Here is a 56,493-nt window from a genome sequence, read left to right as displayed (position 1 = left end):
AAGTCATCGAAGGCGAGAGCTGCGAAGACGTACTGCGGTATGTCCAGTACGAACCGAAGCAGATGGTGCGAGCGATGCGCAAGACCACCGAGACGGCCCTGCGGGCGGGCAAACTCTCGGTCGAGGAAAGCCGTGCGTTCCTGAAGTTCTTCACCGACGGACTCGAGGGGTACACCTACCTCGAGTGACCGATCAAGCCCGAACGCTGTTGAGCGCCAACCGTTCGCGGAGTTCGTCGCAGAACGCTTCGAGCTTCTCGGCATTAGGTCTGAGGAACAGGCACGCTCCGTCCATCCGCGACTCGATCAGCCCGGCCCGTTGCAACTCTTTCAGGTGGTGCGAGATCGTCGCCTGCGACACGGGAAACTCGGCGACGAGCGTCTTGCAGCCCACCTCGCCGCCATCGGCGTCGGCCTGTGCGATGCGGCTGAGCAGCCCAAACCGCATGGGCTCCGCCAGCGCTTTGCAGATGCAAGCAAATGCGTTCTCGGCTTCGGGCATTTCGGTATCACAACGCAACGAGACCGATTTGGTCAATGTTGAAAACACCCGTCGGCTCAGACCCGGACCGAGAGTGCGGTGCCGACGAGCGTGCCCGGACGGGTCGCGGCGAATGTCTCGGCAAGTCGGTTAGCCTGGGAGCGGGCCTGATCGATCAACGCCGCCCGCGCGTTCTCGGACTCGGTCAGCGCTGCGGAAATGTCGTTCATCCGTGTCGCCGCACGCTCCGAGCGGAGCAACGCCTTTTCCGAAACGCCCATCGTCGCACGCGCACCACGGGCAAACGCATCAACGGCGACCTGCTGCAGGCGGACCTGTTCCCGGCTGGCGTCGATCACGCCGAGCGCTTCCTCGTAACGACCGTTGTCGAGCAGCGTGTCGAGGTCGGTCAGACGCTGATCGCCGACGCCCAAATCCCCGGCTTCAAGACCGCCGGCGTAGAACGTGTGCCGCCCGCCCGCGATTGACGGGCCGGCGTTGAAATCGTCACGGGCGTGTTCGAGGTGATTGGACGCGACGCCGACCGATCCGGGCTCGATTTCCTTTTCGACTTCGTAAAGCTGGCCCGTGTTGATCGCCCGGAATCGGCTGTTTTGTCCCCACTGCAATTGCATGATCGCCGAGCCGCGATTTTCGAAGTACTCCACGCGAATGCTCTTGCGCTCGTTCTCCTCGAACGCGATGCTCTCCGACACGTCGTAGGTCGCGCCGTGGTTGGTCCAGTTGTCGATCACGAGTTCGTCATCAACCCAGACACGAATCCCGTCGTCGGACCGCGTGCGGAACTGATAGTCGCCGGCTTCGAGCGCTTCGACTTCGCCCTCCCACCGGACACTCACGTTGTCTTTCAGGCCGCTGTCGCCGACCTCCGCGCTGCGCCACGCGTGATGCACGGTCGCGTCGACGCCGGTGGAGATGAGCTTCTCGAAGTTCAACCCTTCGTAGTAGGACACGGTGAGACCCGTGCCGGTGTTGGGCTGCGTCGGTTCCGGCATGGATGCTTCCACATCCTCGCCAACCACACTGGCGATGGGCTTGCCGGTGAAAAGGCGTTTGCCGGCGAACTCCGCCGCACTGCTCTTGGTAAGCTCATTCATGGCGGCGTTGATCTGGGCACGGGCGTTGTCGGCATCGTTCTGGGACAGACCACCGGCGAGGCGTTCAACGGCGGTTCGCATGGTGATCAGCGCGTCATCGGCGGATCGGACCGCCGCATCGGCCGCCGCCGCCACATCAAGGTTGCGGGACGCCTTCGCGATACCGGCCGCATGTTGGCTGGTGTGGCGGGCGAGCAGGTCACGCTCGAGGCTGTATGTCGCCCGCCGGGTGCCGCGACCGGTCAACACTGCGGTGAGGTTCGCTTCGGCTTTGTGAAACGCATCGGCCTTTTGCCGGAGAGCGTCGATGCCGGCGGTCGGTGTGGCGGGAGCAGCGTAGGTGGTCGGAAATGTCGCGGCGGCGGTGTTGATCTGCATCGTGCTTGCTCGTGTCTTGGTGACGAGCAAGAAGTCAGATTCAGCGACCGCACCGACCAGATGGGACTTGCCCCACTGTGTCTCGTGCGTAAGCGCATTCCCCTACGCGGATACACCCAATGCCATCAGCGGACAGTCGAAACAGCCGGGCGATCGAATCGCCCGGCTGCCGTGAGAAATCGAATGGGTGCCTCAGACGGCTTGGCGGGTACCGGTCGCGATGGCCAACACCACCAGATCGGCCAGGCTATCGGCGTTGAGCTTTTGCATGACCCGGCCGCGATGCACCTCGACGGTCCGCTGGCTGATACCGAGCTTGAACGCGACCTGTTTGTTCGCATCACCCGCCGCGACGAGCTCGAACACCTCGCGTTCCCGGGGAGTCAGTTGGCCGATGGCTTGTTTCTGCTCGGGTGTGGCTTCGACCCGGGTGTCGTGGCGCGTAATCGCGTCGGAGATTCGGTCCAGCAGTTCCCGTTCGGTGAACGGCTTGATCAGCAGATCCTTGGCACCGCGGCGCATCAACGTCACGGCCGTTGGCACATCGACCTCGCCGGTGATCACGAAAACCTTCGGCGGCTCGGCACGGTCGGCGAGCCAATCTTGGATCTCCTGCCCGCCTTCACCGGGCAGATCGAGGTCGAGCAGCACGCAATCGTCGGGCTTGCCGTCGGCGTCGAACGCGACTTTGAAAGCGGCGGCGTCGGCGAACGTCCGCACGTTATGGCCGGCCCGCTCGAGAAACGCGGCCGTCAGTCGGCGGATCGCCGCGTCGTCATCGACAACATAGAAGTGGGTCATGGGATTCGAATGGGAGTAACAACGTCAGCCCCTGAGCCTCGGTTAACAGTTTCATCGGTCGTCAGGTCACGTCGCTGAAGCCGCGCCCGCGATTGGCCACCGGTCGATTAGAGGACGTTGGCGGTCTGCTACGCTCCCGGCCATGACCGATAACATTCCGCTGCCGGAGATGAGCGTGACCGAGGCGATCGCGGTGCTGGACGGGGAGCCGGTGGAGACGCGCTTGGAACGTCGCTCCGCCGGCTTGTCGCAGACCGGGCGCCTTGCCGAGCCACTTCGGACCGATCGACCCTACCCGCCGTATGACAAGGCGCTGATGGATGGGTTCGCGATCAAAGCGTCGGAGGTCGACGGCGACCGACGCGAGTTCGAAGTCGTCGGCGATGCGTCAGCGGGCACACTCGTCACCGGCTGGCAACCCGGCGACGCGATTCGCATCGCGACGGGCGCACCCTTGCCGCCGGGCACCGACGCGATCGTGCCGATCGAACGTTGCAAGGTCCACCACCGTCCAGGCATCGCCCCGGGCGAGTGGATCGGCCTGGACCGCGTGACGGTCCAAGGTGATGTCAACGCCGGTGACGCAATCGCGCCTGAAGGTTCGGACCGCCCTGCCGGGGCGACAATCCTACCGACCGGCTCACGGCTGACCGGGGGAACCGCGACCGCCGCAACTGCCGTGGCCCACGAAGCTGCCGTCTTTCGGAAGCCCCGCGTGCTCGTCCTTTGCACGGGCACCGAAGTCGTGCACGACGGTCAGACACCCGGGCGTTACCAGACCCGCAACTCCATCGGTGAGCCGGTCCGACGCCTGCTCGCCGCCATGGGCTGCGTCACAGTTCGCTACCGGCACACTCTGCCCGATGTCCGCGAGATTCTCTATCGCGAGATCGAACGAGCCTTGCAACGCAAAGCGATCGGCGGCGACGCGTTGGTGCTCACCGGCGGCATGAGCATGAGCCGGCATGATCACATCCCGAGCCTGCTGAAGAGCTTCGGCTTTGAGTTTCGCATCAACAAGCTGCGTATCCGGCCGGGTAAGCCATTCGTGTTTGCGGTGCTTCCGGCGGAGAAGTCGAACACCGGTCGGCCCAGGTACGCGTTCGGCTTGCCCGGGAATCCGGTGTCGGCGTTTGTTTGCACGCTGCGACTTGCATCGCGATTACTGATTCGGCTTGGCGGCGGCGATCCGAGCAAGGAGATGCCGCTGTTGCCGATGCCGCTGGCGGCGCCGTTGGAGAAGGCGAACGGGCCGCGCGAGTTCTACCAGCCGTGCAGGCTCGACGAGGCGGGGGTACACCCGCTGGCGTGGCGCGGCAGTGCGGACGTGTTCACCCTCGCCCAGGCCGACGCGCTGCTGGTTCGGCCCGAACAGGACCCGCCCCACGCGGCCGGCGAACTCGTGAAAGTCTTGCCAATCCCACGGTGATCGGCGACGATGGAGACTTCTCCATACGAAAGGCAACACCCATGCTCACGACACTCCTGCTCACCGCCCTGCTCACGCTCGAACCGGCCACCAAGCCCGCCGACGCGATGGAAGAAATGCCCCAAATGTCGCCGGAGGAGATGGCGATGATGGAGGCGTACATCGAAGCCGGCATGCCCGGCGAGAAACACGAGATGCTCAGCCCGTTCGTCGGCGAGTGGGAGACGACCTCGATCATGCAGATGCCCGGGCAGGAGCCGATGGAAAGCAAGGGCACTGCCAGCAGCGCATGGGTGATGGACGGCCGATTCGTGCAGCAGACCTACGCCGGCAACATGATGGGCATGGCGTTCACCGGCATGAGCATGACCGGCTACGACAACGTCACCGGCAAGTACCAGTCCGTCTGGGTCGACTCCATGTCCAGCGGAATGGCCATCGCCTACGGCACCGTCAGCGAGGACGGCAAGACCTTCACCTTCGAGGGCAAGTACGCCGACCCGATGACCGGCAAGATGAAACCGTACAAGCAGGAGCTCATCGTCGAGAGCGACGACCGCCACGTCTTCAAGATGTACGAGGCGATGGTGCCCGGCGGCGAGATGGTCCACACCTTCACGATCATCTACGACCGGGTCTGATCGGCACCGGCGTGCTCGACCGGCTCGCCGCGCGGGTCCGTGTCGGTCCGCGCGGTCATGAAGCTGAAAATGAGCACCCACAGGCAGTTCACGATGTTCGACATCGGTAGCTGCAACGCCGACGGCAGCGCGTAGATCGCGGCCAGCGCGGGAACCCAGATCATCCAGTTGGCGATGGTCTTGGGCAGCACCTCATCGAGGTACCACTGACGCCACTGCCCAGGGCGCGGCCATGCCTGCCGGTCGCGAATGCGGTACGCCAGCACCATCGTCGGCACGGCCCAAAACACGGAGTAGCCGAACTGATCGACGGCAATCTTCGTCGCCACGACCGGAGCCGCGTTGGTGTCGCCGAAGACCCACGCCTGCAACTGATAGAAGCCGTCTACCTCCATCCCGCGGTACGCCCAGAAGGTGACGAGCACGAACCAACCCCACGCGTCGGGCAGCCGCAGAATGCCGAACGCCCGTCCGAGAAGCAGCGGCACCACTGCCGCGAGCACGGCGGTGCTGATGCCGCTGAAGACGAAACCGTACTGCCGCTTGAGATCGGCAACACGCTCAAGCCCGTCATGCACCGGAGACACGAAGTAGTAGCCCAGCGCGATCGCCAACGCGAAGCACCAGAGCAGCAACCCCGGCCGCAGGTTCGCACGCCCCGCGTGCAAGCCGTCGGCGATCGCGCCGCGAAGTGAGAAGTTGACACCGACCGATCGCTCCATGCGCGAAGAGCGTAGCGCGGTCGGTCTCATGCTTTGAATCACCAAGCAGCCGGGCGATTACATCGCCCTGGCCTCGGGGATGTACGGGACGGGCTGAAGTTGCCTGATTGCGCCAGGTAAATAGTCGCGGCCAGGGCGACGTAGTCGCCCGGCTACTTGGAGAGAACGACCCTCGCGTGCGTCATCAATCCAGCTCGCGGATCTTCACGTTGCGGTACCAGACCAGATCGCCGTGGTCTTGCAGGCCGATGACGCCGCGGTCGGCTTTGGCGAAGCCGGGCATGCTGGCGAACTTGCTCTCGGCGACGCGCTGCGTGAAGTCCTCGCCCCAGAGCTCGGTTTCGAGGATCACCGCGCCGTTGAGGATGTGGGTGAGCTGATTGTCTTTCAGGCGCACGATGGCGTGGTTCCACTGCCCCGCGGGATTGGCCGGCGACGGATCGGGCACGGCGTAGAGCGCGTAGAGCGCCCCGGCCCACCGGTCGCGGCCGTTCTTCGCGTCGCCGTGGCGCTGGTCGTCGAGGACCTGCATCTCCAGGGCGGTGGTGAAGATCGGCTCGCCGGGTGTCTCGACGCCGCGGTAGAAAATGCCGCTGTTGCCGCCCTCGCTGATCTTCCATTCGAGCGAGAGTTCGAAGTCACCGTACGTCTCATCGGTGACGATGTCCCCGCCGCCGGCCCATTGCAGATGCAGCTCGCCCGCCTCGGTCGCGGCCCATGCGCCGGAGATGTCTTCCGAGTTCACGTTGTGCCAGCCGGCCGTGTCGCGGCCGTTGAACAGCAGCTTCCATCCGTCGGCAATCTCGGCTTCGGTGAGTTTGGGCATCATGACTTGCTTGGGTGCCCGGGTCTGGCCGGGGACCTGGTTGAGCGTGTACCACGCCTCGGTCGTCCACGGCAGGTTGCCCTCGACATCGGCCATGTCGACGAGCACGAGATGCACCACACGGCCCGGCTGCAGGTCGGGAATGTCGAGCGTCACGCGCGTCCGGTCATCGTTCCAATTGACACCGGACACCGACAGATCGCGCACGTCCTTCTTCGGGCCGCCGTACTGGCTGGTCGGGTCGTAGCGGTAGTCGACGACGGCGAAGTGCTCGGCATCGAACGCCTCGGCGGCGGGCTTGGTCAGCGTAATCGTGAAGCCCGTTTCCGTCGCGGCCACTTCGGCCATCTCGAACGGCAGCGTCTGTCCGGGCGTGAGTTTCTGGAGCCCGTGGAACTGCCCGGAGCCATCGCCCCAGTTGCCGGTCGAGCCGATCATGCCGACGAACAGATCGCCGTTGGGGCCGACGAGCAGCCGGTTGACACCGGCCTCCATGCCTTGGGTAAAGCGGAAGACCGCGCCCTGGTATTGGCCGTTGACTTCCTCGACAAAGACGCGCTTGACGCCGCCGTGGGTGACGTCGCCGTGGACCATGTCGCCGGCGTAAGGACCCCAGTTGTCCGGCAGCAGCGTCGGCTGCGTGGGTGAGTTGCCGATCTCGCCCTGGGGCAGCCAGACCACCGGGTCCGGCGGCACCAGGTCCGCCCACGGATGATCCGGCGTCATGTGCGAACCGAGAAACCGTGGCTCGCCGTCGAGCGGAACGTGACTCATCTTCGACTCGGGCAACCAGTCGCCCTGGTTGTCGAGCACGAACAGTTCGCCATCGACGCCGAAGCCGACGCCGTTGGGCGTGCGGACGCCTTGGGCGAGGACTTCGTACGTACCGGCATCGGGGTCCATCTCGATGACGACGCCCCGACCCGGCACCTGCGGCACGGTCGTGCGACCGCCGGGGTCGATCGCGACAGCGAGCGCGCCGTAGAGCCGGGGGCCGTCGTCGGTCATGCGGCCTTCGAGGCCGAACGCGAACTCGTGGAAGTTGGCCGACGTCGGCCAGCCGGTGACGGCGGCCTTGTAGAAGTCGGTCACGCCGTCGCCGTCCTCGTCGATCAGCTCGGTCAGCTCCTGCTTCTGCAGCACGAACGTCCGGCCGTCAATGTGGAACATGCCCAGCGGCTCGGCGAGACCTTCGGCGATCTTCGTCACCTCATCGCCGCCGACGAGGTAGACGCCGCCGACACGGTCCCATGTGCAGACGGCGAGTTGGCCGTCGATGAACGTCATGCCGCCGACCTTTGGCTCGAAGCCGTCAGGACGGAGGTTGGTCAGTTCGAGATAGGGGTGAACGCCATTGAGCGGTCGGCCGTTGCCGGCGGTCATCAACTTCGCGTCGACCCCGTCGGGCAGGATGACGTTCTTGGGCCCCGGCGAGGTCGGGCGGACCTGGTCGGCCTCTGTGAAGAGCAAGTCCGTCGGAATCGTCTCAAACGCCTCGTCGTTCATCTTCCGCCAGCCGACGCGCATGATCGCCTGACCCTTGGCCTCCCAAAGCGTGACGCGCAGCTTGTGAAAACCCTCTTCCAATTTCAAGCCGGTCTGCAGAACGTGCGGGTAGCTGGTGTTGCCCTGGGCGACGACGACGTCGTTGATCTCGAGGATGACGCCATCGTCGGCCTCGACGACGAACTCGTAGGTGCCGGCCTCGTCGACCTTGAGCCAGGTGTCGGCGGTCGCGAGGAACAGGTCGTCGAGTTCGTATGCGCCATCGATCAGCGTCAGCCCATCGACCCGCTTGCTTACGTTCGGCGTCTGCCCCTCGACCAGCGTCGGCATCAACGGCAGCTCACGACTCACGTCGTACACCCGAAGCGAAACGCCCTGCTCAAGCTCCACATCCTCCGAAGGCAAAACCTGCGGCACCGACGCGAGTTGAACAGCAAGACACGTTTGGAGGAGGAAGTTCATGGTGTGTGGGTTGGGGGTTTGAAGCCGAAGGATGAGTCCGCGAATCCTCGGATCCGAGTCGCGATCCGCACTCGGGGATTTGCAGACTCATCCCTCGGCTTCGGGCTCACGATTGAAAAGTGTTTCGCCCATCCAACGGCCGAGTTGTAGCCAAGTAGGCCCGTCGTCAGCTTCCAGGACCAACTCGTGCCCGCAGGGTGTGCGCAGGGTGCCCCGCACTTCCGGGGCCGTTACGCCGATGCTCCGTCGGTGGACGGCGCGGATGTCCGCGATGTACTCGACGATCTCGAGCCGCTTGCCATCGACTTCGGCCTCGAAGTGCAACTGAACGCCGAGGCGAACGTCGCGGTGTCCGACGTAACGCAGCGCAAGCTCGGTGGGCTCACCGTCGCGGAAAAGCGTCCAGCGGTCCGTGTCGCCAACCTCGTACACGATCGTTCCGCGGCTGCTCGGTTGTGGGCCATGGCGATGGTCGTAGACGGTACCGGTCAATTCGACGCCGCCATCCTCGGCCGGGACCCACATCTTGTCGAGCACGCAGCGATCCAGGTCGTAGCTCATGAAGCATTGGTCCGAAAGCGCGACCACCAATCGCCTTGGCTCGCCATCGAGGACGCAGCGGAAGACCCACGGGTCCATCGGACGTACCACGTCGGGCCGATCGACCGCCGGCCGCGTGGCGGGTGCCGAACCGAGTAACGACAAAGCAAGCAGAATCGCGGACATGAAAACTCCTCGGCGGGAGCTTAACGGATGCGGCGGTGCCTGTCGCGGGTGACGTCGTGACAGGCACCAAGCCGCGTTGCTCCTGCAACGCTGGACGCACTCCCTTGCGAGACTCCAGCGTCGCGGAGCGACGCGGCTGATGAGAAATGTGCAGCGACCTGCGGCGACGGGCCGATGCTCCTGTCATCTTGCCGGAGATCGTGGAACAACTGCGCGCACGCCACGTCCTCACGCTCTGCGTGATCGGGCTGTTGTGCGTGGGGGTGATCGCCGTGGAATCGGCCGCGAGCAATGTCGCCTCGGCCGACGCGGACGACCCGTTCCGCTGGACGCCCACGGGCATTCGCCACGCCCTCCTCGCGGCGGCAGCGTTGCTGTTTTACTGGGTCGGCACCCGCCTCGAACCGTCGAAGCTCATCGGCAAGCTCGCGGTGGTTGCGTTCCTCGTGGCCGCCGTGGGATGCGTGGCGGTGTTGATCCCAGGTATCGGCATCAGCGTCAACGGCGCGCGGCGCTGGCTCCCGCTGGGGCCGGTCCAGGTGCAGGCGTCGGAGTTGGCGAAATGGGCGACGCCGTTGCTGCTGGCGTGGTGGTGTACGCGGGAGGATGCGTTGAAGTCGATCGGCTCGTTCGCCGGGGCGTGCCTGCCGGTGGCGGTCGTTTGCGGACTCGTGGCGATCCAGGACCTCGGCACGGCGGTGCTCATCGCGGCGGTCGCCGGCTGCATCCTGCTCGTTGCGGGGGCGAAGCTCTGGCACCTCGGCCTCTGCACACTCCCGGCCGCAGCGATGGGCGCGTTCTTCGTCATCGACCAGCCCTACCGCGTCGCCCGACTCACCAGCTTCCTCGATCCCTGGGCCGACGCCGAGGGCAAGGGCTACCACATGGTCCAGGCCCTGGCCTCCTTCGCCCACGGCGGCTTCACCGGCACCGGCCTCGGGCGCGGCGTGCAAAAGCTCGGCTACCTGCCCGAGGACACCACCGACTTCATCTACGCCACCCTCTGCGAGGAGACCGGCTTCTTCGGCGCGGCCGTGGTCGTGCTGCTGTTTCTCGGCATCGTCGGCGTCTGCTGGAAAAGCGTACACAACGACGAGACCCCCGCCGGGCCGCGACTGCTGGCGCTGGGCGTCGGCCTCACCGTCGGACTGCAGGCGACGATGAACCTTGCGGTCGCGACCGTTTCCATGCCGACCAAGGGCATTTCCCTGCCGCTGGTCAGCGCCGGTGGTAGCGGGTTGCTGCTTTGCGGGTTGATGTTGGGGATCATGCGGGCCACGCTCCCCGCCGGCGAAACTCGCATACAATCCCGGCCCGGCTCGGAGCCGACACCACTGCCCGCATGACCCAAGCCGCATGAACCAAGCGATCGCCGCCAACCCGACCATCCTCTTCGCCGGCGGCGGCAGCGGCGGACACCTGTACCCAGGCATCTCGGTCGCCGAGGCATTGGTCAAGGCGATCCCGTCGGTGCGGCCGTTGTTTCTCTGCACCGAGCGCGAGATCGACCAGACGATCCTCGGCCCGACCGGCTTCGAGTACATCCGCCAGCCGATCGTCCCACCGGTCCGCAGTGCCGGCGGGCTGCTCAAGTTCTGGCGGAACTGGCGGGCGACGCAGGAGATCGTGCAGAACGTCATCACCGAGCAGGCCCCGGCAGCGGTGCTGGGCCTGGGCGGTTACGCGGCCGGCGTGGCGGTCAAACTCGCGAGCAAGTCCGGCATCCCCGGCGCGATCCTCAACCCCGACGTCGTCCCCGGCAAGGCCAACCGCTTCCTGATGAAGTTTGTCCGCAGCGTCTGCTGCCAGTTCGACGCGACTGCCGACCACGTCGAGGAATCGCAAAAGCCCAAGCTCACCACGACCGGCTGCCCGGTACGGCGCGACCTGCGCGAGCCGGTCGAACGCAAGGCCGCCCTCCAACGCCTCGGCCTCGAGTCACGCTTGCAAACGCTCGTCATCACCGGTGCAAGCCAAGGTGCCGCGACCGTCAACGACGCCGTGCTTGAAACGCTCCTGCGTCTGCGACAGGAAGGCTCGCTTCTGCAGGGCTGGCAGGTGCTGCACCTCGCGGGCAAGGACCACGCCGAGAAAGTTCGCGCCGAGTATCGCACGATCCTCGGCGACGCCGACGTGCCGGTGCGGGTGGTCGACTTCACGCCGGGCATGGCCGACGTGTGGAGCGTGGCGGACCTGGCGATCAGCCGCAGCGGCGCGAGCAGCCTCGCCGAGCTCACCACGCTCGGGGTGCCGTCGGTGCTGATGCCGTATCCGTTCCACAAGGACAAGCACCAGACGAGCAACGCGAAAGTCCTCGCCGACGCCGGGGCGGCGGTGTTGCTCGACGACCAGAAGGACCGCACGCGAAACGCCGACCAGTTGATCCCGACGCTCAAGGGCTTGCTCTACGACGCGAGCCGACGCAGTCAGATGGCCACCGCCGCCAAGACCCTGGCCAAACCCGACGCCGCCGAGCGCGTGGCACACGTGCTGCGAGCAATGACCGAGCCATCGGCGTGAGATTTTGTGCAAGGTTTGGCATGACGCCAGCGACCCTGTGGGCATGAACCCGACGTGCCCCATGGAGTTGCTCGAAAACCGCCGCCTGCTTGCCGGTGATGTCACCGTCGCCATCGAAACCGCAGCCGGCGGGTCGTTCACCGAGATCGCGTTGGACGGCGACGCCGAGGGCAACACGCTCACGGCGTTCGGTGAGAACACCGCCGCCGGTTCGAGCCGGGTCGTCGGGGGTGCCACCTCCGTCACCCTCGACACCGCCACGCTGAGCACCGCGGCCGGCCTGACCGTCTCGAGCACCAACGGCACCGCGACCCCCGCCGGCGGCTTCGGCGTCGGCTTCAACATCGAAGAACCCACGAGCCTGCGCTACGGGCTCAACTCCGGCTTCGACCTGCGTGGCGGCGAGATCCGTCACACCGGCACCGTCTCGTTCAACGCCGACGCCATCACCGTCGGCGACTTCGCCATCGGCTTCGACGCCGACCGCGTCGGCGGCAGTGCGTCGGGCTTCTTCATCGCCGACACCGTCGGCGGGCTCGGCATCCTCTTCGACATCGCCAACCCGTCCGTCACCGCCGCGACCGGCTCGCTACAGATCGCGAACGTCGACCTACTCGTCTCGCCGGAGTTCGCGCAGACGCTGCTGGACCTGAGCCTCGCGTCGGCGGACCTAACCGGTGCCGACGTCGGCGATGCACAAGTCGACGCGACGGCCAACCCGCTGATCGCCGACCTGTTCGTCGTGCAAGGCATCGACGCCGACGGCGAACGCACGCTGCTCAACGGCAGCGGGTTCGAGCTGATCTTCCGCGCCGCCCGCGTCACCGGCATCGACGCCAACCTCGGCGACGGCGATGACGACATCACGCTGCGCGATTACGTCTTTGAAACAACCAGCGACATCCTCTTGCCGCTAGGTGCCAACGAACTACGCACCAATAACGCCCGCTTCGGCGACCTCGACATCAACGGCAGCGGTGACGGCGACCTGTTCTCGTTGACGAACACCGCTGTCACCGGAACGCTGAGTCTCTTCGCGTCGTCCGGCGATGACGACATCGACTTCATCACCGGTCGCTATGCCAACGGCACCATCGACGCCGGCCAAGGCAATGACGAAGTCACCTTCAGCGACACGCGCTTCACTGGCGCCTTCAGCATCTCCGGCGGCGGCGACACCGACTCGCTCTTCGCCGGCGACGATGCGCGACTGAATCGACCGAGCATCAACAACTTCGAAACCGTCACCGACTTCGGGGTGGACCCGATCGTCTAACCCCCCGCCGGTTTCGCCGGATAGCCGGCCGCTTTGAGAGTTTCGACGAGCTTGTCGCGGACGTCGCCTTGGAGTTCGAAGCCGTCGGGTCTGGTCGTGCCGCCGGTGCCGAGTTGGGTCTTGAAGGTCTTGAGCAGGCCGGGCAGGTCGGTCGCGACGGGGTCGAGACCGGTGACGACGGTGGTCCACTTGCCGCGACGTTTCTCACGCAGGACGCGGGCTTGTTGATCCTTGGGCGTCTTCACCTCGCCGGCAGCGTCGCGGGGGCACGGGCAGTCGGCCATCACCTTGCCGCAGCGTTCGCAGGTGACCGGGCGTTCCAGTGCGGTGCCATCGAAGAGTCCCATGCCCGATCGTAGAGCGACCGTGCTAGGGTCGCGGCACGTGAGCGTTCCGCCCAAGCCCCCGCCAAAGCCCCCGCCAAAGCCATCGCCCTACGCCGCCTTCGCCATCCCAGCATATCGCGATTACCTGGCCGGCACGACGTTGGTGAGCATCGGCACTGCGGGTCAGGGTCTGGCCATCGGCTTCGAACTCTACCAACGCACTGGCAGTGCCATGAGCCTGGCGTGGGTCGGACTGTTGCAGGCGCTGCCGATGCTGCTGCTGACGCTCCCGGCGGGAGTGTTGGCGGATCGGATCGACCGACGGCTGATCATGCTCTTCGGTCTGGGCGGCGCGACGCTCACGTCGATCGGACTTGGGCTGCTCTCGTACTTCGAGGGGCCGATCGGGTGGATGTACTTCATCCTGTTCATGGACGCGGTATTTCTGCGGACGGCGTGGCCGGCGCGCACGGCGCTGCTGCCAATGATCGTGCCGAGGGAAACATTCGAGAACGCGGTGAAGTGGCGCAGCAGCAGCGGGCAGCTATCGGCACTGCTCGGGCCTGCGCTGGGCGGGTTCGTTCTGGCGTGGAGCGTGCCGGCGACGTACTTCATCGCGGCCGGGTCGAGCCTGCTGTTCATCGTGCTGCTGTTGCGTCTGCGCGTGGACACAAAGCCGCCGCCCAGCACGACGCCCAAGGGGATGGCCGGCGTGTTTGGTGATTTGGTGGAGGGATTGTCGTTCGTCTGGCGGCGGAAGATTCTGCTGGGGACGATCTCGCTGGACTTCTTCGCGGTGCTGCTTGGCGGGACGGTGTATCTGCTGCCCATCTTCGCGGAGGACATTCTCGGTGTTGGTGAGATCGGGCTCGGCCTGCTCTGGTCGGCCCCGGCAGCCGGGGCCCTCTGCACCGCGCTCACGCTGGCATATCTGCCGCCCATGCGCCGGGCCGGGGTGACGATGCTCGTCTGCATCGTCGGCTTCGGACTGGCCACGGTCGCCTTCGGCCTTTCGACCAACTTTTGGCTATCGCTGGCGATGCTCTTCCTCACCGGTGTGTTCGACAACGTCAGCGTCGTGGTCCGCCACACGCTCATCCAATTGGCCACGCCCGATGCGATGCGCGGTCGGGTCTCGGCGGTCAGCGCGGTGTTCATCGGCTCGTCCAATGAACTGGGCGGCTTCGAGAGCGGCGCCGTCGCCGCCTTGTTCACCCCCGTCATCAGCGTCGTCAGCGGCGGCGTGGGCACGATCGTCGTCGTCGCGATCTGGGCCGAGTTGTTCCCGGACATCCGCAAGCTCCGCGGGCTCGCGGATGAACATTCCGCGTAGGGCAGGCACTGCCTGCCACCGCGAAGCCGCTCGCAGTGGCAGGCGGTGCCTGCCCTACGGGAAGCGGCGATCGACGTCGGCTGTTTCCCCAACAGCCCGCACCTGCGAGATGCCGATGAATTGCTAACATGCCCGCGTTGCCTGCCACCACGACCCGCCAGCCCGTTGTTTATCGGTCCATCGACGCCCCGGCGCCGCGTAGCAAGTTCACGGGCAAGCGCGTTCACTTCGCCGGCATCGGCGGCTGCGGCATGGCCGGGCTGGCCCAGATCCTGCTCGACTGTGGCGCGATCGTCTCCGGCACCGATCCGTCGCTCAACCCGCGCACCTTCGCCCTCGCCGCTGCCGGGGCGACTGTCAGCCGTGACCAAGACGGCACACTCATCAACGGGCAGACAGACCTGGTCGTCCGCACCGCCGCGGTGAAGGATGACAACGCCGAGATCGCCACGGCGGAGCGTCTCGACAAGCCGCACACGAAGTACGCCGAGTTGCTCGGCGAAGTCATGGCCGAGCGGTTCGGCGTCGGCGTCGCGGGGACCCACGGCAAGACCACCACCACCGGCATGCTCGCCCACGCCCTGCTCGCCGGCGGGGTCGATCCGTCGTTCGTCGTCGGTGCGACGGTGCCGCAACTCGGCGGCGGCTCGCGGTCCGGGCATGGCGCCCACTTCGTCGCCGAGGCGTGTGAGTACGACCGATCGTTCCTGCACCTGCGGCCGGCCGTCGCGGTCATCACCAACGTCGAAGCCGACCACCTCGACTGCTACGGGAACCTCGACAACATCAAGACCGCGTTCCGCGCGTTCGCCGACCTGACACCGGACGACGGCGGACACGTCATCGCCAACGCCGACGATGCCCACAGCCGCGACGCGCTTGGCGGTCGGACGGTGACATGGGTCGGTGAAGCGGACGACGCCGACTGGTCGTGGGTCAACGCGACCGTCGACGCCGGCTGTTGGAAGGCGGACATTCTCCAAGGCGGCGAGATCGCCTGCGGCCTGCGGCTCTCGGTGCCGGGCAAGCACAACCTGTACAACGCGGTGATGGCGATCTCGGCGGCGGTGGCTTGCGGGATGGAGCCACGGGTCGCCGCCGAGCACGTGGGCACCTTCCGCGGGGCCGACCGACGCATGACGCACCTCGGGCGTTTCAATGAAGCCGACGTCGTCGACGACTACGGCCACCACCCCACCGAGATCGCCGTCACGCTCGATGCCCTGCGCCAACGCTACCGTCCACGCCGACTGATCTGCGTCTTCCAGCCGCACCAGCACAGCCGGACCCGCCAACTGCTGGCCGACTTCGCCCGTTGCTTCGGCGACTCCGACGAGGTCGTGCTGCCCGACGTGTACAGCGTCCGCGACGACCCGGAGGACAAGTTCGTCGGCAGCGCCCTGCTCGCCGAGGAGATCCGCAAGACCGGCCAGCCCGCCCGTCACATCGGCGGCTTCGACGACTGCGACGCCTACCTCCGCGAAACGCTCCAGCCCGGCGACCTGTGCGTCACCATGGGCGCGGGGGATGTGCATGTGGTCGGGGAAACTCTGGTCAATGACGAATAAATGGCGAAATCCGAATGACGAGGTTTCGGACTTCGACCTTCGGGTTTCCTTCGTCATTCGGGAACTCGTCATTCGTCATTCCACCTCGCTACCATCCCTTCCCCCATGCGTCTCGCCACTCCGTTTTCCGATCTCGATTACGTCACGCCCGACGCGCCGCTGGCGCCGTTGACGTGGTATCGGATCGGCGGGCCGGCGCAGTACCTCGTGCAGCCGCGGAGCGTTGACGAGCTCCGTGAAGCGGCCCGGCGTTGCAGCGAGGAGAACATTCCGATCTACGTGTTGGGCCTGGGGGCGAACCTGCTGGTCAGCGACGACGGCGTGCCGGGCGCGGTGTTTCGGCTCGACGATCCGGCGTTCAAGACCGTCAAAATCGACGGCTCGACGCTCAAACTCGGGGCCGGCTACGACATGCAGAAGATGGTGCTCCGCTGCTGCCGCGAGGGCTTGGCGGGCGTGGAGTGCATGGCCGGGATCTACGGCACCGTAGGCGGCGGCATCCGCATGAACGCCGGCGGACGCTTCGGCGACATCGGCAACAACATCGCCAAGGTCACCGTCATGTCCGCGGCCGGCGAGGTCTTCGAGCGCACCGCCGACGACCTGCACTTCGGCTACCGCAGCACGAACATCGTCGCACCCTTCATCCTCGGTGCCGAACTGGAACTGGAGAAGGACGACCCGGTCGCGGTGACGGACGTGACCAAGGAAGTCTGGATGTACAAGCGCAGCACGCAGCCGCTGAATGCCAAGAGCAGCGGTTGCATGTTCACCAACCCCGGCCCGCTGCCCGACGGCCGCACGACCTCGGCCGGCAAGCTCATCGACGAGGCCGGGCTCAAGGGCATGCGCGTCGGCAACGCCGAGGTTTCCAGCAAGCACGCCAACTTCATCCTCGCCCACGCCCCCTGCACCGCGAAGGACGTCACCGACCTGGTCGCGGTCGTCCGCGAGAAGGTGGCCGAGAAGTTTGGCGTCGAGTTGCAGACGGAAGTGAAGTTCTGGCCGACGTAAGTCGGCCATGTTGAGCGGCGACCGAAGGGAGCTTCCCGTGGCGCCACGCAAAGCTCCCGCTGGTCGCCGCTCAAAGGAATGATCATGCACGTCCTCGTCCTAGCCGGCGGTCCGTCCAACGAACGCGAGGTGTCGCTCGTGAGCGGTCGGGCGATCGCCGAGGGACTCCGCGCGGCCGGGCATGACGTGACGCTCGGCGACGTCGCGCCGCGGAACTTCGATGTCCTCGACGACCTGTTCGACGTGGTGTTCCCCGCGTTGCACGGGGCGTTCGGCGAGGACGGCGTGCTACAGGCGGAGTTCGAACGGCGTGGCATCGCGTTCGTCGGCAGCGGGTCGGTCGCGTCGGCGCTCGGCTTTGACAAAGCCCGGACGAAGGCCGTCTGGCGCGCTCACGGCCTGCCCGTTCCCGCCGACGGGCAGAACGTGCCGCCGCCGTGCGTGGTGAAGCCCAACGCCGGCGGCAGCAGCCTCGGCATCACGATGTGCCAGAGCGTCGAGCAACGCGATACCGCCCTTGCGGCCGACCCGACGGCCATCTGCGAACAACTGATCGTCGGCCCGGAGTGGACCGTCGGCATCCTCGACGACCAACCGCTGCCGCCCATCCGCATCGACACGGGTGACAGCTGGTTCGACTACGAGAGCAAGTACGCCGAGGACGGCGCGCCGCATTGCTTCGAGCTCAACGCCCCGGCGGAGCTTGTCGAGCGTGTGATGGCGATGTCGCTAGAGGCACATCGGTTGATCGGCGCGCGTCACCTGAGCCGGGTGGACCTGATGCTCGACGAATCGGGCGAGCCGTACCTCTTGGAGATCAACACGATGCCAGGGTTCACGCCGCGGAGCTTGCTACCGGACGCGGCAAGATACGCGGGGATCGAGTTTCCGGAGTTGGTCGATCGACTCGTGCGGATGGCAGTCTCGTAGGACGTGCGCGTGTCCTAGGGTTTGCCGCGATACGCACGCACCAATTCGACCTTCGGATAACAGAACTTGAGAATCTGGTCCCACGTTTCGCCACGCTGGGCAAGGGCTTCGACGGCGTACTGGCTCATGCCCACGCCATGACCGAAGCCTCGGCCCGCGAACACGATCCGCTCGCCGCTGACCGTCGGCTCGACCCAGTTGCCCCACGATTTGCCAACCCGTCCAAGCAGGTTCCGCATGGGCTCGGCCCCCACCGTTGCGGTGTTGCCCGATCGATCGATCAGGACATAGCGAGTCGGCCGACGCAAGTCGTTGCGCGCGTCGACCTGAACATTGACGATCGGACCAAGCCCGGCGGCGGGATGATTACGATCGGCGGCCCACCGCTTGACGGCCGCGTCAAACTCGCGCCGGGTCGTCTCGATCGTCCAGCGGTAGCGCGAACTTTGATTGTCGAGGTCTCCGTATTGGACGGGGGTGTTGATCGGGTCGATCCGGTTGACGGGCGAATCGCCGAACGCATCGACGGCCCCGATCGACGGTCCGCCGGAGGTCGAGGAGTAATACGCCTTGAAAATCCGGCGCGGCTTGCCATCGGGTGCAAACGCCAGCACGACGCCCGCCGTCTCGGCGACAGCACGGCGGTCGTTGTCGGTCCACTTGTCGATCGGCACATACGCCTGATCGCGCGTGTCGCCGAAGACGTCCCAATGACCACGATCGAGCGTCTTCGTCTGGAACAACGCATAGGTCCGCGCGGCCACCGCTTGAGCCTTGAGCGCGTCGAGTTGCCAGCTACTGAACATCTCGCCGGCGACGACGCCGATGAGGTACTGCTCCATATCGACGACGTTGACCAGATCGAACACGCCGGCGGACTTGGTGACGAAGTCGAAGCCGCCGGGCCTTTGCTCGCCGTTGACGGTGATCAGGGCGTCGGTGCCGGGCGTGAGCCGAAGACGCGCGGCACCGGGGAAATACTGGCCACCGATGTACCAGCCGTTATCCGCCTGGCGCACGGTCTGGCTCCCACGGATGAGCAGCGGCGCGGTTTGGCCCGATGTCGCGGCGGTGACGGTGCCGGTCGCGGACACCGTCGCGGCATCGGCATCCCGTTCGAGCAACACGCGGATCGTCGGCGGACCGGGAATGTCGCCGCTGGGCTCGGGGTCGCTGGCACAACCGGTGATGGCAAAGATCACGATGGCGACAAAGCCTGTGAGAACGCGGGTCGTGAACGGTTTCGTCAAAGCGTACTCCGTGGGAAGTGGGTTGCGTCGCCGTTAACGGCCGCGTCATGTTCGGGCGCATTCGAAGAGAAGCTCCGGGCCCGGGGCACTTCCGAACCGCGAACCCAAAGACATCCCTCGACCCCGCTCAAGATAACTGACTCGGTCGTTTAGTCGTCCAGTCGACGCAGACTCAGGCTTAGACTCGCGAGGATGCGCTTGATCTCCGAGAGCGAGGTTTGGCCGAAGTTCTTGCACCCGAGCAGTTCTTCCTCGGTGCGGCTGCACAGTTCGCCGATGGTCTGGATGTTGAGCCGCTGCAGCGCCTTTCGGCTGCGGACCGAGAGTTCCATGTCGGCGATCGGCCGGTCGGACAGTTCCTCGGGGATGTCGTCGGCGGGCGCATGGCGATCGGCAGCGGGTACCGGACTGGGCACGACCGGCCCCTCTTCGAGCGCTTGGCCGAGTCGCAAACCACGCCCGGCGAGCAGCGACTTGATTTCCGAGAGGCTCGTCTCGCCGAAGTTCTTGAACGACATCAGCTCCTGTTCGCTGACCTTGAGAAGGTCGCCGAGCGTATGGACGTTCATCTTCTTGAGCGCGTTGCGGCTGCGGACGCTGAGCTCGAAGTCGTTGATCGGCACATCGAGCACGGCATCGCGGGTCGTGAGCTTGCGCTGCTCCTGCTGGACCGTCGTGCTCAGGGCGCTTTCGACGTCCTTGAGGTAGAGCTTGGCCCGGGCGTGGTGCGGGTTGGACTCGAGCACGGCACGCAGGCAGCGGGCAGCTTCCTCGTAACGATCGTGATCCTCGTAGAGCACCGCGAGGTTCATCAGGGCCGCGACTTTGACCTCGCCGCCGGCGGTCAGCGACTCGTAAAGCTCGATGGCCTCCTCGTCTTCGCCTTCGCGATCGAGCAGTACGGCCAACCGGAAGCTGGTCGCTTCGTGGTCGGGGTCTTCGTTCAGGGCACGGCGGTAAGTTTCGACGGCTTTGTCGAAGTCACCGGCTTCTTCGGCTTCAAGGCCGCGTCGGAAATACTCCTCGGCGGCACGCTCATTAATCGAGGCGACGGTCATGGGCGATCGGGCGGAACGGGGCTTGTGGGGCTGTCCAGTAGAACCCATGTTGTAGGGACGCACTTGGGAACATTCAATCTTTTCCACCGCGTCCGTCCGCCGCATGACGTGGATGCACGTCCACCGATCAAGCGTCCGGCTTCTCACCCGAGCTTGGGCGGAGATCAATCTTCAGGTCCATGGGCACACCGTCGCGCAGGATCGAGAGCATCGCGGTCTCCTTGGTGTCGGCGAGGATTGCGGCAAACTCGGCCAGGTTCGTGACAGGCCGGTCGTTGAACGCCAGCACGTTGTCGCCCTGCTTCACTCCGGCCCGCTCGGCGGGACTGTCGGGCAGGACGCGGAGCACGACCAACTCCGTTCGTGGTTTGAGAGTGTTGCGTTCGGCCAATCCATCGGTGTCTCGGGCCGATTCTCGGGTCACAACACCGACGAGCACGCCGAGCCGCACACGCTCCACCGGCCGGCCGGCCGCGAGTTGAAGACCCACGACTTGCGCCAGGTCCAGCGGCCGGAACTCGTTGTCGCACAAGAAGCCGGCAATACGCGCGGTCGTTACCTCCGCTTCTTCGTCTGCGACAATCACCAGACCTTCCGCCAGCGCCTTCTCACGCGGCGCACCGTCCCACACCACCAATCGACCCGCCCCACCGCCGGGCGAAAGAATCACCGACAACTCGGCCGGTCTGGGCCGCAGGCGGGCCACGCGCACCACCTCGGCCTCCGCGGGTACGGCCGCGAGTTTCAGGATCGTCATCGCGCTCAGCTCATCGGCTTTCACATACGACGCCGACAACTGCTCACCGCCGAACGTGACGTTGTAGGAACGCTTCTCGAGAACGTGCGGCACCAGCAGATGGCCGTGATCGTCGATGAGCACCGCATCGAGCCAGCTTCCGTCCACGGCGACCGTCGCCCGCATCGGTAGCGCGTCGGCAACAAGGGCTTCGACCTCGCGTGACAGTTCGGACAACGGCGAAATCGCCGCAAACGCAGCCGACGTGAATGTGAGCGTCAGCAACGCCAACAGCGCACGCAACCGGCGAACGTGAATCAGGGATGCCATGGGGGTGCGTTAGAGGCCGGCGCTCTTTTGAACCTCGTAGCCATTGGTCAGAATGCGAGCGTTGTGATGCTCGTCGGCAAGGCTGCGGGCCTCGGGATAGTTGTCGGTGACGAACGTCTCGGTGACCTGACCGGCGTCGTTGACGACTTGAACGTTGAACGTGTTGGGTGCGGTGATGGTGGCGGGTGCGTTGCCGCCGGGACCGGTCGCATAGCCGATGAAGACGCCGAAGAGCCCCAGCGCCAGGCACGCCGCAGCAAGCCCGGTCCATTGCCGCCAGCCGAAGCCGGTTTTGTCTTCTTGGGCGAACTTCTCGCGGATCCCCTCAGCACGGATGGCCGCAAGGATGCGGTCGATCGCCTGTTCGTCGTCTTCGCCCTGCTGTTGAAAGATTTCCGACCGGAGCCCGCGACGGGCTTTTGCCGCGCGCAGTGCTTCGGCGGCGTCGTCACGGCTCGCGATCAGCGCCCGAACATGGGCAGCCTGAGCCTCGTCGGACTCGCCGTCGAGGTACTGTTCCAAGAGATCAAACTCGTTCTCCGATAGGGGCATGCAAGCTCCAGAATAATACGACTTCTTCAACCAGTTCAGTCCGACGCGAGTTCACCGCGACCGGCTTTCATATACGGCTCGAGCATCCCTGCCAACCTGCGACGCGCCCGGTGGAGCCACGTCTTGATCTGCGGCACCGACGCGTCCAGCGTCTTGGCGATGTCCGCGTAACTCATCTGCTCGTATTCACAAAGAACGAGTGCGGCACGGAAGTGTTCAGGAAGTTTATCAATCGCGGCCCGAACTTGCTCGACCGTTTCGTTTTCCATCATCGCCGCATCGGGCGCATCCTTGGGCTTGTCCGGGGCCGGGTGGTCATCCTGGACCATCGACATCTTCGGCGGACGCAGCAGCCGCAGTGACTCGTTGATCACCGCCCGCTTCATCAACGGCCCCGGCGATTCCCAATCGTAACGAAGGCGATGCTTGTACAGGTTCAACATTGCCTGCTGGACCACGTCCTCGGGACTGGCGCGGAAGCCGACGATCGACCGGGCGATCGCCAACAGCCGCCGGCCGTGCTCGGCGACGGCCTTTTCAAACAACGCGTCCACCTCTTCCGGTGACGAGGCGACGTACTCCCGCCGCAGCTTGCGCTGCGTACCAGCGATCTTCAGCGGCGTTGCTTCGGTGACAGGCGTGCTTGCGGACAACGTAGCTTGCATCGGCTTGTCCTTCCCCGAGGGCTTAACACCCGGTTGGTCTGGCAGACCCGCGTCCGTCGGCTCCCTTGCCGCATCCGCTTCTCGGTCTGCGTCGTTATCCCCATCCATGCGGTTGTCGCCCGGGAGTTGCACCATGTTCGGAAAAGACGCTAGCGACCACCGCAAGGTTTCGCCGTGGGAATGCCGGGGTTTGTTTAGAACGGCCCGACAAACCGCATTTTTCACCTCCCAGCTAGCCTTTACGGGGTATGCTGCCGCCATGAAGTTCCTTGTATCCACCGCAGCGGCCGCTTTTTTGGCCGCTCCCACCGTATCCGCCGTCGAAATTTTCGAGATCAATCTCACCCCTGATCAGGTGGTTCCTTTCGGCGATGCCACTTCACCCGTCGGCTCCGACGCGCTCGGCTCCGGGACGCTCACCCTCGATCTGGACGGCCCCGACGGACCGACACTCGCCTACGACATCGACTTCACCGGGATCTCCATCGACCCCGCCGACGACAGCTTCGTCCAAGGCATTCACATCCACATCGGTGCCCCCGGCACCAACGGCCCCCACGCCCTGAACATCTTCGGCCTGCCCCGCGTCGACGACGCCGACGCCGTCTTCACCGGGACCTCCCTCACTGGTCTCTGGGACGACGGCGACGAGAACGACAACGGCGACGGCGTCCGCGACCCCGGCGACTCCATCGCCCTCACCGACGCACTCGACGACCTGCGGTCCGGCAACCTCTACCTCGCCATTCACACCGCCGAGTTCCCCCTGCCCAACACCGGCGAACTCCGCGGACAGATCGTGCCCATCCCCGAACCGGCCACGCTCGGCCTGCTCGCAGTCGGAAGCCTCGGCCTGATCCGCCGGCGACGGTAACAGTGTCGCTGATGGTGTCGCCGCCGTCGGCACCGACTCACCCCTGACGCCCCACCCCGCGATGTCATCCTGAGCGCAGTCGAAGGATCTAGCCGACGTACAGGCAACGCCCTCGGTCGGCCGCCCCGCGTCCGCTCGGTCCGGTGATCCGTCCACCAAACGAGCCGATGCCTGCCTCTCAGCTAGATCCCTCGGCTGCGCTCGGGATGACGGAAAAGGGATTAGGCGAGTGATTTGAGTCGCCGCAAGTTCACCGCGTCCCACGATTCTCTGTCGTCCGTCTCCCCCTTCGCCGTCTCGAGAATCTTCGGCACCTTCTTCAACGCCCGCTTCTTGAGCCATGGCGTGAACCCGTCGTCGCCGATCTCGCCGAGGCCGATGTGCTCGTGGCGGTCGACCCGGCTGCCGAGGGCTTTCTTGGAGTCGTTGAGGTGCATGACCTTGATCGCGTCGTGGCCGATGGTCTCGCCGAGGTGCTTCCAGAACGTGGGGAACTTCTTGCCGCGGAAGTCATAGCCGGCGGCGAAGAGGTGGGCCGTGTCGAGGCAGACGCCGAGCCGCTCGGGGAACTTGCTGGTCGTGAGCATCTCCGCGAGGTGTTCGAGCCGATGGCCGAGCGAGCTGCCCTGCCCGGCGGTCGCCTCCAGACACACCGTCACGCCGACACACTTCTTCGTCCGGTTCAGCACGGCATCGAGCGTCTTCACAAAACGCTTGATCCCCGCCGACTCACCCGCGCCCATGTGGGCACCGGGGTGGCTCACGAGATACGGAATCCCGAGCGTGTCGCACCGGCGGATCTCCTCGACGAACAGGTCCGCCGACTTCTTCCGCAGCGCCGCATCGGGGCTGGCCAGATTGATCAGGTACGAGTCGTGCGACACCGTCTTGGTGAACCCCGCCCGCTCAATTGCCGCCCGCCAAGTCGACACCGCCTTAGCCTCGAGCGGCTTGCATTTCCACTGCTGCTGGTTCTTCGTAAACACCTGAACCGTGTCGAGGCCTAGCGCTTCGGCAGCCTCGACGGCATGATGCATTCCGCCAGCGATGGAGAGGTGGGAGCCGAACATTTGCTATACGCAGCGATTCTTCGTAATCTGCGTTATACGATTTTGGAGGGTCACCGGTGAAAACCGATCTTATAACGCGTGGACTGATAGTTGTGGCAGTGGCAGTGATTCTGCTTGTGGGTACTTATAGCTTGTCATCCTACAATTTTTACCTCTCTGCATCAATAGATGATCTTGACCCCACAACTCCTGCCGAAGAGCTCCAATACAGAGCATTGCTTGGCGACTCATTTGGCATAGTTAATGCCACGCTTTCCTTGCTCGCGTTTCTCGGTGTTGTTGCAGCACTGACACTCCAACGTAGAGAGCTTGATGCCGCCAACAGGTCATCGGCCATCCAAGAGTTAACGACACACTTCTACTCATCATTAACCCGAACTGAGTCGCTCCGCGCTGAAATTGATGCGTCCGGCTCTAGCCCAAACAAATCTTGCGAAAGATCTCTAGTTGAAGTCGCACGCGAAGCAAAAGACAAACACGGCAATATTCGTCAAAAAGTAATCGACTTACATGGTAAAGACTTGCCCAAAGAACTACTGGCCGACATCGACTCACAGTGGAAGCTTGCCACCTCAATCGCAGTAAAGACACAACCATTGTTTAGATCTTTGAACACTTTGGTTGCTGTTCGAAGATCCGCGATTGAAGTGAGCACTACCGGCAGAACAACCGAACTTCTTGAGAGGCAAATCGAGAGCCTTCTTGACGATAACTTAATCTGCATCATCGAAGTCACCGCCTTCGCAGAGCGGGCATCGCGATATGAAGCAATGTCTTTTGCGAAGTCCAATTTTGTTAACGTGGAAGAAATCCGCTTACGATATCACGGGCTCAAGGATGGAACATTACACGACTTGCTATCTCTACACGAGAGGCTTGTGCCAGATCCGGAAATAGGCGGCAGAGTCTTCCAGATAAAAAACGATCTCGAAGAATCGCGATTAATTCGAGCAACATCGAATGATTGACCCTCTGATCCCTGCGACCACTTCTTGAGCAGCATGTTTATCTGGACGGCTTAGGCAGACTGCCAAGTGGCCCATCTTCCGCCCTTTCCTTGCTTCGGTCTTGCCATAGAGGTGGAGCTTGACGCGGGGGTCTTGCAATGCGGCGGGCCAGTTCGGTTCGCCATCGGCCCACAGGTCGCCGAGGAGGTTGGCCATGGCGGCTCCGCCGCATAGCAGGCTTGGGTCGCCGAGGGGGAGGCCGCAGACGGCCCTTAGTTGCTGCTCGAACTGGCTGGTGACGCAGGCGTCGAAGGTCAGGTGGCCGCTGTTGTGGGGGCGGGGGGCGAGTTCGTTGACGAGGATGTCGTCGCCGACGACGAACATCTCCACCGCGAGCAGGCCGACGACGTCGAGCTTGTCCGCGATCGCCTCGGCGAGTTCGACCGCGCCCGGCGCATCGGCCGGACAGGTCGCCACGTCGAGGATGTGGTTGACGTGCACGTTCTCGAACGGCGGGAAGCTTTTCATCTCCCCCGCCGCGGTGCGGGCGACGATGACGCTGATCTCGCGATCGAAGGGGACGATCTTCTCAACGACGCACGTCGGCTGGTTCAGCGCGGCCCACGCCGCGGCGTAGTCGTCACCGGGTTTCAGTTTGCTCTGCCCCTTGCCGTCGTAACCGAATAGCGCGGTCTTCAAAATCCCGCCGCCGAAGGCTTCGACCGCCTCGGCGACGTCCTCGGCACTTTGGCATTCCTTCCAGTCCGCGTGCGGGAATCGGCCTTCGCGCAGGAACGTCTTCTCGCGCAGGCGGTGCCGACAGGTGTGCAGGACGTGCGGCGAGGGATGCACCGGCGTGATGGCTTCGATCGCTTCGAGTGTCTCGGCCGGGACGTTCTCGAACTCGAAGGTCACCACATCGACGCGGTTGGCAAAGTTCCGCGCGGCGTCGATGTCGTCGTAGGGACGGTTGATCTCGACGTCGGCGACCTGGCCGGCCGGGCAGTCCTGTGCGGGGTCGAGGCAATGCACGCGGTAGCCCATGCGTCGGGCGGCGATGCCGAACATGCGGCCGAGCTGCCCGCCGCCGAGGATGCCGATGGTGGAACCGGGTTGGATGGTGCGGGGCATTTGGAAGAGTCGGTAGTTGGTAGAACTTAGTTGGTAGAGGGGAAACGGCGTCGTGCGACTCTACCAACTAAGTTTTACCGACTACCAACTCCGCTAAACTTCTCGCGGGTCACCTTGTGTCGGTACGCGAACATCGCGTTGAGCTGGCGGCGGATGAGGAGCTTGTCGGCGACCCAGCCGATGGGGCCGAAGGGCGGGGTGTAGTGGATGGAGTCGGTCAGGACCGTTTCGTTGCCTTCCGACTTGAAGTGGTGCTTGTGGTTCCAGTGCTTGAACGGGCCTTCGTTGCTGCGGTCGATGAACCAGGCTTCGCCGTTCTCATTCGGCGGTTCGTGGCCGACGTACTCGGCGATCCACGGCTTCCAGCCCAGCACGGGCACCTTCGTCTTGATCTCCACGATCGTCCCCACCCGCGGCGGCAACGGCTCTGCCTTCACCAGCTCCACCTGCTGGTCCGGCGGGACCAGCGCGAGGAACGCATCGTAGATGTCCTCGTGCCAGGCCCAGACGTCGGCGAGGGGTGCGGGGACGCGCGTCGTGTATTCAACCGTTGGCACCTTCGACCGTAGGCCACCGCGCGCCGGTGGCTTTCAAACTCCAGTCCCAGAAGCGGCGGGCGAGCGCGGCGTCCTTGGCGAGCTTGCTCTCGTTGGTCGGCTTCTCGTCACGCCAGTAGCGGCCGCTCACGTCAATGTCATCGGCGGCGAGGTGGATGCTCGTTTTCGCGCCTTCCTCGGGCGTCTTGGTGAAGAACTTCAGGATCGGTGTCCGGACGATCCACGGGAGGTTGCGGAAGATGCCCGTCGCGATCACGCCGGGGTGGACGGCGTTGGTTTGCACCTGCGGGTACTTCTCGTCGAGGGTCTTGGTGAACCAGATGTTGAAGAGCTTGGATTGGCAATAGGCGCGGATACCGCGATAGCGAGTCTTGAGGTTCAGGTCGTCGAAGTCGGGCGTGGGGCTGTTCTCGTGGGCCCGGCTGCTGAGGTTGATCACGCGCGGGTCGTTGCTCGACATCTTCGGCAACAGCAGCGACGTGAGCAGGTAGTGGCCGAGGTGGTTCACCTGGAGGGTTTGCTCGAAGCCGTCGACGGTTTCCTTGTACTGGCTGGAGTGCATGCCGGCGTTGTTGATCAGGACGTGCAGCTTGTCGATACGCTCGACGGCGCGGCGGACACTGGCGAAGTCGGCCAGATCGCAGACGACGATCTTCACATGGCCGTTGATCTGCTCGGCGGCGCGCAGGCAACGGTGTTCGTCGCGGCCCATGAGGATGACGTGCGCTCCGCGTTCGGCGAGGACCTTGCAGGTTTCGAAGCCGATGCCGCTGTTGCCGCCGGTAACCGCGATGGTTTGGCCCTTCAACTTTGCCATGCGCTATCGTATTCGCTCATGCAGACGCGGAAGGAACTTGTCGTGGAACCGGTCGGCCTGGAGGTCGAAGCCCTGCCCCGCCCGATCGACTGGGCCGCGCTCTTCGGCAATGCCAACCCGGTCGAGATCGAGATCGGCTGCGGCAAGGGCACGTTCATCACCCAGCAGGCTACCACCCGCAAGGACATCAACTTCTACGGCCTCGAGTGGGCACGCTTCTAATACCGCTACACCGCCGACCGCTTGCGTCGCAACGGCTGCGCTGATAACGCACGCATGTCCCGCGCCGAGGCGAACTGGTTCCTGACCGAACTCGTGTCGGCAGAGTCGGTCGATGCGCTGCACATCTACTTCCCCGACCCCTGGCCCAAGGCGAAGCACAACAAGCGTCGCCTGATCCAGCCAGCATTTATGGAGATCGTCGAGCGTGTGCTGGTGCCCGGCGGACGGTTGCAAGTCGTGACCGATCACCAGGATTACTGGGAGCACATCAAGCCGACCGTCGAGGCATCGAATCTGCAACGCGTCGACTACCGCGGCTACGGCTCGGCCGGCGAGGGCGAGGTGGTCGGCACCAACTTCGAGCGTAAGTACATCGCCGAGGGCCGGACGTTCAACGCGATTGCGGCGGTGAAGCAAAAGACCCACGCCTGAAGGCGTGGGCTTTGTGGTTGAACTTGCACAGCGACTACTCAGATGTTGATGTTCATCGGCTGCGGAGCCATTTTCAGGATGCCGGCCACCGCGACCGCCTCGGCGTCGCCGAAGAAGCGCTGGTTGGCGTCGATCGTCTCCAGCAGGCTGGTGTTGAAGTTCTCGAACGTGTAGTCGCCCGGTTCGAGGAGGTTGAGCAGGATATCGGTGATCGGGCTGGTGTTGGCTTGAAGTGCGCCGTCGATGACGCCGCGGGCTTCAAACTCCTGCCGGATTTCGTCCTCGAAGCTGATCGGGTCATCCGCGAACAGTCCCGAGCCGTTGACGTAAACCTCGTTGCCCTCGTTGTTGAGCGGCGCTCCCAGGATGCCGGTGCGCGGGTAGAGCCGGTCGCCGGAGTTGAGCAACGCGACGAGTCGGCCGTTCTGCTCGGTGACATTGGGCGTGCCGTAGCGGGCGATGGCCGGGCGGGTCTGAATGTGGTCGGCCCAGACACTCGCCTCGACGAGGTGCGCGACGATCTCCTCGTTTTGCACGATGCCGACATCGTTGTGCATGACTTCGTGCGCGATCAGCGCGCCCAGCGAGGCGTAGTGCTCGTCGGCAAGTTCCTGCTTAAAGATCAGACGGAGCCGGCCGTTCTCCAGTTTGGATTCGGCGCGGCGAACTTCGGGCGGGAGCGTCGTGTCGTAGCCGAGGATGGTGTACGGCTGCCCCGTCGGATTGAGCGTACCGAGTATCGCATCGATGGCCGGCTCGCCGTCGGTGCCGTAGAGCGATAACAGGCCGGCGCGGAGCGTGGCGTCGGGCACGCGCGTCTGCACGGTCGAGTCGTCGAACTGGGCAACCGCCTGGTCGATGACGCTCTGCTCGAGCCCGCGATCGGCCAGGAAGCTCGCCAGGTCCGCACGAAGTTCGTTAGGCCCGAGTACCGGACGCGTGATCGGGTCGGGCGAGGCGTCGAAGAAATCCTTGTTGAAGAACGTGAAGTCATACGGCACGAACGGACGCAGTGCCAGCGTAAACCGCGGCTTGTTCAAACCCTTCTCGAGGCGGATGTTCGGAATCGCATCGCTGGGGGTGTTGAGCACGTCGTCGCCGTTGAGATCCCGCAGCGCACCTTCGTAGAGGTACAACCGTCCGCCCTTGCGGGCGCGGAACTCGGTCTTGAACCGGACGATCGTGTCGTCGCCGTTCTCGTCCTGAAGGATCTGGTGCTCGGAGGTCGGGATGACGATCTGCTGTTGACCACCCGAAAGCGGATTGATTGCGTAACCACGCAGACCAAAGCCGGCCTCGGGGTTATCACCGAGTTGGACCTCGCCGTCGAACCGGACGGTCACGAAGTTGTAATCGAGTTGGGTGCCGTCGGTGTCGAGCGGGATCTCGGTGTTGTTCTTGCCCGCGAGGATCGGGCTGACCGCAAGAAGACGACGCTCTTCAAGTTTTTCAAGCACGGCGGAACGCGAGGGGTAATTCTGGTTCATCGGAAAAGGGATCTGGGTAAACAACAGGGCATCCGCGGGTGGGCCAAGTGAGGATTACAGGACCACCGAGCCTCGCCGGCGTGACACACCAAAGGCCAGGCACTTGGCTAGCATCGGCCGATGACCGCGACGGCCAATACTTCGATCGCCGACAGGCCAGCCCTGACGCTTTACCCCGCGATCGACCTGCGTGGCGGCAAGGTCATCCGGCTTGTCCAGGGCGATTACGAACGCCAGATCGACTACGCCGACGACCCGATCGCCGTCGCACAAAGCTTCGCCCACGCGGGCGCGCAGTGGCTTCATGTCGTCGACCTGGACGGGGCCAAGGCGGGCAAAGTTTCGCAGCTCGACGTAATCCGACGTATCGCCGACGCCAGCGGGCTTCGGGTGCAGGCCGGCGGCGGGGTCCGTTCGACCGCCGACGTGGATGCCCTGCTCGACGCCGGCGTCACGCGGGTCGTGGTCGGCACCAAGGCGATCCGGGATTGGCCGTGGTTCGAGGCACTGATGGCCCGCACCGACATGCCGCAACGCCTCACCCTCGCCATCGACGCCAAAAACGGCCAAGTCGCCACCGCCGCCTGGACTCACACAGAAACCGTGACCGCCCAAGAGATTGCGAATCGCACGACCGGGACCGGATTGGGTGCTTTGCTCTACACGGACGTGGCGCGAGACGGTATGCTGTCGGGCATCGATTTCGCCGGAACATCCGCGCTAGCCGACACGACCGACACCCCGGTGATCGCCTCGGGGGGTGTTGCGAACATTTCTGATCTTCAATTAATCCGACCTTCCGCGATAAAAGGTGTCATTATCGGTCGAGCGCTCTACGACGACCGGTTTTCGCTCGCAGAGGCTTTACAAGTTTGTCGCTGAGACACGGATCGTCTCGGGCACCGGGAGATCCCCCGGTTTTCGTTAACTCGCCACGATCAACCTCGCCAATATTCAGGAAACTCATGTCCAGCAACCGATTCGCAACAGCAATGCGCAATACACTTTTAGCCGCTTCCGTCTTCGCCCTTACCGGCACAGCTGCCTCGGCAGCCACGACCGAGACCGGTGCGCTCGGCGCGGGTGAGCCCGGCTTCATCGGCATTCTCGAAGCCACCTTCGGCGGCACCTTCAGCCGCAGCGGCGCCGACTACGTGTCCGGCAGCGTCACCGCCTTCCGGGTCGCCGATGACGGGTCCGACTCGTCCATCGGTGCCGGCCTGTACACCGCCGAACTCGTCGCCTCTTACTCCGACAACATTCAGGAGTTCGGCATCCTGACCGACACCGGCTTCCAAATGCTCGACATGACCGACCAGTTCGGCATGCTCAACAGCGCTCCGGTCGTGTTCAACGCGGAATCCGCCACCACCCTCGTCGCCCGTGACGGTGGCGAGTCCGGCCTGCACACGTCCGACCCGGCCCTCAACCCCGGCGGCCGTGTTCAACTCATCACCTTCCTTATCGAGGAAGAAGACGGCGACGAGAGCCTGTTGCTGTTCTGGGAAGACCTCTCCGAACAGCCGGGCATCGGCAAGAACCGCACCAAGGCCGACTTCAACGACCTCGTCGTCCGGCTCAGCAGCGTCGACTCGGCCTCGGCGGTCGTGCCGATCCCGGCGTCCGCCCTCGGTGGCCTGCTGATCCTCGGCGGTGTGGGCGCGCTCGGCGTCGTTCGCAAGCTCCGCAAGTAAACGGCCGCACTTATCGGACACGCGTCGCGGCTGCCCCTACAAGCCGCACGATCCGATCAACTTTCGGGCAACACGGGCGATGAATCTCTCGGGATTCGTCGCCCGTGTTTTGGTGCGCGGGTATGTCTGCGGTGAGTCGCCGACTTCACCCAGGTCCAATCCCATGAAACGCACCGCCGCACTCCTCGCCGCTGTCGCTTCCGCCGCACTCGCTCCCGCCGCCCTTGCCGGACTCGAACCGCCACCGGCCGGCGAGCATGGCGTCACCCAGATTCTCGCCCACCTCTACGGCGGCAGCTTCAACGCCATCGAGCAGGGCTACTCCAACGGCTCCACCACCGCCCGCTACGTCGACGACGAGATCGGCCTGAACCTCTCCGCTGCGGGCTTTGCCGGCGTCAACGTCGAGGCCGTCGCCAAGTTCTCGAACAACCAGCAGTACTCCGGCTACTTCGACGGCAACGGCGAACTCCAGATCATGTTCGAGACCACCGGCTACGGCTATGAAGTCGAACAGGACTGCCCATGGATCGTCTGCCACGGTGAAGCCGACCTGCTCGACAACATGCTCGTGGTCGGCCGTGACGGCGGTGAAGGGGGCCAGCACTCCCAACGCCCCGCCGACAACGCCGACAACCGCGACCACGTGATCACCTTCGAGATCGACGACGGCTCGGACCTGCCGACGTTCATCATGTTCTGGGAAGACATCACGATCAACGAATCGATCACCAAGGGCCGGTCCAAGAACGACTTCAACGACTTGGTGCTGCGACTGAGCAATGCCGAAGACTGCGTTGCCGCGGTTCCGCTACCGGCCAGCGCGTTCGCCGGCATCGCCGGATTCACCGTACTCGGCCTTGCCCGGCGGCTGAAGAAGTAAAGCCGGTCGTTACTCGCGGTAAGACGCTTCGTCGTCCCGGCCACCGTTGATCGCCTCGCTGGCCTCGGCACATCGGTCACGCAGCGTCTCACGGTCGGCGTCGAGAAGTTCCGACGACGCCGACGCGCTGACCAGTTCGACCATCTCCGCCAACACCTCGCGCTGCTCTGGGCGGACGGCTGACCGGCCGATCATCGTCAGCACTTCGATGAGCCGAAGCTGCACCCCGAACGATCGCTCGGCCGCGTGGCGAATCCCGTCGAACGCGCCACGCAGCAGGCGGTCGAACGTCGATACCTGGATGATCAGCCGTGGCTCGCCGCCCATGCCACGGACGGGCCGGATCGGGTCTCGGCCGCACTCCTTCGCCAAGACCGCACCGAGCCGGTTGATACAAGTCATCGCCGTGCGTGGGTCGTTGATCCCCGACGAGAGTGCGCGAATCGCCATCTCCGACAACTGGTCCATGCCGAACTCGACGTCTTGTGCCAACGTCCGCTCGGGGCTGACCCGCACCGCACGCCGCAGGGAATCCGTGTCCACCCCGTCGATCCCATCCCGAGGGTGGCAACTCACCAGCCCGGTCCCTTCGAAAACGTACGTCCCCGGCCGAACCAGCAATCGGAAGCACAGATCCCTCTCGACCGCCCGATCAAACAACGCGGCGAACTCGATCGCCTCGACGTAGCCGACCTGCTCGCTGCGTACCACATCGGCATCGGTCGACTCGAACACGTCGTCACCCGCGACATCGATCGAATCTCCGACATGGTCGCGATGAGCCCGGTCGAACGCCGCATCGAGTTCGTTGCCGACGTCCGCGATCAGCTTGGCCGGCCGCATGCTCTCGGCGATGTGGTGGATGAACCAGATCAGCACGCCGATCGACAGCAACGCAAGGGCGAGCGCGACCGACACGGACAGCCGGGGCATGTACGTCTCGCCGAAATTCGCATCGGGGATGACACGAAGAACGATCAGGCAGTACGCGAACGTGGCAAGAAACGTCCCGAGCGTGAACTGGTTGCCGCGATCGGCAATGAACTGGCGAAGCAAACGCGGGCCGTACTGCCCGGCGGCCATCGACAACGTCGCGATCGTGATCGAGAACACCACGCCGGCCACGGTCAATGCACTGCCGGCCACGGTCCCGAGAAACTCGCGGGCACCCTGGGCCTGGCCGTCGAACCACAACCCGACCGTGCTCGCATAGCCACCGTCGAAGTCGCCGAAGTACCAGCGATCGAGCACGGGAAAAACAAACCCGGCGACCAACGCCACGCACACCATCACGCTCGGCAACAACCAGAAGCTCGCCCGCAACGCTTCGATCAACACCGCCAGCCACGCCGGCATCGGCAGTCGGTTCTTACCACGGTCGGCTCGCCTCTTCACCTCCGCACGGTACCCTCTCGCCAATGCCCGCAGAACGTCCGCTTTCACTGACCAAGAACGATGTCGTCCTCTTCATCGGCGACTCCATCACCGACTGCGGCCAGCGCGACGACCCGGACCGGCTCGGGCACGGCTACGTCCGCATGGTTCATCACCGACTCGCTGCCGGCAATCCGACGACGCTGCCCGCGATCCTCAACCACGGGCACTCGGGCAACACCATCCTCGACCTGCAAGATCGCTGGGAGAACGACGTGCTCGCGGTCGCGCCGACGGTGCTCAGCATCAAGATTGGCGTGAACGACGTGTGGCGTCAGCTCGATGGGCAGGGCCGCGGCGTACCGGTCGATGAGTACACCGATGTCTACCGAACCCTGCTCACACAAACCCGCGGCACCCTGCCCGACGTGCGCTTGGTACTCTGCGAACCGACCGTGATCGACAGTCCGCCACAGCCTAAGTCGGGCAACGACATCCTGCGAAGCTACCTCGAAACCGTTCGGACACTCGCGGCGGACTTCGACGCGATCGTCGTTGGCATGTTCGGCGCCATCGCCGATGCACGCGATGCCCGGCCGGACTTGCTTTGGACCAATGACGGCGTCCACCCGACGCCCCTCGGCCACACGTTGCTCGCCAACACCTGGCTCAACGACACCGGAGCGCTCTCGTGAACAAACTCAAACTCATTCAAGCGGGTGTCGGCGGACACGGTGGCGGCTGGCTCCGCAACACGACCCACCCGAGCCCCGATGTCGAACTGGTCGCGCTGGTCGATCCGAACACCGAAGCGCTGGACAAGGCCCAGGAACTGACCGGACTGCCGAGAGAACGTTGCTTCGCCGATCTCGATGCCGCGCTCGCGGCGATCGACTCCGACGCGGTGCTCTGCGCCACGCCACCGGCCGGCCATCGCGCGCAGGCCGAAGCCGTCTTCGCCGCAGGTCGTCACCTGCTCATCGAGAAGCCCATCGCCGAATCCTTAGACGATGCCAAGGCGATGGTCGCCGCTGCGGATGCGGCGGACCGCACACTGATGGTCTCGCAGAACTACCGCTGGAAGCCACCGGTGCTCACGCTCAAGAAGACGTTCGCCGCGGCTCCGCTCGGCGTGTTCGGGCACGGCCATCTGGACTTCTTCATCCCCGGCGACTTCACCGGCAGCTTCCGGGAAACGATGCCACACGTGCTGCTCATGGACATGGCCGTCCACCACATCGACCTGATCCGCCATGTCACCGGTCACAACGTCAGTCGCGTGTATGCCGAGACGTTCAACCCGTCGTGGTCGTGGTACCAGGGCGAGGCGGCACTGGCCATGATCCTGCACCTCGACGACGGCACACGGTTCACCTACCACGGCGACTGGGCGGCGAAGGGATACGTCAGCAGCTGGGACGGCGAGTGGCGGCTGCAATGCGCGGACGGCTGCATCCGCTTCGGCCGCAAGACCGATGAGCACACGCTGCTCGAACGCTCGGACCTGTGGCACAGCGGCGAAACCACCAAGTCGATCGCCCCGGACGACGCGCCCGACTCGCAAGCGGCGGCGCTCGCGCATTTCGTGAACGCGATCGCTCAAGGCACGCTATCACTCACGAACGGCCACGACAATCTTCAGACCTTCGCGACCGTCATCGCCGCACGGCGAAGCGCGGAAACCGGCGTCGCCATCGACGTCGCCGACGTGCTCCGCTGAGTCGTTACGGTCGAGTCTGCCGGGTTTCCAGGACGACGCCCCGCTCACCTTCCGCGACGATTTCGACGCCGGGTCGCTGGTACAACTGCCGGGCCATCGTCCGTAACGGCGACCGGCCCGTTCCCGGTTCCGGCTCACCTTCGCCCACGCGCACCACGGCCGCCGTCACGTCCGCCGGCATCGTCAGCTCCAACGATTCCATCCGCCCCACCGCATCGACGTGCAACACCGGGGCCAGCGTCGCAAGGTGCCGCCGGTCGTACGCGATCAGAAACGTCTGCCGATCCGCCGGGAGCATGAGCACGGTGTCGGTCGGGCTCCGGTACCACGTCCACGTATCCGCCCGGCCGTCGAGCCAGATCGTCCCGGTCATCGCACGCACCGTCGGCCGAGTCGCGGACCATGCGACGATCACCGCGGTGCCAAGCGTGACGACCCCCACGACCGCGAGCACCCGCCGCCTTGGCAACATGAGTGCCACGATCACGAGCGCGGTCAGCAAGACCCCGCCGGCCACCGCCTGACGCCGCAGCGTATCCGGTGGCTCGGGCACCCACCCCGACGCCGGCAGGTACGCCCGCTCGTCGATCACCACGTCCGCCAACGGCACCGTCGCGGACTTCGCACCATCAGCATCCCATTGCGTGATCACCGGCCCGTCGATACGCATGGTCGAGCCATCGCCGCTGATCGGCCGATCGACGTAGGTACCGGGGACAAACGCAACTGCAAACAGCGCCGCAGCGAGCACGGTTAGCTCCGGTCGAGGGACGTGAGCGTGTCGGGACCGAGGCGATCGGTTTCGCTACCTGCATCGCGGCGAAGTTGGATCTTGTCCGACGTCTCACGGAGCCGTTCGACGAACGCATCGTCCAGCGGCGGCTGCATCGACAAAGCAGCACTCACCAGGCGCTGCGCATCGGCGAGTTCGTTGGCCTTGAACAGGCGGTCGGTTTCCTTGCGAATGCGATCGCCGACGTCGCCGCGATATTGCGGATCGGACGCGATCAGTTCGGCGGCGAACTCCAGGGCCGCGTCGTATTGGCGATCCCGCAGGAGTGCCGTGAGCAGTTCTCCCGAGAGCGAAAGCAGAACGACCGGCTGGGTGCCGGGCCGGTCCTTGACGATGTCGAGCGACTGCCGAAGCGAACCGGCCGCCTCGCCCCAGCGTCCGATCGACGCCTGCAGATTGCCGATCTGTTGCAGGCGATAGCTCTGGGCCTCGACATCGCCGCGCGCCGCAGCCATCTCGGCCAGCACCTCGAACACCGCCAATTGGCGCGTCGGCTCGTCACGGAACCGCTCGGGCCAAGCCGCGAGTTGCACCTCCGGTGCCATCGGCATCAACGCGAGCAACGACTTCCACGCTTCCTCGCGCACGACCGCCGCCGGCTCGTTGGTTTCGCTGAGTCGTTGCCGGAGCAGGTCGGCCCGCTCGAAGGAAATGCTCGTCTTGACCACCGCCTGCACCGCGGCCTGCCGGACCCGCGCGTTCTCGTGGCCCGCCAGTTCCGCCACCGCATCGCCGGCCCGCTCGTCGCCGTGTGTTGCCAGTCCGTTGAGCGCGGCGACGAGAACGCCGTCGATCTCTCGTGGCCGGGCGAGCAGCAGGCGGGTCAATGTCGCCGTCCCGTCCGGCCCGCTCAGCGCGGCGAACGCCCCGACCGCGTGTTCCCGGATCGGACCGTCACCACGCTGGGTGCGATTGAGCAACAAGTCTTCGGTTTCGGCAGCGACCATGCGGGCAAGGTTCGGGTCGTCACGGCGCAGCACCGGGCCGAGTTGGCGCAACGACCGGCAGGCCGCCGAGATCACCGTCGGCGACGGATCCCGCAACAACGCCATCAGCGGCTCCACCGCACGCAAATCCCGCAACGGGCCCAGCGCCGTGGCCAACGCCGCCCGCACCGACGCGTCCGGCTCCTGCTCGATCTGAACGAGCAGCGCCTCGGTCGCGGCCGGCTCGTTGAGCACGCCCAACGCCGCCGCCGCCTCACGCCGTACCGCAGGACGATCGTCGCCGACCAGGTCGATCACGAACGGCTTGACCGACGCGGCCACCATGCCAGTCTCGGTCACCGCCCTGTAAACCAATTCCGCGCCCAGCAGGCGGACATTGCCGTCGGGGCTGGTGAGGAACTGTTCGAGCACGACCGGCTTGTCGTCGGCGTTGCGGTAGACCTCGGTCAGCGACCGCCGCAAGGTCGCACGGGCCTCGGCAAGATCGGCCACGTTGCGATCCGAACGGCGGGCGCGATTGACCAGCACCACCTCCGCGAAATCGCCCGCCTCGAGCCGGTCGGCCATCCATGCACTGACCAATGCCGGATCGGCATCGTCGAGGGCCGCGATGCGAGCGATGGCCACTCCGGCCGCATTGGCGATCCGCGGCTCATCCGCGTCGAGCAATGTCGCAGCGGCACGGGCGGCCGCCTCGGTCGGCGCGGAACCCAGCGCACGCAGCGCCGCCAACCGGACCGATACCTTGCCGTCGGCCTGCGCGATCTGTGCCAAGCGTGCCGTGACCGGTGGCCGGGTCGCGTACGGGCCCAATGCGTCGGCGACGGCCATCGCCAGCGTTTCGTCGCCGCCGTTGGTCAGGGCCGCGAACAAGGGGTCGATCCACTCCGTGTCGTCGGGCCGGGCGTGGCGGGCCAGTGCGCGGGCCACGGCGAGCCGACCGCCCGTGTCGGTCGGATCGCGAAGCGTTGCACGGAGCACGTCGGCCGCCTCGGCCTGGGGGCGACTGGCGAGGCGGTTGGCCGCAGTGTCGCGTTCGAGTTGCGTCCGGGCAGAGCGAAGTTGATCGGCCAAACGACCCACGTCACCGGCCGCAAAGCTCGGCGTGCCCATCGCCAGAACCACCGCCGCCACCGCCGCCATCGCCGCCATCGCCAACCGCCGTGGGCGTAATCCCCGTACGGCGGGGTCAGGTTCGGAGGATGGCCGGGGTGAAAGGAACATGAGCGGCGACCGACAACTTTCAAGGGCGGCTTCCCAACCACGAGCGGCCCCGATGTGACGGTCCCGCACTTCCCGAAGATCGGACAAGCCCCTGTCGTGTCGACACTTTATATCGCCGGACGTTGGTCGGCGCGAATCGGTTAAGGGTTTGCGAAGTTTCCCCGACATTTCGCACGGTTCGGGCCGGCGCGAACTTGTGTGTTTTGCCCCCAACGCGTAGAACGGAGATGCGTCATGACCGGCGATTCCGACGACTTCGGCTTCCCCGATGAGCCCGGCTTTGAAGGCCATTCCTCCGAGCCGGACTTCACGGACGACCTGCCGTTTGATTCCGAGGGCGACTGGAACGGCGGCAACGATCCGTTCGACGACGACCTCGGCGGCATCTTCGATCCTCCGCAACACGCGCCCCAAGGCTGGGCGAACTTCACCGGCGACGCCGAGCCGGGTTTTGTCGTCGAGGCCCGTGAGTTGCGTGAGGCCGGCAATGCCGCCGACGCGGTCGACCTGCTCCGGGACAACCTCGAAGCCGACGGCCCGTGGGACGCGCCGGCGCACATCGAACTGGGCCTCGCGCTCGACGCGGTCGGCGACCCGGTCGCCGCGCTCGCTGCCTACCGCCGCGCCGTCGAGCTCGACCCGGACGAACCACACACCCTGAATCACCTCGGTGCCGCCCTTCACGAACGCGGCAATGACCGGGAAGCGATCGAGCAGTTCGCCGCCGCATGCACGCTCGATCCGAAGTTCATGCCCGGCATCGTCAACCGCATCGTGTGCCACGCCGAGCTCGGTGAGCATGACCGGGCCGAAGCCATGTTCTACATGGCGCAGCAGCTTGACGAGCGTTGTCCGCGCAGCTTTTTCAACATGGGCCGGTCGCTGGAAATGCGCGGGCTGCACCGCCGCGCGATCTGGTGTTACCGGCGTTGCCTGGCGATCGACACGAGCGAACCGATGGTTCCCCGCGGTGCGGTCATCGCCCGGCTCGCCCTCTGCCTCGAAGCCGATGGGCAAACCGCGCTGGCGTTGCGATCGTTGCGTGAAGGCATCGGCCGAACCACGCCGCAGGATCCAACTCGGCCGGACCTGCTGGCACACCTGGCACGGATGCTTCTCGATGCCGACGACCCCCGCGCGGCGCGTCCGGTACTGACAGCACTGTCCGACATCGCCCCACAGGAGCCGGCCACGCTCTCGCTCCTGGGTCGGCTGCACACGGCGGAAGGCGACATCGAAGCGGCCTGGGACGCGCTGAGCAACGCGGCGGCCGGCGACCCGACGTTCCCCCGTGTTCACTTGCAGCTTGCCACAATCGCGGCACGTCGCGGTGACGTCGGTCTTGCACAACGACACCTCCGCGCGGAACTGCTTCGCCGGCCGCGAGACGTGGACGTGCTCGAGTCCGTGGCCCGCGAGGCCGACGCAATCGGCGACGACGCCGGCTGTGCCGCGGCGCTGCGCAAGCTGCTCCTGGTTCGCCCCAACGACGCGGCAGTCTGGCACCGCCTGGGGGTTGCCGAATGCCGTGCCGATCGTGTCGCGGAAGGGCTCAACGCGCTGCGACGGGCGCTGGAGATCGATCCGAAACGCGTGGCCGCCTGGCACAACCTCGCACTCGCGCTCGCCCGCCACGGAGAGATCGGCAACGCCCGCGTTGCCCTGCGGCACGGCCTGCTGCTCGAACCCGGCAATCTCGCCCTGCGCCGCCTCCGCTGGCGGCTGCGTTTGCGGAAGCTCCTGCCGTTCTGATTGCGTCACTCGACGTGCAGCGTGATGAACGTGACGTCGTCGTTGCGGTCGGCAAGACCGACGAAGTTCCGTAACATCCGTCGCATGTGCTCGGCCATCGCCCCCGCACTCTCCAACTTGGCCGCCTCCGTGAACGCTTCCGCCACACGCTCCTCGCCGAAGTGCTCGCCACGAAAATCCTCCGCGTCGGGAAAGCCGTCCGTGTAGATCAGCATCCGATCGCCGGACCTGAGCTTGAACACGCCCTGCCCGAACGTCGCGTCGAGGTCGATGCCGAGCAACATGTCATCGGTGGTGAGTTCCCGTAGCTTGCCGTTACGCCACAGCAGCGCGGGCGGGTGACCGGCAGCGCAGTACGTCAGCCGCCGCGCCTGGGCGTCGAGGACGGCGTAGAACAGCGTGACGAACTCGCCGGGCCGCGTGTCCCGGTAGAGCATGTGGTTGAGCCCGGCGATCGACTCGGAAAGGTCATACTTGTAATCGACCTGCGCCCGCAACGATGCACGCACGGCCATGCCGACCAACGCGGCCGCCACGCCCTTGCCGCTCACGTCGGCCACGAGCAGGCCGTGGTTTTCCTCGGGCAGCGGGATGTAGTCGTACAGGTCGCCGGCGAGTTCCTGCGCCGGCTGGTAGATGCCGGCCAACGACATGCCCTCGATTTCGGGCGGCCCCTTGGGCAGCATGCGCTGCTGGACGTTCGCGGCGAGTTGGACCTGACGCTCGAGCCGTTCGGCATCGCGCTCGACCTGTCGGGCTTCGTCGGCGAGGCGTACGTTCTCGATCGCCGCCGCCGCCATCGACGCGACGGTGCGCAGCAGGTCGATCTCCCGCTCGGAGAAACGGCGTGGCTTGTCCGTGTACACACGCAGCACGCCGATCGGCTTACCGAGATATCGCATCCCCGCCACGAGGATGCTCACGATCCCTTCGCGGATCGCCTGCTCACGAAACAGCACCCGCGGGTCGTCGGTGACTTGTTCGACAAGTTCCCAGCCGCGCGGCGAGAGGGCCGCCTGATCGATTTTCGCCGCGGTGAAGCTGATCTTGCCTTTGCCGAGGTACGCGTCCGAGAGGCCGTGTTTGGCGGCGATTGTCAGTTCATCCTGGGTCGTATCCAACAATCGGATCGACGCGGCCTTCACGCCCATCACGTCGGTGATGAGCTTGACCGTGCGCTCAAGCAGCATCGGCAGGTCGCGGCTCTCGGCGAGCATGCGACTCACATTCGTCACGGCCGTCAGCTCGGCACGGAGGTTGGTAAGTTCGTCCTGAACGGCCATGGCAGTCCCCTTGCGGGGGCGATGGTAGCGCGTTGTTTCACCTCGCCCCGACTCACGGGCACTTCGTCTTTCTGTTATCATCGCGCGATGCCGACGCTCCAAACCTCGCTGGGAACGGTCGCTTTCGATGACAACGGGAAAGGCAAGGCGGTGTGTTTGGTTCACGGCTTCCCGCTGGATCGCCGGGTATGGGCACCGGTCGCGGAACGGCTCGGCGACGAAGCACGGGTGATCAACGTCGATCTGCCGGGGTTCGGCGAGGCAAAGCCGGCCAAGCCCTGCCAGATCGACTCGCTCGCCGGGGCGTTGCATGAAGTCCTTTCTGAACTGTCGGCGTTGCCCGTGGTGCTCGCGGGCCTGAGCATGGGCGGCTATGTCGCGTTGGCGTATGCCGCGGCGTTCGGCGACTCGCTGGCGGGGCTCGCGCTGGTCGACACCCGCGCGGCCGCCGATGATCACGAGAAACGCGTCGGACGCGACCGCATGATCCAGCTCGTTCAACGCGAAGGCACCGAGGCGATCACCAACGCGATGTTCGACGACATGCTCGCCCACCCGCACGACAACACGCCGGCGGTCCACGATTTGCGCAACATCATGAACCACTGCCCGCCGCACACGATCGAACGCGCGTTGCGGGCCATGAAGCTGCGCGAGGACCGAACCGACCTGCTACCGACGCTGGACCTTCCGGCCGTCGTGATCGTCGGTGAACACGACCGCATTACGCCCGTCGACGAGGCCGAGCGCATGAGCGCGGCACTCCCGCACGGCAAGCTCAAAGTCATCCCCGACGCCGGCCATATGGCACCCCTGGAACAACCCGACGCGGTCGCCGAGGCGCTGCGAACGCTGCTCGTGTGACGTTGGACACGGTCGGCGTTCCCTACGCTATCGCCATGCACGACGCGACGATCCCCCGCACGGCCGATGCTTCCGCACTGTTCGAGCCGCTGCAAATCGGCGACCTGGGCCTGCCTAACCGCATCGTCATGGCACCGCTCACCCGCTGCCGATCGGCCCCGCCGGACAACACGCAAACGCCGCTGCACGCGCTGTACTACGCCCAGCGCGCCAGCGCCGGACTGATCGTCTCGGAGGCGACGCAGATCAGCCAGGAGGGCCAGGGTTACGCATACACGCCGGGGATTTTCAACGACGCTCAGGTCGACGGTTGGAAGCTCGTCACGGACGCGGTGCATAACGCCGGCGGACGCATCTTCTGCCAGCTCTGGCACGTCGGCGCGATTTCGCACGAGGTGTTCCACGGCGGGGCCAAGCCCGTGTCGTCGAGCGCGTGGACACCGCCGGGGCATGCGTACGTCGCCAACCTCGTCCCGGGCGAAACCAAGCCGCCACACCCCGAAGCACGGGCACTGGAGACCGACGAAATCCCCAGGCTCATCGACGACTACCGCCACGCCGCCCGCTGCGCCAAAGCCGCCGGCTTCGACGGCGTCGAACTCCATGCGGCCAACGGCTATCTCATCCAGCAGTTCATGCGGTCCGCCATCAACAAACGCACCGACCACTACGGCGGCTCGCTCGAAAACCGACTGCGTCTGCTCGACGACGTCGTCGCCGCGCTGTGCGAGGAACTGCCGGCCGGCCGGGTCGGCGTGCGGCTCTCACCGTGGAGCGATGCAAGCTCCAAGGAGGAACTCATGACGCTTTACACCGCCGCCGCTGAACTGATCTCGGGGCGCGGGCTGGCTTATCTCCACTCGCCCTGTCCGACCGACGATGCCGGAAAGAGAATCGTCGCGTCGATGCGGGCAACGTTCGACGGGCCGTTCATCGCCAACAACGAAATCGAACCCGGCGACGCGGCCGGCTGGCTCGAAGAAGACCGTGCCGACGCAGTCGCGTTCGGGCGAATGTTCATCTCCAACCCGGACCTCCCGGCACGCATCGCGGCCGGCGGGCCGTACACCGAACCCGACAAGGAAACTTTCTACGGCGGCGGTGCTGAGGGCTATGTCGACTACCCCACGTTGCACCGCACCCGGGGCCATCTGTGAACCGAGCATGAACCGTCGCCCATGGACCTCGTCTACCGCATCGCGAGCTGGCTGCTGATCACGGCGTACCTCGCCGCCCCGATCGCGGCGACCGTGCATGCGATCGTGCAGCACAAACGCAAACGCTCGCTCCCGGCGATCCGCCTTGGCGCTACGGCGATGGTCGGCGTCGTGTTAGGCGTAACACTTTGCGTGGTGTACGGCTTCGCGATCGGCGGGCGTGCGGGTTGGGGGCAGATCCTGCTCACGGCATACCTCGCGGTCGCATTACTCGTGTTGCTCAAAACCGGTGACGCGGGATTGCAGCAACTTTTGCAAGGCAAAGAGCCGGGCAAGCGCCGCAAGTGGATCGCCGGCGTCACGCGAGTCATGCTGCTGATCTTGGTCGGCCTGCCCGCAGTCATGGCGGCGGTGATGACGTATCGCGTGAAGATCGTGCCGCCGATCACGCCGGCGACGCAGTTGGGCGTGCCGTTCGAGTCGGTACGCTTCGAAGCGGCCGACGGAACCGACATTGCCGGCTGGTGGATCCCCGCGCTCGGCCCCAGCGACCGCACGGTCGTCCTCGCCCACGGACTCGGCGGTGGAAAGGCGGACTTTCTGAACATGGCCGCCCAGTTCCTGCCGCACGGTTACAACGTGCTGATGCTCGACATGCGAGCGCACGGCGAGAGCGGGGGCCAACGCTCCAGCTTCGGCAAGCGCGAGACGCTCGACGTCGCGGCCGCGCTTCGATGGGCCAAGCAGAGCAAGCCGAATCAGGCGCGCGAACTGTTCGGCGTCGGTGCAAGCATGGGCGCGGCCGCCCTGCTCGCTGCGGCCGAAGACGACCCGGACATCGACGCCGTCGCCGTCATCGGCACTTACGACGATCTTGGCATGATGGCGGATGACGCGACGGCGAAAGTTTTCACCTGGCCGATCAACACGGTCGCTTCGTGGATCGCGTTGCCACTGGCAAGCGTCCACGCGGGGACCGACCTGTCGGACTTTCGCCCCGCCGACGTTCAACTCTGGCCCCGACCGGTGCTGGTCATCCACGCCGAAGACGACGAGATCATCCCGTTCCGACACGGCGAATCCCTCTACAGCGCCGCCAGCGAGCCGAAGCGTCAGTACTGGGCCGACAGCGGCGGACACAACGACCTGCTCAACAGCGACACGATCGGGGCGGAGATTCGGCTGTTTTTCGAAGCCGCCCGACCCATACCGATCGCACGCAACGTCCAGTAAAGCGAACACAGACGCCTGCCGTTGGCTGTCGTAGCACCGGCACGGCCGAGGCGTGGTTCCACCCCACTACTTTCCCCAGCGATCGGTCTGTCGCAGGGCACGATTGAAGCGCTCGAGTCCGATGCCCGGCAGGCCCGGCTTGATGGCGTCGCAGTCGATCGCGACGGGTGTGTCGCTGCCCTCATGGGCGATCCAGTTGCTCGTCTTGGCGTCGGTGTGTGCAAGGCCGAGCGTGTCGAGGTATCGCAACCAGCGCCGGCAACGATCGGCCAGCCTTGGCGACACGTCACCGCCGAGCTTCTGCAACGTCGGCCCCGGGACACGCTCGAACACCAGCAGCTCCTCGACGGGGAAACCGACCCGTCTGCGTTGCAGTAGCAACATCGGCCGTTCACACGGCAAGCCGGCCGCGATCGCCCGCCAGGTCCGCTTCCATGTGCGCATTCCCCGGCTGTCACGAAAGACGTCGGCGACCGCCTTTCCGAAGTTCTTCCGGTGCGGCCGCTTGATCACGACATCGACGCCATCGAGGGTCGTTGCGGTGATGTCGCCACTGCCCGGGTCCAGCTTCATCGACTCGTGATCCCCGGCGAGCAGGTGCGGTAGGTGATGGGCCCAGCGTGCGATCGGCATCGGGTCGGTGCTCTGCCGCGAATGATCCTGAGGCAGCAACGCCCGTCGCGGCGCGGTGCCTTCCCAATCGCCGATACGGATGCGCGCGAAGTCGGCGTTGTCACGCACGCAGCGCTGCAACATCGGACGCAACAAGCCACGGCTACGCGGGTTGACCAACGGCGGCCGGCCTTTCGGGTGCAGGAGCCGCCAACCACGCAGCCGCTCCGTTCGTGAAAGCGTCGGCCCGGCGTGGTGGGCAAGTGCGAACAGGTGATCATCGGTCAGGCCGCCGCGCTTGAGCCCACGACCGTCATTGAGCCGGCCGTCGGCGTCGAACGACTCGGGCCGAAGGTCGGCGTGTCCGTGACCGCCCGCATGCAACAGAACCAACGTCGCGATCACCGCATCGACCGGCGACCGCCGGCCGACGGTGACCTGCGGATCCGCAGGCAGGAGCACCGCGTCGCCCTTGCCGGCACCCAGCCTGAACCCCTGCAACAACGCCGCCGGTCGCACCACCGGCAAACCCTGCTTGTGCAAATGCTGGAGCAGGTAAAACGCCTTGGCTGCCGACGTGTGTTCGCCAGGGAAGTAGTGCAACCGCAACGGTTCATCGCCCGCGTCGAACGTCCAAACCTGACGGTCGATCTCGTCCCGCTCCAAGGTTCCAATCTCCGCCACCGCGGCCAGGGCTTCGTTGAGAACGCGGGGGGAAGGCATGGGCCGAAATACTGAACGCGAGGCTGAACGCAGGAGAAAGTCGTCTCGTTACCCAGCACGCTTCATTCAGCATTCTCCTCGCTGTCGGAGCCGAAGATATCACTCCCCACCCGCACCATCGTGCTGCCCTCGGCGATGGCGTGTTCGAGATCGTTGCTCATGCCCATGCTCAGGTGACGCAGGTTGTCGCCGGCGATGCCCTCAAACTTCATTTCCTCGAAGATCTCACGCAACCGACGGAAGGTGGTACGTGTCTCGTCCGCGGAAGCGTCGAGCTTGGCCATCGTCATCAAACCGAGCAGGCGGACATGCGGGATCGACGCGATCGACTCGGCCAACGGCACCGCCGCCCCGACCGCGACGCCGCCCTTCTGATCCTCCTCGCTGCAGTTGACCTGCAGGAGAATGTTTTGGACCTTTCCGATCTTCTCTGCCTGCGCGTCGATTTCCTCGGCGAGGCGGAGCGAGTCGACCGAATGAATCAGATCACAGTGCGGCAGTAGTTGCTTGACGTTGGATCGCTGGAGCCGACCAACCATGTGCCAGTTGAGTTTCGACGCGTAGCCGTCTTCACCAGCGGCGGCGCGGCGTTGATGGAACTCGCCTAGCTGCGCCGCACGCTGGACGAGCTGTTGGACGCGATTCTCCCCGACATCGCCCACGCCCAGCGCGAGGGCCTCGCGGATCTGTTCCGGGGCGGCGTACTTGGTGACGGCCACCAAACGGACGGCGTTGGGGTCGCGACCGGCCGCCGTCGCAGCATCGGCGATCCGCTGACGAACCGCGGATAATCGATCGGCGAGAAGGGAGGAAGTGGCTGCCACGCGATGATCTTACGGACCGTTGGGGAGTTGGGAAGTCGAGGCGACGTAGTTGGACCCGGCAACCCTATTCTCTGACCCATGTGGTTCGACCAATCCGCACCGGAGCACCGCTGGGCCGACGCGGCGAAGTTTCTGAGCAAGACGCCCAAGATGCGGGCGATCATCCGCGAGGTGGGCCCCTGCACGCTCGAACCCAAGCGCGACACGTTCGTGCTTTTGATCAAGAGCATTCTGTCACAACAGGTCAGCACCGCCGCCGCCGCCGCGATGTTCAAGAAGTTCGCCGCACGATTCCCGCGCAAGAAGCCGACGCCGACGCTGGTCCACGACGCGCTCACCGGCGGGTGGACCGACGACGAGATCCGTGCCTGCGGCATCTCCCGGCAAAAGCGCGGCTATCTCACCGACCTCGCCGCCCGATACGCCGACGGTTCGGTCGAGCCGCGCAAACTCCGACGCATGGACGACGCCGGCGTCGTTGAAAATCTCACGCAGATCAAGGGGATCGGCGTGTGGACCGTCGAGATGCTTCTCATTTTCGGCTTCAATCGGCCGAACGTTTGGCCCGTCGGAGACCTGGGCCTGCGGAATGCCTTGGCACAGTTGCACGACCTCGACGAACGGCCGGCGATCAGGGACTGCGAGCCGATGGGTGAGCCGTTCGCCCCTTACCGCTCGATCGCGACATGGTACCTGTGGCGCTCGCTCGGCGAGTGACGGCTACCGTGTCCGCATGACCGACGAAGAAGGGTTGGACCTGGCGTTCAAGATCGCGGAGGTGGGCGTGGCGCGGGGCTGGGCACCGTTCGGGGCGGCGATCGTGGACGCCGATGACAAGGTGATCGCCGTCGCGTGCAATACGATCGGCGACACACACGACTGCACCCAACACGCCGAGCTCGCGGCGATCCAACAGGCGTGTCGGCAGATTGAATCACCCAACCTCGCCGGCTGCACGATCTACGCCACCTGCGAACCGTGCCCGATGTGTTTCGGTGCGATCCACTGGGCCAACATCGAGCGGATCGTAAGTAGCGCGACGATCGCGGACTGCGTCGAAGTCGGCTTTCGACAACTCATGCTCGACAACGAGGAGATGAAAGCCCGCAGCGGGAGCGGCGTGACGCTCGACGGCGGCGTGCAGCGCGAGCGAGGCCGGGCGCTGCTGAAGGCGGGCGCCCCGAAATAGAAAAGCCGCTCAAGTCCGTGGGGACGAGCGGCGTCGAGCCGGGGGTTGTGAACCGGCGACAGGTGCTGCCGGCAAAGCCAGAACCATTCGTCCGCCGGTAACTATTTCTTTCACAACTTATCCCCACAATTGCACATCAGCGCGCACCAGCCCCGATCGAACCAACCCCAAGGCCGATCGGCATAGCGTGCTGCATGACGCCGAAATGTCACTTTTGTGCGGCAATTCACCGACAAAATGCCCGATCAGGTAGCCCATTGCGTCGGCCGGCGATCCGCCTACCGTCTTCCACCGGCCCATCCGGGCCGATCCTTTCCTCAAACGGGAGCGTCCCTTGCGCGTGCTTGTCACCGGCGGAGCCGGGTTCATTGGTTCAAACATCGCCCTGCGTCTCGCCGAGACCGGCCATGACGTGGTCGCGACCGATTCCTTCGCGTCGGCGACCTGGAAGAACCTCGCGAAGTTCACCGGCGATGTGCTGACCCTGCGTAGCCGCGACGACCTCAACTCCATCGTCAAGCTCGCCCCGTACGACGCGATCTTCCACCAAGCGTCCATCACCGGTGTCATCGACACCACCACCGGCGCGAGCCTCAGCGAGGCAGAGCTTCAGCAGCCGATGTTGCTCAACAACGTCGAGATGTTTCGCGGCCTGCTCGACCATGCCGCAGAGACCGGTGCCCGCATGATTTGGGCGAGTAGCTGCAGCGTCTACGGCCAAGGTCCGGTGCCGATGAAGGAAGACCAGCCCAAGGATCCGCTTAACAGCTACGCGTTTTCAAAGTTGACGATGGAGCGGATGGCCGAGCGGTACGCCCCGAAGCTCGCCCACCCGATCGTCGCGTTGCGCTACTCCAACGTCTACGGCCCCGGCGAAGCGCACAAGGGCAAACTCGCGAGCATGATTCATCAACTCGCGCTGCAGATGCGTGCCGGCAAACGGCCCCGCATCTTCACCGACGGCAGCCAGAAGCGCGACTTCGTCTACATCGACGACGTCGTACAGGCCAACGTCAAGGCACTCGACGCAAAGGAGGCCGGCGCGTTCAACGTCGGTGCCGGCCAAAGCTGGAGCTTCAACGAGATCGTCGCGACGCTCAACGATGTGCTCGGGACCGACCTCGCCCCGGACTACTTCGAGAACCCGTACGGCTTCACGCAGGACTGGACCGAGACCAACCTCGACAAGTCTCGCTCGGTCCTCGGGTACCAGCCCGAGTTCGATATCGCGGCCGGGGTCAAAGCGTACGCCGACAGCGGCACGCTCGGCATCGCTTGAGTCCGTCAGTCTAAGTCCCGCCATGCCCGAACCGCGTCGCATCCTGATGATCAAGCCGAGCGCGCTGGGCGACATCGTGCATGCACTACCCGTATTGCGGCTTCTCCGCAAACGCTACCCGGAGGCGACGATCGCGTGGCTCGTGAACCCGGCCTTCGCCGACCTACTCGATGGGCACCCGGACCTCGACCGGATCATCCTTTTTCGCCGCAAACGCATCGGTGCGACACCGGCGTTGATTCGCGAGCTTCGGCAGTTCAAGCCGGACGTCACGATCGACCTTCAGGGACTCATCCGCACCGGATTTCTCGCGTTGAGCAGCGGAGCTCATCGACGCATCGGCTTCGGTTATGCCCGCGAACTGGCGGGGCTTGCGTACTCCCAACGCGTGGGCGGTCGGCAGGACAGCCGGCACGCGGTGGAGCGGTACCTCGACGTCGCGGAGCAGTTGGACTGCGGCCGAGGACCGGTCGAGTTCGTATTGCCGGAGGCTCCGCTCGACTTGCCAACGCGGCCGTATGCGGTGCTGATCCCCGGCACCAACTGGGCGACCAAGCGCTGGCCCGTCGAACAGTTCGCCGTGTTGGCCGACCAACTTCGCGAACGTGGCCTGACGATCGTCGCGTCCGGCAGCCCTGGCGAACGCCCGCTCGCCGACGCCGTCCGTGCCGATATCAATCTCGCCGGCGAAACCTCGATCAAGCAGTTGGTCACCCTGCTCCGACACGCGGTCGTGGCGGTGACCAACGACAGCGGCCCGATGCACATCGCCGCGGCGGTCGACACGCCATTGCTGGCCGCCTTCGGCCCGACCGACCCCCGCCGCACCGGCCCCTTCGCCCGCCTCGACGATGTCGTCCGGCTCACGTTGCCGTGTGCCCCGTGTCTAAGCCGCAACTGCGTTCACCAGACCTGCCTACAAACCCTCTCGGCCGAGCGCGTGTTGCCGATGGTGCAAATGCGGATTCGCGGCGCGACGCAAGGAGCAGCTTGACCGCCGCCCCATCCGTGCCAACCATCACGGCCCCGCACCCCTAGCTCAATTGGATAGAGCGTCGGTCTACGGAACCGAAGGTTACAGGTTCGAGCCCTGTGGGGTGTACTGAAAACGGCCGGGCGAGCAATCCGTTGCTTCCCGGCCGTTTCTGCTTGGTCGCTGTGGTCTTCGGTCAGAACGGTGCATCGCCGCCGTTCTTCCACCAGTCGGCGGCGTGGCGGTCGTCGGGGCCCTGTTTGCCATCGTCGGGCCAATCGTCGTCGCCAGCGAACTCGTCGTCACCGAAGCTGTCACCAAGGTGCGGCCATTGCTCGTCCGACCAATCGTCCGGACCGCCCTCGCTGACGAGGCTCGTCAGGACCTGGGCGAACGGCCCAGCGGCACACTCGAGCGCCTCGCGATCCTCCGCCGTGAACGGCTTACGGCCGTCACGGAAACAGATGATCGTCGCCAGTGATTCGGCCAGGTACTGACAATCGACGCCAAGCACGGTCTGGCCCTGGAGCGTCGAAAGCTCGTCGGTCGTGAGCAGTGCCGGCAAGCTGGTGGCGTCGGCGTGGAGATAGCTTCGGTGCTGAATCTGCTTGACCAGCCCGTCGGCCATCGCCTGGGTCAGCGGCAGGTCGCCGGCGATGGTGTATTTCATGTACGCGCCCAACTCCGAGCAGCCGTTCTCGCTGGTGAGATAGATCGCGATGTTGCAGTGGCCCATGCGCTTGAGGATCCAGTCCATCGTGTGGCAGAGCAGCTGCTCAAGATCGTCGGCGTCCTCGAGCAGCGCGCCGAACTCCTGCCGCAGGCGCACAGTGTCCATCTGCCGGGCCAGATCGGTGTAGGCCGAGATCAGGTCGTTGCAGAGCACGTCGACGCGCTTGCCGACTTCGCGGCGTGAACTGTTGAGCTTGCGAACGGCAGAGCGGAGTCGGCCGAGCCGGCGCTCGGTGCGGGCGAGGTGGTGTTGTTTGTCGAGGGCCGCGTCGACACGATCGGCAAGTTTGTCGGGGTTCGCGGCGTCGTCGGCCGAGAGGTAGTCGAGGAAGCCGGCCCGAAACGCGGTGATGCTGCGGTCCACGCTGGGCGTCTCGTCGACGAAGATCGCCTGCGCGTCGGGCGCTTCGTCACGAAGGATCGGCATGAGCTGCTTGGAATCGGCGGACGCGATGACCAGACGGACCGGGTGTTTGCCCAGCACTTCGGCGACTTGCGACACACTATCGACGACCTCCACGGGCACGCCCTTGGACGCACCCGCGGTGCGTGCCGACTCGGCGACGCCCGCGTCGGGTGCAACGAGCAGGATCGATCCGTCGGTCCGTTTCCGATCGGGTCGGGCTTGGATGGCCTTGGATGTTTTGGGAGCGGGCGGGGTGGGTGCCTTGCGTTGAGCCATGGTGGGGGCTGCCGTTGTCCGCGGGGACGCGATCCGGCGTCGTGACGGGTACTCGGATGACATTCTCTCCGACCGGTCTCCGCCGGCGGAACGAATCACTACCGGTGTCATCGGGTACAGCCCAAGCCCACTGAACCGCGGGCTTAACGGGAGGCCCCCATCGAGTCAGTCGGCCGACCGGAGGTCCAACCAGAATCGGCTGCCCCGACCAACGTCCGAGTCCACGCCGATCGCCCCGCCCAGCCGCCTGGCGACCCGTGCCGCGACCGCCAGCCCGATACCCGAACCGGCGTATCGCTCGTCGGGATGCAGCCGTTCGAACGGAAGGAACACGCTATCGGACGCGGCCTCGGGCATGCCGATGCCGTCGTCCTTGACCCACAAACGCACGAAATCGCCGCGTTTCTCGGCCGCAATTTCGATGGTCGGCTTGGTGCCGGGGGCATGAAACTTGGCAGCGTTATCGAGCAGTGCCGTCAACGCTTGGCCTAACGCGTCGGCCTCGCCCATCACCTCCGGCACGCCGGCGATCGACGAGTCACGCCGCACCGTCACCCGGCTCAGCGGCTCGTTCATTCGTTCCAACACCGCGTCCACGACTTCGACGACCTTCGTCGGCTCGGGCACGATTTCCTGTCGGCCCAGGTCACCGAACCGCTGCAGTTCGCCGGCGAGCCCTTCGAGCACCGCGACGGACTCCTGCATCTTCGCCAGGCACTCGTGCCCCACTTCGCTCAAGTCATCGCCCTGCTCACCCTTGAGCACGTCGGCGTACTTGCGGAGATTGCTCAGCGGCGTGGACATCTGCTTCGACAGACCGGTGCCGTCCTCGATGACCTCGCTGCGGGCTTCGGCCAGCGCGGATTCGGTGGAGGCGAGCGAGTTCTCGGTGGTGCGCAGTTGCAATTCGAGCAATGCCATCTGCTTGGCGAGTTTGTCGACCTGCACACGGGCGGACTGCTCGGCGGCAAGCTCGGCGACGCGGAACGCGGCGGTTTCGAGCAGGTTCTGCTTGTCTTCCATGGTCTCACCGTGACCGATCGCGACCAGCACGCCCGAGGGACCGTCGGCCGGTAGCGGGACGGCGGCGGCCGTGCGTGGCGCGTCGGCTTCGATCGAAGCGAGATCGGTGAACACCTGCGCCTTGCCCGTCTCGGCGACACGCGCTGCGGCGGTCCGCGCGAAGTCGTGGTCGTCGGTGCCTCCGACGGCCGACGCGATACCGGCGTTTTGTTGGGCGAGTTGAGCCTTGGGACCGAGCAGCAGCGCGACGCTCGGTACCGCGGCCGCCTCGGACACGCACCGCAACGCCTCGTCCACGTTCGCCGCCGCGGCCAACGGTGTTCCCGCTCCGACCAACAACAGCGACACCTCGTCGGGCGGCTCGGTCTCGATCGTTTGCGGCTCCGCCGGCGCTTCGGCTTGCGCTTCCTCCAGCTCGGCTAGCTTGGCCTTGGTCAATTCCAGTTCGGCGGTCGCGGCGGCGAGTTGTTCCGACAGCACGGCCCGTTTACGCCGCTCGACCTCGCGCTCCTTGGTGCGAGCGCGGTCGTCGGCGTTGGTCAGTGCCATGGCGGCGTCGGCGAGCTGGCGGTCAGCACCGGTGAGCTTGCCCGTGCCTTCGGAGGCAGCTTTCTCGACGGCGGCCGAACGCTGCTCCGCGGCATCGGCGCGGTCTCGGCTCTGCCGCAGTTGCTCACGCAGGGCTTGCGTGTCGCGCTCCATTTCACGCAGCCGGCTCGACGAAACACCCTCGTCGGCAGGCTCGTCGCGGTCGCCCAGCAGGTATGCACCCAAGCAACCGATGCCGGTCGACAACAGCAGCGCCAGCAGCGGAGCCGAGCCGAACGAGCCCGCGATCATCAGCACGGCGAAACCGCCGAACAAACACGCCAACGCCGAGACGAATCCGGCCTGCATCCCCGCCAAACGTCCAACCAGCAGCGGTGCGATCACCAACAGGCCGCAAGCGAGCGTCGCGTCGGCCGAGGTGCCGCTGAGCGCGATGAGTAAGGACGCAAGAATCACGACCGCCGAGATGCCGAAGACGACCACCGGCGTCGAGATGGTCAGTGCATCATCATCGATCGGTGTCACGGGCACGGGCGGCGACAAATCGGGCTTGGGTACTCCTGCGGTTTCGGAATCCGACTGCGTCATGCGACCGCACGTTACCAGAGATCAAACCGCTTCGCCCGTTGCCGCGATGCTAACCGCCTCGTGGAGCAACGCGGTTAAACCACGCCGAGGCGTTCGCGGATGAAGTCGGCCCTTGCGGCCCGGCGGTCGTCGCCTTCGAGCTTCTTGCCCAGCAGCTTTTGCAGGTGCGCCGGCTGGGTCATGAGCATGAGCTCGTTGATCGTGCGCACGTCGACGCCGCCGAGGATCTCGAGATTGACGCCGAGCCGCACGAAGGACAGCTCCTTGAGCACTTCCTCGGACGTGATCAGCCGGGCACTGCGGAGCAGGCCGACGGCGCGGTAGATCTTGTCCTCGAGGGCGCGGTGGCGTTCGGAGATGAGAGCGTGGCGGGCGCGGTGCTCGAACTCGACGATCTTGGGGATCACCGTGTCGCGGAACTCGGCGATGATCTCCGGCTCTTCCTTGCCGAGCGTGGTCTGGTTGGAGACCTGGTAGAACTCGCCTGTGGCTTCGGTGCCCTCACCGTAGAGGCCTCGGACGGCGAGTTTGAGTTCCTTGGCGGCGCGGAAGACTTTTTCGATATCGCCGGTGAGCTTTAGGGCCGGCAGGTGGAGCATCACCGAGACGCGAATGCCGGTGCCAACGTTGGTCGGGCAGGCGGTCAGATAGCCAAAGCGTGGGTGGAAGGCAAACTCCAGCGCCGCGTCGAGGTCGTCGTCGATCTCGTTGATCTGGCCCCAGGCGTCGTCAAGCTGCAGACCCGACCGCAGCACTTGCAGCCGCAGGTGGTCTTCCTCGTTGACCATGATCGCGATGGTCTCGTCAGCATCGACAGCCACGCCGCGGGCACCTTCGGCCGAGGCGTGGTTGCGGCTGATCAGGTGCCGTTCGACCAGCAGCGCCCGATCGACTTCGGGCGATTCCTGTAGGTCGGCGTAGAGAATTTTCGGGGCGAGGTTCGTCGAGAGGACGACGTCGCGAATCTTCTTCTCGACGGCGGTGCGTTGGCGGCGGGTAGCCTTGGAAAGAAACGGTTTGTTGGCGAGATTGCGGGCAAGCCGGATGCGGCTGGAGATGACGACCTCGTTGTGCGGCCCTTCGCCGCGGAGCCATTCGCCGGCCCGGGTCGTCAACTCGCTGATTTTCAGGTCCGCATCCATTGCTTCACGTGTCCCCGGTTGAGTGTCCGCAGTTCACAAACGCGCGTAAACCATCCTAGTCGCCCTCGATCTCGCGAATCCGATCGCGCAGTTCGGCGGCATTTTCGTAGTTCTCCTGTTCCAAGGCCAAGGCCAACTCCTGCTTGAGCTTGGCAAGGTCGACGGTCTTGCGGCGCTTGGGCGGGAGACCACCTTTGCCACGACGCTCGGGGACTTTGCCGACATGGTGGGTCGCCCCTTCGTGGGCACGCTGCAACAACGGCGTGAGGTGCGACTCGAACAGGTCGTAGTTTTCCGGGTGGCCGAGCAGCCCGGCGTTGCGGAACTCGGCCCAGGTGATGCCCGTGTGGGGGCACTCCTCGGCCTGCTTTTCACCGCCACTGCTGGTGCTCATCACGAAGTTGGTGAGGAGCTCGTTGATCGGCGCGTGCGACTTGGCCCCGGCGACGCCGTCGTTGGCGTAGGGGCAGTCCTTGCAGTAATGCATGTCGACCTGTTTGCCGCCTTTGATCTCGGTGATGTGGACGGTCTTGGGTTTGTTGCATCCGTCGCAGGGCATGGCACATGTTACGCGGGTTCGTAGGCCGCGGCGCACCCTTCGGCTTCGGTGACCTCCACCCGCCGCAGCGACACACCGTCCGGCAAGGTTAATGCATCGGCGATTTGTCGCGCGACATTCTCCGCCGACGGATTGACCACCGCGTCAAAAGGCGCGATCTCGTTGAGATTGGCGTTGTGCCAAGGCCCGATGATCGCGTCGAGCTGCCTTTCCAGGTCATGGAAGTCCATCACGCAGCCCAGCTCGTCGAGTTGCTCGGACGCGACGGTGACGGTGGTCTGCCAGTTGTGCCCATGCAACGGCTCAAGCCCCCCGCCAGGAAGGCGAAGGGCATGAGCAGCGCAAAACGTGCGGGTGATGGCGGCGGTGAACATGGGGGCTGAGAGGGCTCAGACGCGAGGGATCCGGATTCCTCGGTTCTGGTTCCTCAGTCCTGCAAGAGTTCGTCCAGCAGCTTGTCGGCCGCGGCGATGAGCTTGTCGTCGGTTTCGTAGGTGCCGGCCTCAATCT

Annotated in this window: 55 protein-coding genes and 1 tRNA gene (1 of these 56 only partly in view); 28 read left to right on the top strand and 28 right to left on the bottom strand. The window is 65.2% G+C overall.

Going from position 1 to position 56,493, the window contains the following annotated elements; genetic code table 11:
• On the top strand, positions 1-188 hold the final stretch of the coding sequence (speA, locus tag AAGD32_02280) for a biosynthetic arginine decarboxylase (protein ID MEM8873062.1). The gene continues 1,738 nt to the left of window position 1, outside the view; the window shows 188 of its 1,926 coding nt (coding positions 1,739-1,926); its start codon lies off the left edge, out of view; it ends in the stop codon at positions 186-188.
• A 4-nt stretch (positions 189-192) separates the two neighbouring features.
• On the opposite strand, the gene AAGD32_02275 is transcribed toward speA, so the two are convergent.
• From AAGD32_02275 to AAGD32_02265, 3 genes are all read right to left on the bottom strand, one after another.
• Positions 193-501 (bottom strand): metalloregulator ArsR/SmtB family transcription factor, encoded by a 309-nt coding sequence (locus tag AAGD32_02275; protein MEM8873061.1) that lies wholly within the window; start codon positions 499-501, stop codon positions 193-195.
• A gap of 56 nt (positions 502-557) precedes the next feature.
• Entirely contained in the window at positions 558-2,006 is a 1,449-nt protein-coding gene (locus tag AAGD32_02270) for a PA14 domain-containing protein (protein MEM8873060.1), read from the bottom strand.
• A 162-nt stretch (positions 2,007-2,168) separates the two neighbouring features.
• Positions 2,169-2,777, bottom strand: coding sequence for a LuxR C-terminal-related transcriptional regulator (locus AAGD32_02265; GenBank protein ID MEM8873059.1), 609 nt, complete (start codon positions 2,775-2,777; stop codon positions 2,169-2,171).
• 142 nt (positions 2,778-2,919) lie between these two features.
• Between AAGD32_02265 and AAGD32_02260 the strand changes: the two genes are divergently transcribed.
• Positions 2,920-4,206 (top strand): molybdopterin molybdotransferase MoeA, encoded by a 1,287-nt coding sequence (locus AAGD32_02260; protein ID MEM8873058.1) that lies wholly within the window; start codon positions 2,920-2,922, stop codon positions 4,204-4,206.
• A 41-nt stretch (positions 4,207-4,247) separates the two neighbouring features.
• A complete protein-coding gene (locus AAGD32_02255; GenBank protein MEM8873057.1) occupies positions 4,248-4,847 on the top strand; it encodes a DUF1579 domain-containing protein in 600 nt (199 codons plus the stop codon).
• Here AAGD32_02255 and AAGD32_02250 read toward each other — a convergent pair.
• The 3 genes from AAGD32_02250 to AAGD32_02240 form a co-directional block, all read right to left on the bottom strand.
• Positions 4,832-5,569: a hypothetical protein gene (locus tag AAGD32_02250; GenBank protein MEM8873056.1), complete on the bottom strand. Its 738-nt coding sequence runs from the start codon at positions 5,567-5,569 to the stop codon at positions 4,832-4,834. The two genes, AAGD32_02255 and AAGD32_02250, sit on opposite strands and share 16 nt — an antisense overlap.
• Before the next feature lie 184 nt (positions 5,570-5,753).
• Positions 5,754-8,363 carry a family 16 glycoside hydrolase gene (locus AAGD32_02245; GenBank protein MEM8873055.1) on the bottom strand — a complete coding sequence of 870 codons (2,610 nt, stop codon included), beginning with the start codon at positions 8,361-8,363 and terminating at the stop codon, positions 5,754-5,756.
• 87 nt (positions 8,364-8,450) lie between these two features.
• A complete protein-coding gene (locus tag AAGD32_02240) occupies positions 8,451-9,089 on the bottom strand; it encodes a hypothetical protein (GenBank protein ID MEM8873054.1) in 639 nt (212 codons plus the stop codon).
• 200 nt (positions 9,090-9,289) lie between these two features.
• Between AAGD32_02240 and AAGD32_02235 the strand changes: the two genes are divergently transcribed.
• The 3 genes from AAGD32_02235 to AAGD32_02225 are packed head-to-tail and all read left to right on the top strand — an operon-like array spanning position 9,290 to position 12,885.
• Complete coding sequence (locus AAGD32_02235; GenBank protein MEM8873053.1) at positions 9,290-10,435, top strand: putative peptidoglycan glycosyltransferase FtsW; 1,146 nt, start codon at positions 9,290-9,292, stop codon at positions 10,433-10,435.
• Between the two features lie 10 nt (positions 10,436-10,445).
• Entirely contained in the window at positions 10,446-11,609 is a 1,164-nt protein-coding gene (locus AAGD32_02230) for a UDP-N-acetylglucosamine--N-acetylmuramyl-(pentapeptide) pyrophosphoryl-undecaprenol N-acetylglucosamine transferase (protein MEM8873052.1), read from the top strand.
• A gap of 43 nt (positions 11,610-11,652) precedes the next feature.
• A complete protein-coding gene (locus AAGD32_02225; GenBank protein MEM8873051.1) occupies positions 11,653-12,885 on the top strand; it encodes a hypothetical protein in 1,233 nt (410 codons plus the stop codon).
• On the opposite strand, the gene AAGD32_02220 is transcribed toward AAGD32_02225, so the two are convergent.
• The gene (locus AAGD32_02220) at positions 12,882-13,232 is read right to left on the bottom strand and encodes a translation initiation factor (protein ID MEM8873050.1); all 351 of its coding nucleotides are present in this window, start codon (positions 13,230-13,232) and stop codon (positions 12,882-12,884) included. The genes AAGD32_02225 and AAGD32_02220 overlap by 4 nt on opposite strands.
• A 37-nt stretch (positions 13,233-13,269) precedes the next feature.
• On the opposite strand from AAGD32_02220, the gene AAGD32_02215 reads away from it, so the two are divergent.
• From AAGD32_02215 to AAGD32_02200, 4 genes are all read left to right on the top strand, one after another.
• Positions 13,270-14,544, top strand: coding sequence for an MFS transporter (locus AAGD32_02215; GenBank protein ID MEM8873049.1), 1,275 nt, complete (start codon positions 13,270-13,272; stop codon positions 14,542-14,544).
• Positions 14,545-14,681: 137 nt separating this feature from the next.
• Positions 14,682-16,112, top strand: a complete 1,431-nt coding sequence (gene murC, locus AAGD32_02210; GenBank protein MEM8873048.1) for a UDP-N-acetylmuramate--L-alanine ligase — start codon at positions 14,682-14,684, stop codon at positions 16,110-16,112.
• Positions 16,113-16,217: 105 nt separating this feature from the next.
• On the top strand, positions 16,218-17,126 hold the full coding sequence (gene murB, locus AAGD32_02205) for a UDP-N-acetylmuramate dehydrogenase (GenBank protein ID MEM8873047.1): 909 nt from the start codon (positions 16,218-16,220) through the stop codon (positions 17,124-17,126).
• 84 nt (positions 17,127-17,210) lie between these two features.
• Positions 17,211-18,056, top strand: a complete 846-nt coding sequence (locus AAGD32_02200) for a D-alanine--D-alanine ligase (GenBank protein ID MEM8873046.1) — start codon at positions 17,211-17,213, stop codon at positions 18,054-18,056.
• A 14-nt stretch (positions 18,057-18,070) separates the two neighbouring features.
• Here the strand turns inward: AAGD32_02200 and AAGD32_02195 are convergent, their stop codons facing one another.
• The 5 genes from AAGD32_02195 to AAGD32_02175 form a co-directional block, all read right to left on the bottom strand.
• On the bottom strand, positions 18,071-19,306 hold the full coding sequence (locus AAGD32_02195; protein MEM8873045.1) for a SpoIID/LytB domain-containing protein: 1,236 nt from the start codon (positions 19,304-19,306) through the stop codon (positions 18,071-18,073).
• 149 nt (positions 19,307-19,455) lie between these two features.
• Positions 19,456-20,364, bottom strand: coding sequence for a DNA-directed RNA polymerase subunit alpha C-terminal domain-containing protein (locus AAGD32_02190; protein ID MEM8873044.1), 909 nt, complete (start codon positions 20,362-20,364; stop codon positions 19,456-19,458).
• Between the two features lie 127 nt (positions 20,365-20,491).
• Positions 20,492-21,430 carry a PDZ domain-containing protein gene (locus tag AAGD32_02185; protein MEM8873043.1) on the bottom strand — a complete coding sequence of 313 codons (939 nt, stop codon included), beginning with the start codon at positions 21,428-21,430 and terminating at the stop codon, positions 20,492-20,494.
• Positions 21,431-21,439: 9 nt separating this feature from the next.
• Complete coding sequence (locus AAGD32_02180; GenBank protein MEM8873042.1) at positions 21,440-21,982, bottom strand: hypothetical protein; 543 nt, start codon at positions 21,980-21,982, stop codon at positions 21,440-21,442.
• Between the two features lie 35 nt (positions 21,983-22,017).
• Positions 22,018-22,647, bottom strand: a complete 630-nt coding sequence (locus tag AAGD32_02175; GenBank protein ID MEM8873041.1) for a sigma-70 family RNA polymerase sigma factor — start codon at positions 22,645-22,647, stop codon at positions 22,018-22,020.
• 259 nt (positions 22,648-22,906) lie between these two features.
• Between AAGD32_02175 and AAGD32_02170 the strand changes: the two genes are divergently transcribed.
• Positions 22,907-23,521, top strand: coding sequence for a CHRD domain-containing protein (locus AAGD32_02170; GenBank protein ID MEM8873040.1), 615 nt, complete (start codon positions 22,907-22,909; stop codon positions 23,519-23,521).
• A 221-nt stretch (positions 23,522-23,742) separates the two neighbouring features.
• On the opposite strand, the gene AAGD32_02165 is transcribed toward AAGD32_02170, so the two are convergent.
• A complete protein-coding gene (locus AAGD32_02165) occupies positions 23,743-24,591 on the bottom strand; it encodes a deoxyribonuclease IV (GenBank protein MEM8873039.1) in 849 nt (282 codons plus the stop codon).
• A gap of 56 nt (positions 24,592-24,647) precedes the next feature.
• On the opposite strand from AAGD32_02165, the gene AAGD32_02160 reads away from it, so the two are divergent.
• Positions 24,648-25,559, top strand: a complete 912-nt coding sequence (locus tag AAGD32_02160) for a hypothetical protein (protein ID MEM8873038.1) — start codon at positions 24,648-24,650, stop codon at positions 25,557-25,559.
• Here AAGD32_02160 and AAGD32_02155 read toward each other — a convergent pair.
• The 3 genes from AAGD32_02155 to AAGD32_02145 all read right to left on the bottom strand — a co-directional run bounded on the left by AAGD32_02155 (position 25,533) and on the right by AAGD32_02145 (position 28,043).
• Entirely contained in the window at positions 25,533-26,669 is a 1,137-nt protein-coding gene (locus tag AAGD32_02155) for a 5-(carboxyamino)imidazole ribonucleotide synthase (GenBank protein MEM8873037.1), read from the bottom strand. The two genes, AAGD32_02160 and AAGD32_02155, sit on opposite strands and share 27 nt — an antisense overlap.
• Positions 26,670-26,743: 74 nt before the next feature.
• A complete protein-coding gene (locus AAGD32_02150) occupies positions 26,744-27,226 on the bottom strand; it encodes an SRPBCC family protein (GenBank protein ID MEM8873036.1) in 483 nt (160 codons plus the stop codon).
• A complete protein-coding gene (locus AAGD32_02145; protein ID MEM8873035.1) occupies positions 27,213-28,043 on the bottom strand; it encodes an SDR family oxidoreductase in 831 nt (276 codons plus the stop codon). Before AAGD32_02145 ends, AAGD32_02150 begins: the two co-directional genes overlap by 14 nt.
• Before the next feature lie 18 nt (positions 28,044-28,061).
• On the opposite strand from AAGD32_02145, the gene AAGD32_02140 reads away from it, so the two are divergent.
• Both AAGD32_02140 and AAGD32_02135 read left to right on the top strand, forming a co-directional pair.
• Positions 28,062-28,265, top strand: coding sequence for a hypothetical protein (locus AAGD32_02140; protein MEM8873034.1), 204 nt, complete (start codon positions 28,062-28,064; stop codon positions 28,263-28,265).
• Between the two features lie 21 nt (positions 28,266-28,286).
• On the top strand, positions 28,287-28,697 hold the full coding sequence (locus AAGD32_02135) for a hypothetical protein (GenBank protein ID MEM8873033.1): 411 nt from the start codon (positions 28,287-28,289) through the stop codon (positions 28,695-28,697).
• Between the two features lie 38 nt (positions 28,698-28,735).
• On the opposite strand, the gene AAGD32_02130 is transcribed toward AAGD32_02135, so the two are convergent.
• Entirely contained in the window at positions 28,736-30,154 is a 1,419-nt protein-coding gene (locus AAGD32_02130) for a hypothetical protein (protein ID MEM8873032.1), read from the bottom strand.
• Positions 30,155-30,304: 150 nt separating this feature from the next.
• Between AAGD32_02130 and hisA the strand changes: the two genes are divergently transcribed.
• The 3 genes from hisA to AAGD32_02115 all read left to right on the top strand — a co-directional run bounded on the left by hisA (position 30,305) and on the right by AAGD32_02115 (position 32,761).
• On the top strand, positions 30,305-31,066 hold the full coding sequence (gene hisA / locus AAGD32_02125; GenBank protein MEM8873031.1) for a 1-(5-phosphoribosyl)-5-[(5-phosphoribosylamino)methylideneamino]imidazole-4-carboxamide isomerase: 762 nt from the start codon (positions 30,305-30,307) through the stop codon (positions 31,064-31,066).
• A 110-nt stretch (positions 31,067-31,176) separates the two neighbouring features.
• A complete protein-coding gene (locus AAGD32_02120) occupies positions 31,177-31,878 on the top strand; it encodes a hypothetical protein (GenBank protein MEM8873030.1) in 702 nt (233 codons plus the stop codon).
• A gap of 163 nt (positions 31,879-32,041) precedes the next feature.
• A complete protein-coding gene (locus tag AAGD32_02115; protein MEM8873029.1) occupies positions 32,042-32,761 on the top strand; it encodes a VPLPA-CTERM sorting domain-containing protein in 720 nt (239 codons plus the stop codon).
• Positions 32,762-32,770: 9 nt separating this feature from the next.
• On the opposite strand, the gene AAGD32_02110 is transcribed toward AAGD32_02115, so the two are convergent.
• Positions 32,771-34,156 (bottom strand): DUF2254 domain-containing protein, encoded by a 1,386-nt coding sequence (locus AAGD32_02110; GenBank protein ID MEM8873028.1) that lies wholly within the window; start codon positions 34,154-34,156, stop codon positions 32,771-32,773.
• A 23-nt stretch (positions 34,157-34,179) separates the two neighbouring features.
• On the opposite strand from AAGD32_02110, the gene AAGD32_02105 reads away from it, so the two are divergent.
• Complete coding sequence (locus AAGD32_02105; GenBank protein MEM8873027.1) at positions 34,180-34,830, top strand: SGNH/GDSL hydrolase family protein; 651 nt, start codon at positions 34,180-34,182, stop codon at positions 34,828-34,830.
• A complete protein-coding gene (locus AAGD32_02100; GenBank protein MEM8873026.1) occupies positions 34,827-35,855 on the top strand; it encodes a Gfo/Idh/MocA family oxidoreductase in 1,029 nt (342 codons plus the stop codon). Before AAGD32_02105 ends, AAGD32_02100 begins: the two co-directional genes overlap by 4 nt.
• A gap of 4 nt (positions 35,856-35,859) precedes the next feature.
• On the opposite strand, the gene AAGD32_02095 is transcribed toward AAGD32_02100, so the two are convergent.
• Positions 35,860-36,606: a hypothetical protein gene (locus AAGD32_02095; protein MEM8873025.1), complete on the bottom strand. Its 747-nt coding sequence runs from the start codon at positions 36,604-36,606 to the stop codon at positions 35,860-35,862.
• A 2-nt stretch (positions 36,607-36,608) separates the two neighbouring features.
• The gene (locus AAGD32_02090; GenBank protein ID MEM8873024.1) at positions 36,609-38,747 is read right to left on the bottom strand and encodes a HEAT repeat domain-containing protein; all 2,139 of its coding nucleotides are present in this window, start codon (positions 38,745-38,747) and stop codon (positions 36,609-36,611) included.
• Positions 38,748-39,053: 306 nt separating this feature from the next.
• Here AAGD32_02090 and AAGD32_02085 point away from each other — a divergent pair, with 306 nt between their 5' ends.
• Positions 39,054-40,571: a tetratricopeptide repeat protein gene (locus AAGD32_02085; GenBank protein ID MEM8873023.1), complete on the top strand. Its 1,518-nt coding sequence runs from the start codon at positions 39,054-39,056 to the stop codon at positions 40,569-40,571.
• 5 nt (positions 40,572-40,576) lie between these two features.
• On the opposite strand, the gene AAGD32_02080 is transcribed toward AAGD32_02085, so the two are convergent.
• Positions 40,577-41,854: a GAF domain-containing SpoIIE family protein phosphatase gene (locus tag AAGD32_02080; GenBank protein ID MEM8873022.1), complete on the bottom strand. Its 1,278-nt coding sequence runs from the start codon at positions 41,852-41,854 to the stop codon at positions 40,577-40,579.
• 87 nt (positions 41,855-41,941) lie between these two features.
• On the opposite strand from AAGD32_02080, the gene AAGD32_02075 reads away from it, so the two are divergent.
• Genes AAGD32_02075 through AAGD32_02065 form a run of 3 tightly spaced genes read left to right on the top strand, consistent with a single transcriptional unit; the run spans position 41,942 to position 45,108 of the window.
• On the top strand, positions 41,942-42,718 hold the full coding sequence (locus AAGD32_02075) for an alpha/beta hydrolase (protein ID MEM8873021.1): 777 nt from the start codon (positions 41,942-41,944) through the stop codon (positions 42,716-42,718).
• Between the two features lie 35 nt (positions 42,719-42,753).
• The gene (locus AAGD32_02070) at positions 42,754-43,875 is read left to right on the top strand and encodes an alkene reductase (protein MEM8873020.1); all 1,122 of its coding nucleotides are present in this window, start codon (positions 42,754-42,756) and stop codon (positions 43,873-43,875) included.
• Between the two features lie 21 nt (positions 43,876-43,896).
• Positions 43,897-45,108, top strand: a complete 1,212-nt coding sequence (locus AAGD32_02065) for an alpha/beta hydrolase (protein MEM8873019.1) — start codon at positions 43,897-43,899, stop codon at positions 45,106-45,108.
• A 66-nt stretch (positions 45,109-45,174) separates the two neighbouring features.
• On the opposite strand, the gene AAGD32_02060 is transcribed toward AAGD32_02065, so the two are convergent.
• The gene (locus tag AAGD32_02060) at positions 45,175-46,443 is read right to left on the bottom strand and encodes a hypothetical protein (protein MEM8873018.1); all 1,269 of its coding nucleotides are present in this window, start codon (positions 46,441-46,443) and stop codon (positions 45,175-45,177) included.
• Positions 46,444-46,505: 62 nt separating this feature from the next.
• The gene (locus AAGD32_02055; GenBank protein ID MEM8873017.1) at positions 46,506-47,267 is read right to left on the bottom strand and encodes a YggS family pyridoxal phosphate-dependent enzyme; all 762 of its coding nucleotides are present in this window, start codon (positions 47,265-47,267) and stop codon (positions 46,506-46,508) included.
• 78 nt (positions 47,268-47,345) lie between these two features.
• Here AAGD32_02055 and AAGD32_02050 point away from each other — a divergent pair, with 78 nt between their 5' ends.
• The 5 genes from AAGD32_02050 to AAGD32_02030 all read left to right on the top strand — a co-directional run bounded on the left by AAGD32_02050 (position 47,346) and on the right by AAGD32_02030 (position 50,837).
• Positions 47,346-47,984, top strand: coding sequence for a DNA-3-methyladenine glycosylase 2 family protein (locus AAGD32_02050; GenBank protein MEM8873016.1), 639 nt, complete (start codon positions 47,346-47,348; stop codon positions 47,982-47,984).
• Between the two features lie 16 nt (positions 47,985-48,000).
• Complete coding sequence (locus AAGD32_02045; protein ID MEM8873015.1) at positions 48,001-48,456, top strand: nucleoside deaminase; 456 nt, start codon at positions 48,001-48,003, stop codon at positions 48,454-48,456.
• Positions 48,457-48,796: 340 nt separating this feature from the next.
• Positions 48,797-49,735, top strand: a complete 939-nt coding sequence (locus AAGD32_02040) for an NAD-dependent epimerase/dehydratase family protein (GenBank protein ID MEM8873014.1) — start codon at positions 48,797-48,799, stop codon at positions 49,733-49,735.
• Positions 49,736-49,757: 22 nt separating this feature from the next.
• Positions 49,758-50,729: a lipopolysaccharide heptosyltransferase II gene (gene waaF, locus AAGD32_02035; protein MEM8873013.1), complete on the top strand. Its 972-nt coding sequence runs from the start codon at positions 49,758-49,760 to the stop codon at positions 50,727-50,729.
• Between the two features lie 34 nt (positions 50,730-50,763).
• Positions 50,764-50,837 (top strand) — tRNA-Arg (locus tag AAGD32_02030).
• Positions 50,838-50,904: 67 nt separating this feature from the next.
• Here the strand turns inward: AAGD32_02030 and AAGD32_02025 are convergent.
• The 5 genes from AAGD32_02025 to AAGD32_02005 all read right to left on the bottom strand — a co-directional run bounded on the left by AAGD32_02025 (position 50,905) and on the right by AAGD32_02005 (position 56,357).
• A complete protein-coding gene (locus AAGD32_02025) occupies positions 50,905-52,122 on the bottom strand; it encodes a hypothetical protein (GenBank protein MEM8873012.1) in 1,218 nt (405 codons plus the stop codon).
• 165 nt (positions 52,123-52,287) lie between these two features.
• Positions 52,288-54,282 carry an ATP-binding protein gene (locus tag AAGD32_02020; protein ID MEM8873011.1) on the bottom strand — a complete coding sequence of 665 codons (1,995 nt, stop codon included), beginning with the start codon at positions 54,280-54,282 and terminating at the stop codon, positions 52,288-52,290.
• A 74-nt stretch (positions 54,283-54,356) separates the two neighbouring features.
• Positions 54,357-55,424, bottom strand: a complete 1,068-nt coding sequence (locus AAGD32_02015) for a protein arginine kinase (GenBank protein MEM8873010.1) — start codon at positions 55,422-55,424, stop codon at positions 54,357-54,359.
• A 55-nt stretch (positions 55,425-55,479) separates the two neighbouring features.
• A complete protein-coding gene (locus AAGD32_02010; GenBank protein ID MEM8873009.1) occupies positions 55,480-55,983 on the bottom strand; it encodes a UvrB/UvrC motif-containing protein in 504 nt (167 codons plus the stop codon).
• An 8-nt stretch (positions 55,984-55,991) separates the two neighbouring features.
• Entirely contained in the window at positions 55,992-56,357 is a 366-nt protein-coding gene (locus tag AAGD32_02005; GenBank protein ID MEM8873008.1) for a 6-carboxytetrahydropterin synthase, read from the bottom strand.
• Positions 56,358-56,493 lie beyond the last annotated feature (136 nt).

It is taken from the genome of Planctomycetota bacterium (assembly GCA_039182125.1).
Taxonomy (GTDB): domain Bacteria; phylum Planctomycetota; class Phycisphaerae; order Tepidisphaerales; family Tepidisphaeraceae; genus JBCDCH01.
The sequence above is the reverse complement of the archived record's forward strand: the minus strand, read 5'-3'. Positions and strand labels throughout refer to the sequence as shown.

Bases quoted from the DNA above. Each gene is read 5' to 3' on its own strand.
- AAGD32_02275 (MEM8873061.1), bottom strand. From the start codon at position 501: ATGCCCGAAGCCGAGAACGCATTTGCTTGCATCTGCAAAGCGCTGGCG.
- AAGD32_02265 (MEM8873059.1), bottom strand. From the start codon at position 2,777: ATGACCCACTTCTATGTTGTCGATGACGACGCGGCGATCCGCCGACTG.
- AAGD32_02260 (MEM8873058.1), top strand. From the start codon at position 2,920: ATGACCGATAACATTCCGCTGCCGGAGATGAGCGTGACCGAGGCGATC.
- AAGD32_02255 (MEM8873057.1), top strand. From the start codon at position 4,248: ATGCTCACGACACTCCTGCTCACCGCCCTGCTCACGCTCGAACCGGCC.
- AAGD32_02250 (MEM8873056.1), bottom strand. From the start codon at position 5,569: ATGGAGCGATCGGTCGGTGTCAACTTCTCACTTCGCGGCGCGATCGCC.
- AAGD32_02245 (MEM8873055.1), bottom strand. From the start codon at position 8,363: ATGAACTTCCTCCTCCAAACGTGTCTTGCTGTTCAACTCGCGTCGGTG.
- AAGD32_02240 (MEM8873054.1), bottom strand. From the start codon at position 9,089: ATGTCCGCGATTCTGCTTGCTTTGTCGTTACTCGGTTCGGCACCCGCC.
- AAGD32_02230 (MEM8873052.1), top strand. From the start codon at position 10,446: ATGAACCAAGCGATCGCCGCCAACCCGACCATCCTCTTCGCCGGCGGC.
- AAGD32_02225 (MEM8873051.1), top strand. From the start codon at position 11,653: ATGAACCCGACGTGCCCCATGGAGTTGCTCGAAAACCGCCGCCTGCTT.
- AAGD32_02220 (MEM8873050.1), bottom strand. From the start codon at position 13,232: ATGGGACTCTTCGATGGCACCGCACTGGAACGCCCGGTCACCTGCGAA.
- murB (MEM8873047.1), top strand. From the start codon at position 16,218: ATGCGTCTCGCCACTCCGTTTTCCGATCTCGATTACGTCACGCCCGAC.
- AAGD32_02200 (MEM8873046.1), top strand. From the start codon at position 17,211: ATGCACGTCCTCGTCCTAGCCGGCGGTCCGTCCAACGAACGCGAGGTG.
- AAGD32_02190 (MEM8873044.1), bottom strand. From the start codon at position 20,364: ATGACCGTCGCCTCGATTAATGAGCGTGCCGCCGAGGAGTATTTCCGA.
- AAGD32_02185 (MEM8873043.1), bottom strand. From the start codon at position 21,430: ATGGCATCCCTGATTCACGTTCGCCGGTTGCGTGCGCTGTTGGCGTTG.
- AAGD32_02180 (MEM8873042.1), bottom strand. From the start codon at position 21,982: ATGCCCCTATCGGAGAACGAGTTTGATCTCTTGGAACAGTACCTCGAC.
- AAGD32_02175 (MEM8873041.1), bottom strand. From the start codon at position 22,647: ATGCAAGCTACGTTGTCCGCAAGCACGCCTGTCACCGAAGCAACGCCG.
- AAGD32_02170 (MEM8873040.1), top strand. From the start codon at position 22,907: ATGAAGTTCCTTGTATCCACCGCAGCGGCCGCTTTTTTGGCCGCTCCC.
- AAGD32_02165 (MEM8873039.1), bottom strand. From the start codon at position 24,591: ATGTTCGGCTCCCACCTCTCCATCGCTGGCGGAATGCATCATGCCGTC.
- AAGD32_02155 (MEM8873037.1), bottom strand. From the start codon at position 26,669: ATGCCCCGCACCATCCAACCCGGTTCCACCATCGGCATCCTCGGCGGC.
- AAGD32_02145 (MEM8873035.1), bottom strand. From the start codon at position 28,043: ATGGCAAAGTTGAAGGGCCAAACCATCGCGGTTACCGGCGGCAACAGC.
- AAGD32_02140 (MEM8873034.1), top strand. From the start codon at position 28,062: ATGCAGACGCGGAAGGAACTTGTCGTGGAACCGGTCGGCCTGGAGGTC.
- hisA (MEM8873031.1), top strand. From the start codon at position 30,305: ATGACCGCGACGGCCAATACTTCGATCGCCGACAGGCCAGCCCTGACG.
- AAGD32_02120 (MEM8873030.1), top strand. From the start codon at position 31,177: ATGCGCAATACACTTTTAGCCGCTTCCGTCTTCGCCCTTACCGGCACA.
- AAGD32_02115 (MEM8873029.1), top strand. From the start codon at position 32,042: ATGAAACGCACCGCCGCACTCCTCGCCGCTGTCGCTTCCGCCGCACTC.
- AAGD32_02105 (MEM8873027.1), top strand. From the start codon at position 34,180: ATGCCCGCAGAACGTCCGCTTTCACTGACCAAGAACGATGTCGTCCTC.
- AAGD32_02090 (MEM8873024.1), bottom strand. From the start codon at position 38,747: ATGGCGGCGATGGCGGCGGTGGCGGCGGTGGTTCTGGCGATGGGCACG.
- AAGD32_02085 (MEM8873023.1), top strand. From the start codon at position 39,054: ATGACCGGCGATTCCGACGACTTCGGCTTCCCCGATGAGCCCGGCTTT.
- AAGD32_02080 (MEM8873022.1), bottom strand. From the start codon at position 41,854: ATGGCCGTTCAGGACGAACTTACCAACCTCCGTGCCGAGCTGACGGCC.
- AAGD32_02075 (MEM8873021.1), top strand. From the start codon at position 41,942: ATGCCGACGCTCCAAACCTCGCTGGGAACGGTCGCTTTCGATGACAAC.
- AAGD32_02070 (MEM8873020.1), top strand. From the start codon at position 42,754: ATGCACGACGCGACGATCCCCCGCACGGCCGATGCTTCCGCACTGTTC.
- AAGD32_02065 (MEM8873019.1), top strand. From the start codon at position 43,897: ATGGACCTCGTCTACCGCATCGCGAGCTGGCTGCTGATCACGGCGTAC.
- AAGD32_02060 (MEM8873018.1), bottom strand. From the start codon at position 46,443: ATGCCTTCCCCCCGCGTTCTCAACGAAGCCCTGGCCGCGGTGGCGGAG.
- AAGD32_02050 (MEM8873016.1), top strand. From the start codon at position 47,346: ATGTGGTTCGACCAATCCGCACCGGAGCACCGCTGGGCCGACGCGGCG.
- AAGD32_02045 (MEM8873015.1), top strand. From the start codon at position 48,001: ATGACCGACGAAGAAGGGTTGGACCTGGCGTTCAAGATCGCGGAGGTG.
- waaF (MEM8873013.1), top strand. From the start codon at position 49,758: ATGCCCGAACCGCGTCGCATCCTGATGATCAAGCCGAGCGCGCTGGGC.
- AAGD32_02025 (MEM8873012.1), bottom strand. From the start codon at position 52,122: ATGGCTCAACGCAAGGCACCCACCCCGCCCGCTCCCAAAACATCCAAG.
- AAGD32_02020 (MEM8873011.1), bottom strand. From the start codon at position 54,282: ATGACGCAGTCGGATTCCGAAACCGCAGGAGTACCCAAGCCCGATTTG.
- AAGD32_02015 (MEM8873010.1), bottom strand. From the start codon at position 55,424: ATGGATGCGGACCTGAAAATCAGCGAGTTGACGACCCGGGCCGGCGAA.
- AAGD32_02010 (MEM8873009.1), bottom strand. From the start codon at position 55,983: ATGCCCTGCGACGGATGCAACAAACCCAAGACCGTCCACATCACCGAG.
- AAGD32_02005 (MEM8873008.1), bottom strand. From the start codon at position 56,357: ATGTTCACCGCCGCCATCACCCGCACGTTTTGCGCTGCTCATGCCCTT.